The sequence below is a fragment of the Limosilactobacillus reuteri genome (assembly GCF_002254085.1).
In the GTDB taxonomy this organism is placed as follows: domain Bacteria; phylum Bacillota; class Bacilli; order Lactobacillales; family Lactobacillaceae; genus Limosilactobacillus; species Limosilactobacillus reuteri_K.
The window spans coordinates 1-45465 of sequence record NZ_NGPY01000006.1 but is presented as its reverse complement, the minus strand read 5'-3'; the positions used below and the strand labels follow the sequence as shown (position 1 = coordinate 45465).

The 45465-nt window shown below is 35.6% G+C and carries 40 protein-coding genes, 2 tRNA genes, 2 rRNA genes and 2 pseudogenes; 32 read left to right on the top strand and 14 right to left on the bottom strand.

The window, feature by feature from the left end; all coding sequences use genetic code 11:
• The 6 genes and pseudogenes from CBG10_RS01715 to CBG10_RS01690 all read left to right on the top strand — a co-directional run.
• A 23S ribosomal RNA gene (locus CBG10_RS01715) occupies positions 1 to 117 on the top strand; the annotation flags it as partial.
• Between the two features lie 83 nt (positions 118 to 200).
• Positions 201 to 317 (top strand): 5S ribosomal RNA (gene rrf / locus CBG10_RS01710).
• 83 nt (positions 318 to 400) lie between these two features.
• Positions 401 to 473: transfer RNA gene (locus tag CBG10_RS01705), tRNA-Thr, on the top strand.
• Between the two features lie 468 nt (positions 474 to 941).
• A pseudogene (locus tag CBG10_RS01700) lies at positions 942 to 1304 on the top strand (hydroxymethylglutaryl-CoA synthase); the annotation flags it as partial.
• A 293-nt stretch (positions 1305 to 1597) separates the two neighbouring features.
• Entirely contained in the window at positions 1598 to 2260 is a 663-nt protein-coding gene (locus tag CBG10_RS01695; RefSeq protein WP_143452371.1) for a hypothetical protein, read from the top strand.
• Between the two features lie 17 nt (positions 2261 to 2277).
• Positions 2278 to 3111 (top strand): DUF5677 domain-containing protein, encoded by an 834-nt coding sequence (locus CBG10_RS01690; RefSeq protein WP_094511450.1) that lies wholly within the window; start codon positions 2278 to 2280, stop codon positions 3109 to 3111.
• Positions 3112 to 3515: 404 nt separating this feature from the next.
• On the opposite strand, the gene CBG10_RS01685 is transcribed toward CBG10_RS01690, so the two are convergent.
• Together CBG10_RS01685 and CBG10_RS01680 are read right to left on the bottom strand one after the other, a co-directional pair.
• Positions 3516 to 4406, bottom strand: a complete 891-nt coding sequence (locus tag CBG10_RS01685) for an Lreu_0056 family protein (RefSeq protein WP_094511448.1) — start codon at positions 4404 to 4406, stop codon at positions 3516 to 3518.
• Positions 4407 to 4547: 141 nt separating this feature from the next.
• Entirely contained in the window at positions 4548 to 4874 is a 327-nt protein-coding gene (locus CBG10_RS01680; RefSeq protein ID WP_094511447.1) for a helix-turn-helix domain-containing protein, read from the bottom strand.
• Between the two features lie 302 nt (positions 4875 to 5176).
• Between CBG10_RS01680 and CBG10_RS11110 the strand changes: the two genes are divergently transcribed.
• Both CBG10_RS11110 and CBG10_RS01670 read left to right on the top strand, forming a co-directional pair.
• Complete coding sequence (locus CBG10_RS11110) at positions 5177 to 7960, top strand: SEC10/PgrA surface exclusion domain-containing protein (RefSeq protein ID WP_094511446.1); 2784 nt, start codon at positions 5177 to 5179, stop codon at positions 7958 to 7960.
• A 238-nt stretch (positions 7961 to 8198) separates the two neighbouring features.
• Positions 8199 to 8510 (top strand): hypothetical protein, encoded by a 312-nt coding sequence (locus CBG10_RS01670; RefSeq protein ID WP_094511445.1) that lies wholly within the window; start codon positions 8199 to 8201, stop codon positions 8508 to 8510.
• Positions 8511 to 8559: 49 nt separating this feature from the next.
• Here CBG10_RS01670 and CBG10_RS01665 read toward each other — a convergent pair whose 3' ends face one another.
• From CBG10_RS01665 to CBG10_RS01655, 3 genes are all read right to left on the bottom strand, one after another.
• On the bottom strand, positions 8560 to 9054 hold the full coding sequence (locus tag CBG10_RS01665) for a 3'-5' exonuclease family protein (RefSeq protein ID WP_094511443.1): 495 nt from the start codon (positions 9052 to 9054) through the stop codon (positions 8560 to 8562).
• 1 nt (position 9055) lies between these two features.
• Complete coding sequence (locus tag CBG10_RS01660; protein ID WP_094511442.1) at positions 9056 to 9688, bottom strand: recombinase family protein; 633 nt, start codon at positions 9686 to 9688, stop codon at positions 9056 to 9058.
• A gap of 638 nt (positions 9689 to 10326) precedes the next feature.
• Positions 10327 to 10899, bottom strand: coding sequence for a recombinase family protein (locus tag CBG10_RS01655; protein ID WP_094511441.1), 573 nt, complete (start codon positions 10897 to 10899; stop codon positions 10327 to 10329).
• A 639-nt stretch (positions 10900 to 11538) separates the two neighbouring features.
• On the opposite strand from CBG10_RS01655, the gene CBG10_RS01650 reads away from it, so the two are divergent.
• The 10 genes and pseudogenes from CBG10_RS01650 (at position 11539) to CBG10_RS01605 (ending at position 21299) form a co-directional block, all read left to right on the top strand.
• On the top strand, positions 11539 to 12444 hold the full coding sequence (locus CBG10_RS01650) for a hypothetical protein (protein WP_094511440.1): 906 nt from the start codon (positions 11539 to 11541) through the stop codon (positions 12442 to 12444).
• A complete protein-coding gene (locus CBG10_RS01645) occupies positions 12411 to 14477 on the top strand; it encodes a hypothetical protein (RefSeq protein WP_094511438.1) in 2067 nt (688 codons plus the stop codon). The genes CBG10_RS01650 and CBG10_RS01645 overlap by 34 nt, the downstream gene beginning before the upstream one ends.
• 17 nt (positions 14478 to 14494) lie before the next feature.
• Positions 14495 to 14740: a hypothetical protein gene (locus tag CBG10_RS01640; protein ID WP_225361550.1), complete on the top strand. Its 246-nt coding sequence runs from the start codon at positions 14495 to 14497 to the stop codon at positions 14738 to 14740.
• Between the two features lie 76 nt (positions 14741 to 14816).
• Complete coding sequence (locus CBG10_RS01635) at positions 14817 to 15020, top strand: helix-turn-helix transcriptional regulator (RefSeq protein ID WP_065867605.1); 204 nt, start codon at positions 14817 to 14819, stop codon at positions 15018 to 15020.
• 75 nt (positions 15021 to 15095) lie between these two features.
• On the top strand, positions 15096 to 16298 hold the full coding sequence (locus CBG10_RS01630) for a tyrosine-type recombinase/integrase (RefSeq protein ID WP_094511435.1): 1203 nt from the start codon (positions 15096 to 15098) through the stop codon (positions 16296 to 16298).
• Between the two features lie 161 nt (positions 16299 to 16459).
• Positions 16460 to 16711, top strand: coding sequence for an AbrB/MazE/SpoVT family DNA-binding domain-containing protein (locus CBG10_RS01625; protein ID WP_094511434.1), 252 nt, complete (start codon positions 16460 to 16462; stop codon positions 16709 to 16711).
• Between the two features lie 2 nt (positions 16712 to 16713).
• Entirely contained in the window at positions 16714 to 17109 is a 396-nt protein-coding gene (locus tag CBG10_RS01620; protein WP_094511432.1) for a type II toxin-antitoxin system death-on-curing family toxin, read from the top strand.
• 286 nt (positions 17110 to 17395) lie between these two features.
• The gene (locus CBG10_RS01615) at positions 17396 to 18049 is read left to right on the top strand and encodes a hypothetical protein (protein WP_094566555.1); all 654 of its coding nucleotides are present in this window, start codon (positions 17396 to 17398) and stop codon (positions 18047 to 18049) included.
• Positions 18050 to 18078: 29 nt separating this feature from the next.
• Positions 18079 to 19410, top strand: a complete 1332-nt coding sequence (locus CBG10_RS01610; protein ID WP_094511429.1) for an RNA-directed DNA polymerase — start codon at positions 18079 to 18081, stop codon at positions 19408 to 19410.
• Positions 19411 to 20011: 601 nt separating this feature from the next.
• Positions 20012 to 21299, top strand: a pseudogene (locus CBG10_RS01605) (ISL3 family transposase).
• 230 nt (positions 21300 to 21529) lie between these two features.
• On the opposite strand, the gene CBG10_RS01600 reads toward CBG10_RS01605, so the two are convergent.
• Complete coding sequence (locus tag CBG10_RS01600) at positions 21530 to 22609, bottom strand: hypothetical protein (protein ID WP_094501841.1); 1080 nt, start codon at positions 22607 to 22609, stop codon at positions 21530 to 21532.
• Between the two features lie 178 nt (positions 22610 to 22787).
• Between CBG10_RS01600 and CBG10_RS01595 the strand changes: the two genes are divergently transcribed.
• Entirely contained in the window at positions 22788 to 23735 is a 948-nt protein-coding gene (locus CBG10_RS01595; protein ID WP_094501839.1) for a DUF6710 family protein, read from the top strand.
• A gap of 566 nt (positions 23736 to 24301) precedes the next feature.
• On the top strand, positions 24302 to 25624 hold the full coding sequence (locus CBG10_RS01590; protein ID WP_065869103.1) for an MFS transporter: 1323 nt from the start codon (positions 24302 to 24304) through the stop codon (positions 25622 to 25624).
• Positions 25625 to 25782: 158 nt separating this feature from the next.
• On the opposite strand, the gene CBG10_RS01585 is transcribed toward CBG10_RS01590, so the two are convergent.
• A complete protein-coding gene (locus CBG10_RS01585; RefSeq protein WP_094511427.1) occupies positions 25783 to 26523 on the bottom strand; it encodes an SDR family NAD(P)-dependent oxidoreductase in 741 nt (246 codons plus the stop codon).
• A gap of 108 nt (positions 26524 to 26631) precedes the next feature.
• Between CBG10_RS01585 and CBG10_RS01580 the strand changes: the two genes are divergently transcribed.
• Positions 26632 to 26859: a hypothetical protein gene (locus CBG10_RS01580; protein WP_094501835.1), complete on the top strand. Its 228-nt coding sequence runs from the start codon at positions 26632 to 26634 to the stop codon at positions 26857 to 26859.
• Between the two features lie 78 nt (positions 26860 to 26937).
• The gene (locus tag CBG10_RS01575) at positions 26938 to 27588 is read left to right on the top strand and encodes an NAD(P)-dependent oxidoreductase (protein WP_094501833.1); all 651 of its coding nucleotides are present in this window, start codon (positions 26938 to 26940) and stop codon (positions 27586 to 27588) included.
• A 187-nt stretch (positions 27589 to 27775) separates the two neighbouring features.
• On the opposite strand, the gene CBG10_RS01570 is transcribed toward CBG10_RS01575, so the two are convergent.
• From CBG10_RS01570 to psiE, 5 genes are all read right to left on the bottom strand, one after another.
• Positions 27776 to 28009: a cytochrome b5 domain-containing protein gene (locus CBG10_RS01570; RefSeq protein WP_003665459.1), complete on the bottom strand. Its 234-nt coding sequence runs from the start codon at positions 28007 to 28009 to the stop codon at positions 27776 to 27778.
• A gap of 143 nt (positions 28010 to 28152) precedes the next feature.
• Positions 28153 to 29571: a Na+/H+ antiporter NhaC family protein gene (locus tag CBG10_RS01565; RefSeq protein WP_003665460.1), complete on the bottom strand. Its 1419-nt coding sequence runs from the start codon at positions 29569 to 29571 to the stop codon at positions 28153 to 28155.
• A gap of 330 nt (positions 29572 to 29901) precedes the next feature.
• Positions 29902 to 30927, bottom strand: coding sequence for a cation diffusion facilitator family transporter (locus tag CBG10_RS01560; RefSeq protein ID WP_019252273.1), 1026 nt, complete (start codon positions 30925 to 30927; stop codon positions 29902 to 29904).
• A gap of 615 nt (positions 30928 to 31542) precedes the next feature.
• Complete coding sequence (locus tag CBG10_RS01555; RefSeq protein ID WP_094501831.1) at positions 31543 to 32085, bottom strand: RBBP9/YdeN family alpha/beta hydrolase; 543 nt, start codon at positions 32083 to 32085, stop codon at positions 31543 to 31545.
• Between the two features lie 11 nt (positions 32086 to 32096).
• The gene (psiE, locus tag CBG10_RS01550; protein WP_094511426.1) at positions 32097 to 32498 is read right to left on the bottom strand and encodes a phosphate-starvation-inducible protein PsiE; all 402 of its coding nucleotides are present in this window, start codon (positions 32496 to 32498) and stop codon (positions 32097 to 32099) included.
• Between the two features lie 131 nt (positions 32499 to 32629).
• On the opposite strand from psiE, the gene tpiA reads away from it, so the two are divergent.
• The 6 genes from tpiA to CBG10_RS01520 all read left to right on the top strand — a co-directional run bounded on the left by tpiA (position 32630) and on the right by CBG10_RS01520 (position 38349).
• Positions 32630 to 33400, top strand: a complete 771-nt coding sequence (gene tpiA / locus CBG10_RS01545) for a triose-phosphate isomerase (RefSeq protein WP_094501829.1) — start codon at positions 32630 to 32632, stop codon at positions 33398 to 33400.
• A 55-nt stretch (positions 33401 to 33455) separates the two neighbouring features.
• Positions 33456 to 33530 (top strand) — tRNA-His (locus CBG10_RS01540).
• A 146-nt stretch (positions 33531 to 33676) separates the two neighbouring features.
• Entirely contained in the window at positions 33677 to 34630 is a 954-nt protein-coding gene (locus CBG10_RS01535; RefSeq protein WP_094502353.1) for an aldo/keto reductase, read from the top strand.
• On the top strand, positions 34630 to 35130 hold the full coding sequence (locus CBG10_RS01530; RefSeq protein WP_094502354.1) for a phosphatase PAP2 family protein: 501 nt from the start codon (positions 34630 to 34632) through the stop codon (positions 35128 to 35130). Before CBG10_RS01535 ends, CBG10_RS01530 begins: the two co-directional genes overlap by 1 nt.
• Before the next feature lie 20 nt (positions 35131 to 35150).
• Positions 35151 to 38000, top strand: coding sequence for a DUF3427 domain-containing protein (locus CBG10_RS01525; RefSeq protein WP_094502355.1), 2850 nt, complete (start codon positions 35151 to 35153; stop codon positions 37998 to 38000).
• A 70-nt stretch (positions 38001 to 38070) separates the two neighbouring features.
• Positions 38071 to 38349 carry a hypothetical protein gene (locus CBG10_RS01520; RefSeq protein WP_003665472.1) on the top strand — a complete coding sequence of 93 codons (279 nt, stop codon included), beginning with the start codon at positions 38071 to 38073 and terminating at the stop codon, positions 38347 to 38349.
• Positions 38350 to 38476: 127 nt separating this feature from the next.
• On the opposite strand, the gene CBG10_RS01515 is transcribed toward CBG10_RS01520, so the two are convergent.
• Positions 38477 to 39832, bottom strand: coding sequence for an FAD-dependent oxidoreductase (locus CBG10_RS01515; RefSeq protein WP_094502356.1), 1356 nt, complete (start codon positions 39830 to 39832; stop codon positions 38477 to 38479).
• A gap of 286 nt (positions 39833 to 40118) precedes the next feature.
• Between CBG10_RS01515 and CBG10_RS01510 the strand changes: the two genes are divergently transcribed.
• The 3 genes from CBG10_RS01510 (at position 40119) to CBG10_RS01500 (ending at position 42063) form a co-directional block, all read left to right on the top strand.
• Positions 40119 to 40439: a membrane protein gene (locus CBG10_RS01510; RefSeq protein ID WP_003667139.1), complete on the top strand. Its 321-nt coding sequence runs from the start codon at positions 40119 to 40121 to the stop codon at positions 40437 to 40439.
• 109 nt (positions 40440 to 40548) lie between these two features.
• Entirely contained in the window at positions 40549 to 41253 is a 705-nt protein-coding gene (locus tag CBG10_RS01505; protein WP_094502357.1) for a hypothetical protein, read from the top strand.
• A 75-nt stretch (positions 41254 to 41328) separates the two neighbouring features.
• Positions 41329 to 42063: a M57 family metalloprotease gene (locus CBG10_RS01500; protein ID WP_003674517.1), complete on the top strand. Its 735-nt coding sequence runs from the start codon at positions 41329 to 41331 to the stop codon at positions 42061 to 42063.
• A gap of 48 nt (positions 42064 to 42111) precedes the next feature.
• On the opposite strand, the gene CBG10_RS01495 is transcribed toward CBG10_RS01500, so the two are convergent.
• Positions 42112 to 43920, bottom strand: coding sequence for a heavy metal translocating P-type ATPase (locus tag CBG10_RS01495; RefSeq protein ID WP_094511424.1), 1809 nt, complete (start codon positions 43918 to 43920; stop codon positions 42112 to 42114).
• A gap of 104 nt (positions 43921 to 44024) precedes the next feature.
• On the opposite strand from CBG10_RS01495, the gene CBG10_RS01490 reads away from it, so the two are divergent.
• The gene (locus CBG10_RS01490; protein WP_094502359.1) at positions 44025 to 45215 is read left to right on the top strand and encodes an alkaline phosphatase family protein; all 1191 of its coding nucleotides are present in this window, start codon (positions 44025 to 44027) and stop codon (positions 45213 to 45215) included.
• Positions 45216 to 45465 lie beyond the last annotated feature (250 nt).

Sequence of the window (45465 nt, the reverse complement as noted above, 5' to 3'; positions counted from 1 at the left end):
TTCCCATTTCCTTCGGGAAAGTAAGACCCCTCAGAGATGATGAGGTAGATAGGATGGAAGTGGAAGTGCCGTGAGGCATGGAGCGGACCATTACTAATCGGTCGAGGACTTAACCAAGGAGCGGTCAGGTTTATTGGGTTGGAAGGAAAAGATAGGATTTAGTTTTGAGAGCACAAGCTCTCGTCCGAAGGGACAAAGAGTGTGGTGATGATGGCTTGAAGGATACACCTGTTCCCATGCCGAACACAGAAGTTAAGCTTCAACACGCCGAAAGTAGTTGGGGGATCGCTCCCTGCGAGGATAGGACGTTGCCATGCGATTGAAACGTGAACCGGTTAAACGATTCGCGTCTTTTCTTTAATGACAGTTTCTGGTATAATTGATTAGGAATTGTTATTATGCTGACTTAGCTCAGTTGGCAGAGCACGTCACTAGTAATGATGAGGTCGGAGGTTCGAATCCTCTAGTCAGCATTATTAAAACTTACAAAGTTTACTAATCCTTGATATATCAACGTTTTACGAAGATGTATCAAGGATTATTTTTGTTTATTTAAGAATATCATGCACACAGCTATGCACACAGAAAAAGTGTGTGCATGTGAAAATTAGATAAAGTCTCTTAAACATTGATTTAATAGGGATAAGGTGACAAAAACCGTGTGCATTTCTTAAAATTGAGCAATCATATATCATTATAACGTAAGTAGTCAATAACAATACGAATTGATTGAAATAGTACGTCAAGGTAGTTTTTCAACAGGTTATGGTCGTGTAGTTAATTTGGTGGCAGCTAGTAGTATGCTAGATATGCGTGGTCATGTAGATATGACCAAGGTTAATCCTGTTTTCTTTGATTCCTTCAGTAATAGCTATTTTGAAATGGGCCCCCGTGTTGGAGAAGCTTGGAAGGAGGGAAAAACTATTAAAGGATGATGAAAAATGAGAATTGGTATTGATAAAATGGCTTTTGCAACAACAAATGATTATTTAGACCTTGTTGAATTAGCAAAAAAACGCGGCGTAGATCCCAATAAATTTACCATTGGAATTGGCCAAGATCTACAGGCAGTTGTTCCACCTACGCAAGATATTGTAACTTTAGGAGCTACAGCAGCAAAAAAATTGCTTACTCCTGAATTAGAAAAAAATATTTCAACAGTAATTGTGGCAACTGAGTCAGGAATTGACAATTCAAAAGCAAGTGCAATCTACATTAAACACTTATTAGGGCTTAGCGACTTTACCCGAACGGTAGAAATGAAAGAGGCTTGTTATTCTGCGCCAGCTGGTATCCAATGTGCCCTTTGGCTTTCTAATGAACGCCAACTGGATTGACATAGTGGTCATCTTGAGCATTGTATTTCCAATTCATTACTTTGTGATTATGAATACAAAAGTCTGTAATATCAGCGCTTATCGTGATATTATAGGCCTTTTTTCGTTAATTAAATGAACAAGGGCGGAAGGATGGTAGATGATTTTTGAGTAATAGAAATGGCTAAATTGCTGGTGTTGCAGAGATAGGCGCGTGTTAAATTTGATTTATTAACTAGGAGATGATTATCATTATAAATATAGAAGAAGTAGTAAAATTATTGAATAACCAAATAATTATTGCATGGGCTCCAATATCTATATCTGTATTATCTATTATTATAGCGGGCTTTAATCATCATACTGATCGTAAATTATCTAAGCGTAATTTTGAAAATACTAAAGAAATGAAAGATTGGCAACGAGAGTTCGATATATATAAAGAAAAGGTGAAACAGCAAGAAAAGGAATCAAATCTTTTACTTAAGAAAATAGAGAGTCGATCTATTATAGCGCCGTATTTTAATCTTATATTAGATAATAGTAAATTAAGGCTATCTAAACAAAACAAAATCATAGGAATTTCTTTAGTAAATATTGGAAAAGAGTCTGCAACAAACGTGAGCTTATGTAAATGGGATAAAGAAGAAGGAATGGATAACTACTTTGTAACAACACCAATTAAGCATTATAATCATTACGTCCATAAATACTTAGATAAGACGTATGCTATGCCTAGAGACAAAATATACTTAGAAGTAATAGTGGATGATAATAATGAAATTATAAGAAATCAAGTCCAATTTAAGGTTCAATACTCAGATTTGATTGGTCGAACTTACGAGCAAGAGTTTAAATTTGGCTATGGTAATGATCGCTACAATAAGGGATTTGATATAGAGAACTATTCAAGAGTTCCTAAGTTAATAAAGGATATTGAATAATAAGGAGTGATAAATTTATGAGCTTAAATGTTGCTGTTTGCGATTGCAAGAAACTCATTGATAAACTATTCGAAAACAAATCAGTTTTTTCAAAAAGAGAATTAACACCAAGTGATGTAGCAATTATTTCCTTATTTTATTCAGCAATTTCAGAAGCTGAGGCGATAAAAGTATTAGTTGATAATAAACTAACGAATGTTACTGATTCTTTACTAAGAACTTTTATAGAACAGGCCGTATATTTTAAATATATCTTTAAAGCAAATTCTGAAAAAAGGGCAAAATGTTTGTTTTTTTATGAAAAAAGCACTTCTTCTTTCAAAGCATTGAGATTAATTAACGAAATAAATAACAGGCCATTGGCTAGAAGTATAAGCGATACTGTAAATAAACAACTTAGAAATGAAACCTCAAAGTCTGCTTGTTTGAAAGAACTTAACAAAACTTTTAAGAATAAATATGATGAACTTTTCCCTAAAGATATATCAAACAAAGAGAAGATAAAAAAGCATTGGTATAATGCAGAACCTGATTTTAAAAATAAAAATTTCTACCAGTTATGTAAGAATATGGACTTGGAAGATTTATATTTAACAATGTATGCTCCTCTTTCGGATAATACTCATGGTGTAGATGGACTCAGAAATTTTACTGTAAATACTAACAAGGGACAGAAGAAAATACAGTTAGTTATAGAACTACCCAGAAAAGACACTGTGCTAGAATTACTTGAATCAACATTAAATCTAATGTTTATAGAGATAGCCAAGTACTATAAAATTATTACTCCAAATAGTTGGGTTAGATCAGTATGTGTAAAAATAAAATGTAATGAATCATTACGAAGATAGATTAGCTGTTGTTCACTCCACGTCACAGCAGCTTTTGGCTATAGTTTCTGACCATGGAATTAGCACAAAACTAGAGTCGAATACTGTCGTACCAATACCTCAGCTATTACAGAACAATGACTCTAATCAGCATTATTAAAACTTACAAAGTTTATTAGTCCTTGATATATCAACGTTTTACGAAGATGTATCAAGGACTATTTTTGTTTATTTAAGAATATCATGCATACAGCTATGCACACGAAACAAACGTGCGCACGAACTTGCGTCGAGAGATTGCTGAAACTATTGAGTTAATAGGCTTTATAAAAGGTTTTTTGTGTGCAAATTATGATTTGAAACATTTAATATAAAAGAGAAAAAACGGGACTTATGTCACAGCCCCTTTAATGAAATTTATTATTTTAATTTTCTTCCATATTGTCAGCAATAATATCAACAGTTAATTGATGATGATTTTCTGGGGTATAAAATTCTTGCTTTAATTCAGAAAGTGTTGTTGTATGTTCAATCATTTTTTGCTTATAAGCTGGTGTATCATTACTATGATCTAATGTCCAATAGGTAACATTATTACCATTAATTTGATATTGAACATCACCGTCAGAACCATAACCAACAGTTTTTCTCCCATTATCAGCAGTTGATAGTTCCATACTTGCAGTATTATTGTCCGATACATCTAAAGTATCGAAGCCATTAGCTTTAGCATAGATTAGAACTGCTTCAGTTTTTTCATCAAGATCAGTTGGAGCTGCTTGTTGATTGCTATTGTTGGTATCATCATTACTATCTAAGTTATATTTTTTAATGACTTTATCAATTTCATCTTTTTGATTGGCGTATTTACTTACTAATTCTTGTTTGGAATAAGTTTTACTACCATTCTTATCACCCATGCCAGATCCATCGGTATTTTCATCGTATTTAACAGTTACGTTATCATTATTGACAATAACGTTTACTGAATGACCAATAGGTAGCATACCTAATGTATATACATTCCCATTCTTTTTGATTTCCATACCACTTTCATCACTGCTATTTTTGGGAGCATTAGCTAATTCAGTTGCGCTTCTTTGAACTAGCATTAAATATCCCATAATCCCGTACTCGTTATTATTAAATCTATCAGTTTGCGGTTTTGCACTACTTGATGATGATTTACTTGTTGCCTTTTTAGTAACTTTAACGCTACTGCTAGATGTATTTTTGGAACTTGATGATTGATTACCACATGCAGCTAAAGACATAGTAACTAAAACTGTGCTGGCAAGAACAATACTCTTTTTCATAAAAACTCCTCCATTATCTTGTAACACTATAGTTGTACTTAGATAATCATAATAGGTGTAATTAAATATAACAAGATAAAAATAATAGCAGGTACTACGAAATTACGAAAATCGTAGTACCTGCTTTATTTAGTAGGATTACTATTCTTTATTTAGGCTTATTAGTCCTAAAACATTTTTAGAAACTTGCTCAGCTTGTTTTTTATTCATTTCGTTTAAAGCTTGCCAAAGTTTCTTCTGGTAGTAGCCCATTTCAGCCTCATCAGTTGAACCATTTGCCAAATTATCCATACTCGTCTTAAGTACCTCCGCTATTGATAGTAGCGTCTTAGCACTGACATTATTAGCAGTTCCAACTTCCAAACGTGAAATATAGTTAATAGATAATCCAGTTTGGTTGGAAAGCTGTTCTTGTGTGATGCCAAGCTCATGACGCCTGGCTCTGATGTTAGCTCCTAGATTATTCATTTTGAAGCCCTCATTTCATTGTTTATTTCTAGGATATTGAAGAAATACTAATAAAATAAGGCACTGTACTTATTGTTTATATCAATTTATACGCATATATAAGCATAAGTACAAAAATTATGTAATTATAGTGGTGAAAGGTGTTATAATTACTCCTGTATTAAGTTGATATATTCAAGAAAAAGTTACGTTGAATACATTATATCTACACTCAATGCAACGTAGCTTTTAGGAAAATTGTAGAATTATCAACGAATTAAATAAAAAAACACCTTCATTCTGAAGGCGGGGGAGTAATTAGTATGATGAAAGAACACATTAATTTCAACACTGTTGCTAAGGAACACAAGAAGCTATACAAGTCAGGTAAGACATGGATGGCTGCCACATTAATGACAGTAGGACTTGCTGGTGGAGCAATGTTAGCAGGAACAACTACTGCTAACGCTGATGAAGTAACACCAGTTCAAAGTGCAGGTACCATTCAAGCTAGTCAACAAGCAACTGATCCAGAACTTGCTAATGCACAATCAGATGCTCAAAAGCAACAATCAACTATTGATAGTGCTAATGCTCAATTAAAGGATCAACAAAACCAATTGAGTGAAGCGCAAGGTCAACAAAGTTCTGCTCAACAAGAACTTGACCAAGCTAAGCAAGCACAACAAGCTGCTACTCAAAATGATCCAGCAGTTAAGCAAGCTCAGGCTGATGTGAACCAAGCACAGCAACAAGTTGATAATCAACAACAAGTAGTTAATGATGCACAAACTGCACTAAACAACGATAGTCAAAACATTCAAAGTGCTACCAGTGCTGTAAGTCAAGCTAGTCAAGCAGTTGACCAAGCACGCCAAACTGCTACAGATGCCATTAACCAAGCTGCAGCACAACAAGCTAATGAAGCCCAAAATAAAATTGACCAGCTTGAAAGCCAAGGTAAGGCTCAAGCTAGTCAAAACTTAGATAATCAGATTAACAATGTTAGTGGTCAAGTAACAGACACACAAAATAATGTAAATAATACTAATTCAAAGATTAGTGACTTACAAGGTCAAGTAAAGGATTTGCAGGATCAAGAAAAGAATACTCAAACTGATCCTAATATTGCTACTGTACCTAATGGGGTAATTGATTATAGCAAGTCATTACTTGAAAATGTCGCACGAGGTAATTTATGGAATTCAGAAAACATGAATGCTGATTCTAATGGAAACCCTGTGGAACAAAATATTTATGTAACACCCGACAATGATAAAGGAAATAATAGCAACTTTAATATGAAACACGGTGTTAATACTTCTCTATCACAATACGATCCTTACTATACTACAAAGTTTGATGGTGTCAATGGGCAAACAGGAATGACTGATGCACAAAAGCAAGAATTAGCAATTCTTATGATGAATCAAATTAATCATGCACGCATGGATCGAGGATTAAAGCCCTTTACCATGACAGAGCAAAAATACAATCAAGCTCAAGTACGTGCTAGTCAACAAAGTGCTAATGGATTAGAACACAATGAAAATGATATTATTTCAGCTTTTGGGCGTGACCAATATGAATGTTTAGCATATATTCCTGCTAATGGTGGTGGAAACATGATGAGGATGTTATTTAATGCAGATAGCACTCTTTCCAATATGCTTAACGCAGATGCAAGTTCAGATTGGGGCCACCGTGAGAACTTCCTCGAAGATACTGGTGATCTAAACTATGATGCAGCATTTGGTTTCCATTATACTTATGATACTAATACTGACAGTTATTTATATGTACTAACTTTTGATTATGATGGTCCTGCACGTAACAACACTCCAAACATGATGGATCGTATTGCACAGTACCAAGCAATGGGACCAATCACGGGTGATGCAAAGACTGTTGATAACAGTGCTAAGATTAATAATTTGAATAATCAAATTACTGACTTACAAAACACTTTGTCTAGCCAAACTTCTAAGCTCCAAAGCTTACAAAGTCAACTTCAAAACTTACAAGCACAAAAAGCTAATGTTCAATTTGACTTGAACCAATTAAGTTCAGACCAACAGACTGAATACAACAATGCTAAGGAAACACTAGCTACAGTAAATGATTGGAAACAAGGACAATTATCTAATCTTGATAGCAACAGTAATGTCCAAGATGCTTTGAACAAGTTAAGTTCAGCTAAGAACAATCTTGAAAGTGCAAAGCAAACTCAAAGTGAAGATGAAGCTAAGTTACAACAAGCCAAGGATGGTTTAGCAAGTTTGAACCAAGTATTAGCTACTAAGAAATCTGCACTATCTAATACAGAGCAAACAGCTAATGCTAGTGCTAATCAAGCAGTTAAAGATGCACAAGCCAAGTTAGACACTATTAATGGAAAGATTGCTGATTTGCAAAATGCTATTGCAACTACGAAGTCAACTATCAGTAATGCTCAAGCTCAACTTGATAAGGATAATCAAAAGATTACGGACATCAAGAACAATCAAAAACCTGCTAAACCTGATACTGGTAAAGATGAAGGTAACAAGAGTACTACAACCCCAACAGATCCAAGCAAGGATGATAACAAGGGTAGTGAAACTACTAACCCTACTGATCCTGCTAAGCCAGATGATGGTAAGAAAGATGATAATCAAGGTACTACTCCAGTTGAACCATCCAAGCCAAGTGATGGTGATAAGAATAATGTAACACCATCTGATCCAAACAAGGATAATAAGGGCAGTGAAACTACAAATCCTACTACACCATCTAACCCAACAACACCTGCACAACCAGATAATGGTAACGCATCAATTAGTGGTCAAGCTGGTCACAAACCTGCTACATCAGATAATGGTAGTGAAGTATCTGATAACACTACTACTAAGCCAACAATTGTATTACCAACTACTGATAAAGAAAATGGTTCAGCAGTTTCTGGTGCACAAGGACAATATACAACTATGACTCGTGAACAATACAAAGCGCAACAAGCTAAATTGCCACAAACGGGTAATAGTGACAGTAAAGCAGTGATTGCATTAGGAGTATTAGCTGGTATGTTTGGCTTTGGATTAGTTACTAAAGGCAAAAAGGAATTTTAATATAGAATAAGTACGTATTGGTTTGATACAATATATCCTTTCTAAAAACAATGGAGAGCTGATTTTGTGTTCTTTCACAGCTTTCCATTGTTTTTTATATAAAATTAAGATGACTAAATATTATTAATTTCTCTTACATGTTCAATCTAAAAATTTTTTTGAATAAATCTTTTTTAATTAGAATAAGTTTGTTGAGGTGAATAACTTCGATAAATTTGATAAAGAAAGGATATAGAAAATGCTTCACAAAAATCTACACGAAACATATATGGTTTCGTTAATCCAATTCTTAAATAATTGGGAATATCTTTTAGTTACGAATGACAAAGCAAAAAAGACAATCACTCTTAAGCGAGGCAACAAAATTGTTGCTACCATATTTACACCTTGTACTTTTGAAAAAACAGATGCTGAAATTGAAAAATTAGAAGCAAACCATCAAGATGACCAATTCAAAATCAAAAAATTAAGAAAAGAAAATGAAATTCTTAAAGCTCGTCTTGAATTGTTAGAAAAATTAAATAGAACTAACAACGCTCCATTTGAATAAACAAAAACACTTAGCGATTTGAGATTGCTAAGTGTTTTTTTTGTTGCTACTAATTTTCTTGTGCTTTACGGTTATTTTCCATTTCGTGGAAGCAGAAATTGATTCCTTTAGCATAATCAATACCTGTACGTTCAAAAACGTTGTCAGTCAAAGGATAGCCATAATAAATACATAGGTTTTCGATCGTGTCTGTGATATTTCCCAAGACTCTAAATGAATCAGCTAAATCAATAATCGTTTTATTTGCTAAGTTAATGCCTTGCTTTTCTAAAAAGGAAGTTGAGCCATAGAAGGTTATAAGCGTCTCTGAGCTATCAAATATCTTTTGGATCTCTTTCCTCGACTCTTCAAATAGAGGCTCCTTAATGAGGCTCTCCGGTATGATGCCGTTGATGTTACTATCCCAATAATCCACTTGTTTAGTATCGAATTTACGGTTGAACAATATTCGGTTATTAGGATCAATAATTGTTAGGCGGATTATTTCATCTAAAGAGGCAGGACCAGTAAGATCAATCCAATAGATCAGTTCTTCATTCTTCATTTTAATCACCTCGACTGGCATTGTAACTCTGATGATTAGTGGAAAGTTGCTTCATTTTGATTTGTTTTTTAATTCTATAAAGAGTTGATTTTGACAAATGAAATTTTAGTTGCGTTTCAGTGTAAGTATGGGCTTGAAGATACTTATATGCTTGCCGGTATAAGGGTGTGATAACACGTTTGTTACGACCGCCAGTATTTAAGGTAGCTTGATACTTCTTCTGTTTGATGGCTTTAGAAATGTTTTGACTACGAAGATAATCAAGATAGTTAAGGTGAGCTAATTGAGAAGCAAGTATCCAATTGCTGGAATCACTATCATCACTTAAATCCATATCACAAGACTCAATTATTAAACCTTTAGCTTCAATAATATGCATAAGGCAACAAAGTTCTCTAACGTTACTATATAGACATGTTAGAGTAGGGACTACTAGAACATCCCCTTCTTGTCCAACAGTGTTAAGAAATTTACGAAGCTGATATCGGTCTTTATTATTTTTTCTAAATACATCAGCAAAACAATTTTCGTGAGGAACTCCCATACTAAGAAGGATGGTAGCTTGATACTTGAAACTGTCCTCTTTACTGATTTTATCTTTTAAGAATCCTGAAACATATCCATATTTAGTCATGGTGATTGCCACTCCTTTTTTATTAGGTAGTAGTAATCTAATAAAAAAATTGACCAGCTTCATTTGAAGTTGGTCAATGGTGGAAGGAATAAGGCATGAAAAATAATATCAAGGGTTAATGATAAAGAGTATATTATTTTGCTACTACTCTTAGTTAAAAGTGCAGATTTTGGTGCAATTTTGATGAAATAGGGTGACACTTAAGGCGATAAATTAACACCAATTCCTTAAACAAAAATTAGGCATAAATTCTTAATATTAAAATAGTGCAGGAAAATGATGCGGATTCAACACTTTTAATTGCACCATACTTAATCCTTACTGGCAGTATGGATTAGGGTTGATTTCCTTGGGAAAATAATGAAATTTAGTGTTACCAAGTAAAATTACTATAAACATTGTCATATCAAGGTTAAGAAGCTAAAAGTGTAAAAGTGCAATTTTCTAGAGAACTCATCTTATATTGATAAATTTTAAGAGAAAAATAAAGAGTAAATAGATAATTAATAGTGTTAATAGTAGTAATTAAAGTAATATATATTGATTCTGATTTCATATTTGCACTTTTACACTTTTCATAAGAAGTGGTAAGTCAATCTTTAACCTTCACAATAACAAAACCGCCAATGAAAAAAGGGTTAATTAGATTGCTCGTTACTGATCTGTTTTTTGATTCTTTGAAGTGTAGAAACAGAAATATTGAAAGCCTTAGAAGTATCTTTATAGGTATGATCTAAAAGGTAGCTATAAGCTGCTTTGTAGTGAGGAGTGATTAATCTTTTTGGACGCCCTTCATGGTAATTTTTCTTATGCAGTCTAGCATATCGTTTACCTTCCTGCGTTCTATCAACGATCATATCCCTTTCCATTTCTGCAACGGCCAAAAGGATAGTTTTAACCAATCTACCAATGGTGCTGTTTTCAAGTAAACCTATATTTAATACATTGAATTTAACCCCTTTGTTCATTAATGGATCAAGAACATTGAGTGCTTCTCTTGTGTTCCTTGCTAATCGATCTAATTTAGTAACGGTAATAGTGTCACCAGGCTTTACTAATTTAATTAGCTTGTCAAATTGTGGCCTGCTAGTAGTAGTTCCAGTGAATTTCTCTGCCAATATTTTATCTACGCCAGCACTCTTTAATTGATTAATTTGATCGGCTAACGATTGTCCCTTAGTAGAAACCCTTGCATAACCAAACTGTGTCATTTTTTATCACTACTTTCTGATTAAAGTTGATGAACACAGTTTAACTCCGCTGTTAGTAGATCTAAAGTCTTATCCAGAAACTTAAAAGTTGATGAATAATTACCCTTTATTTAAAAATCTGATGAATAAAAAACCGTTCTTCGGGCTAGAAGAACGGAAATGTTATCTTAAGAAAAATTTAATAATTTTGTTTATGTTAACTCATTTGTTTTTCTTATTCAAAAAAAGTATCAACGTAATAACAGCTTGAAATCAGCTTTTATAGCACTTTTTAAAGATATAATAATAATTAAAGTTAATTATTATTATATCTTTAATAGGGTGGATTGTCAATCAGGGGCTATTTACTTTTTTTAAATTAGAGGTATTATAATAAATAATAATTAATTAATAAATAATTAATTATTATTATTTAAATCAAAAAAAGTTTTCATGTTACCACCGGCCAGTGAAACAGAAAACTTCAACATTAATTTAACCTTCTTAACAGTTAAAACTGGAAAGAATATATAAATATACTCACTTACCAATGTATATTTATATACTATTATTATAACCTTTATTATAAATAAAGGCAAGTTTAGTATACCCTTTTTCAGTTTTACTGTTTTGAAAAAACTTGGAAAGGGGTATTTTCTTTTGGTAAAAATTAAAAAGAAAAATGGGATTATGTATTGGCCTAGTACGCCTAAGTTCCTCTTAATGGCAGAACAGTTGCATTTAACGCCAGATTTTAATCATCGGCCAGAAACTATGGATGAAGAGCACGAAAATATTAAATTATTGCCTCCGCAGTTACTATCATCTTTGGTTGCGACGGGACCGTATGAAGGTTATCAAAAGGAACGACTTAATTTTACCAACAATGGTATTTACCAATATGTAAAGTGCATAGCACGTAATGTAGCTCAAATTGATGTCCACTCGTTACTACCAACTATGGCTTATCAATTAGGATTATTGGATGAAGGGCATAAAAAATTATTTTTGGAAAAAAAGGAAATTGAGGCGGATACTCATTATCCTAAAAATAAACGATTGGTTGCAAAAAGAAAAAGAATAAAGCTTCAACTAAATAAGTATTGCTCAACAATTGGGGAAACGAAAGTAGAACACAGCGTTAATCGTTTTAAGGCTATGTATAGTGGAATGAATATGGTCTTCGATATGCTGAATTATTGGGGACTATCCAATGTAATCAATTGTGTTAACGATGGATTTATTGTTACTAACTTTAATGAAGAGAAATTTGAGCAATTTAAAGAAAAATATAGCAAGAAAATTAAGTATCTAACATTTTCAATTAAGCAATATGATTATTGTCTTGTAAAAAATGATTTGGAATACCTTCTTATCAATAACGATGGGGATTATAAATGTCGTAATCGTCAATTTGGGCAAAATAGTGTTTACGAATTGTTGACAGGCAAATCACTTAAGTATGAAACGGTTAGTTTTGATGGAAAAGCATTGTTGGAAGCAGAACGTATTGAAAAAGAGGCTATGGAAGTATGCAAGAATTTATTTTTGAAAACCAATCATTAAACGGAAATGTCAAACCTATGAAAAAGATTTCCAAAAAATTGGATGAAATATTAGAAGATGCAGGTTTTTTAGACGTTAACAGTAAGACATTTAACATGCATTACTATACTTTTTCAATTGATAAAAAAAGCAGTAAGAATGTTAAGTCTTACATTAATGAATTTACAAAAACATCATTACTTAATCAAGTTTTTGTGTCTAAAACTAAGATTGATGATCGAATTAACCTGTTTGGACAAACTATAGTTGCAATTGAAATTGATGATATTGATGAGTTCTTAAAAAAACATCCCAACTATACTTTAGCTAATTTAATACCAGTTACAATCGAATCTATTAATGGAGATAAGATTGATGAATGGTTAGATAATTTTATTGAGAACAATAAAATTAACTTAGTTAAAAATATTTACTTTTATAATGAATTGGCAATGGTATTGCAGATATGGGCTGTTGAACATGATATGGATGCTAATAATTTAGTGAAGCAACTCTATAATGCTGTGAAATATAACACGTTGAGGAAGCAAATTATTGCTGAAAAAGTGTATAACGATCCTCAAACAATTCTTGTGGGTAATCAGCTTATGGTACTGAATGAGAATCATATTTATACTGCAGAGCCAACTGTTGTCAATAACGTTATTGATAAATATTTGCCTAGGGCAAAGTTTGATAATATTATGAATGCTCGGAAAAATGTCCATGCGCAATTATTAAATTCAAGGTTTAAAAATGAAGTATTAGATGATGGTTTTAAATCACAAAATCAATCCATCATGATTAAACCGAATGGTAATATCCAAATTTCATCGCCATTAGTAGGAAAAATGGAAAACCATGTCAATGTTGATTACATTGACATGGAGAAGAATTCAGAATTGAAAAATAGTGAAGAGTATAAACAAGTAATCCAATTTCTAACTCATATTAGCGGTGGTAAATTAGAACAAATATTATATATGCTTGGTTTTATTCCATTGCAAAACACGGGTATTGTAGCTAAAGCACGGAGTTTCTTCATCCTATTAGGAGTTCCTGGCGCTGGTAAAACTGTCTTGGCTAGTTTGCTGGAGAAAGTTTTTAATAATCCAGAAAGCAATTCTTCATGTATCTTGGTCTCGGAACCCAATGTAAATAAGGCATTAACAGATCCTAATCTAATTGATGCTAATGATGTCAAAAAAGGACAGCTTACGTTATGGTTTGACGATTATCAAACCAATTCACAAAGTAATGCTATTTCCTATAAAACTGGGACTACTATTAACGGGATCACGAGTGGTAAGAGGGTGTCTGGAGCAGCCAAGTTCAAACAGTACCATGATGTGAAGTTACCATCATTAATTGTGATTGCCACTAATGTGTTGCCACAAGTTCGCCAGTTAGGAACAGCAGATCGAGTGTTTGTATTTAACTGCAATAACAAGTTATATGATGATGTTGAAATTCCCGATGAAGATATTGCAGCTTGGCTTAATAATCAAAAAGTTCAAGAAGTGATATTCTCCTTAATTATCAAGTATGCGTCTAAACTTGTGACGATGAGCAAACGAGATTTGGACTTGATTTTCAGTGAAGAGAATTCTGCTCAGAATAGTCTATCTAACATTAATTCATCGCTTTTAGAGTTTCTTGAAGCTCAACATATTACATGTCCTTTTGATCTAATTGGAATGGGAACAAGTACCTTATTTGAAGCTTATAAGGATCATACTCATATGGTTGCCGCGTCATACCGTACATTTAAAGATCAGATAAAATCATTGGGGCTTGATTTTCAGAGGAAGCATTTTAAGGGAAAATATTATAGTAACGTTATTGTATCAGGCAATAAGGTTCTTGATAACAGAAAAATGAAAGATATGTTCACGAGATATGACGCCTTACCAGATAGATTATTCAACTATAAAATGTCTTCTGATATGTATACGTTACAACATTGGCATGAAAATTTTGCAATTTACAGAGAAGAACAAAGCAAAAATAAACAAGTTTCTAAACTCTTTGTTCCTTTTAATTTTAATGAATAATGTTAGGAGAAAAAATAATGGAATATCAAACAAATCAAGCAATTAATGTTAAACAAGAATTATTCTTAAAATATTTTGTCAAGGTAAATGAGATGGGTAATGCTAAACAGTTACCAATTAATGTGATTAATGATGATCACTACATTGTTGGTATGTATTACCCCATTAATGCTAGCGATAAATTAAATAAAAATATTGATGAATTGATTAGAGAAATTCGAAAACTAGAAAACTATCAAAACCATAAGAGAACTAGGAAATAAATAGGAAAATAAGAATTAATGATGCTCTGCATTACACAGAGTTATAATCCAAATCATAAGGAGGAGGCTGTTATTTATGTTTGGAAAAGAAATTTTAAATGGAAAACAGCTGTGTGAAAAACTTGGAATTAGTACAACAATTTTATATCAATTAATAGACAATGGTATGCCATATCATCAGTTAACAACAAATAGTAAGAAGTATTATATTATTGATGAAATTGAGCAATGGCTGTTACAAGCAGGCTATCATGCACATACCGTATGGGTAAAAGATTAAGTTTATTTTTACAAAGCTATGGAAAGTTTATAAACTTTTCATTGCTTTTTTATCAAGGAAGCTGAGGATATTAAAATGATTAAGAAAATGACGACTGGAAGACATAAAGGAGAGTACCAAGTACGTATTCAGCCTATTAATAAAATCACCGGTAAAAGGGAAAACTGGCCAGTAGATTATGCTTCTAATCGTTCGACTGCTAAGGCATTAGAAAGACAGATGTGGGCGGACTATGAAGAAGGAATGCAGCTAGCGGATGGTAATGCAGTCTTTGCAGAGGAATTTCGAAAGTATATCAACCGCAAGAAAAATACTATTTCACCTGTTACGTATCGTGACTGGAATAATTCGGCTAATGAATTTGAAAAGTATTTTAAGAATACCAAGATCAAAGATATTAGTGAACGATTAGTTGAACAGTTTGCTCGTGATTTTATTCGTAAGCATAAAGCAACCGTTGGACGTGCAACGGTAATTGATCATCGTTTAACTCATATGAGAAGTTTCTTTAATGAATTAATTGGCAAGGTAGTAAAAGAAAATCCAGTACCTGAACAATATTTGGATAAGTTTTTTCGTAAGAACGAATTCAGTGTTAGAAAACAACGATACCTATTTACAAATTTTGAACTTGAATTAATTAAAAAGCAGATTCAAGGTGCTCTAAATCATACTACGATAGATAAGTGGGGAACACGTTTAGCACTTTGGATCGATCTGGAAACAGGAATGCGCCCAGGCGAGATTCAAGCTTTGAAATTTAATAATCTTATCACAGAGGATGGGTATACTACTTTCAAAATTAATGATAGTTGGTCAGATTATGCTCGTAAATTTAACGGTACCCTTAAAGCGCGTCCAAAAGGATATTCGCGATGTTGTTTACCAATTTCGCAAGAATTAATTGACTTTATTGATACTTATAAAAAGGAACAAAAGAAATTTTTGAAATACCATGGATTGACTAATCCTAAAGGCTTAATCTTTCTAAATCTTCATGATTATAAGACTTGTGCGAATAATATACCTATCACACAAAAAAGCATGAATGAAATGTTAAAGAAGATTTGTGGTGAGTTGAATATCAGTGGTAATGGATCGCAATTATCGATGTATTCTTTCCGACACACACTATGTACTAAATTAGCAAATAAACCAGGGATATCCTACCCTTGGGCAGCTGAAAGAATGGGGAATAGTCTTTCGATTTTCATGCGAGTATATGTTAAGGCTGACCGGGATGTAAATCAGAAAATGATGGATAATTGGATGAGATAAACTTTATAGTAATTAAAAATAGTCATGAAAATGATGGCTTTGTGGGAGCTGTGCACATATCTAACTATACTATTAACTTTTTATTTTATAAATCAAATAGTGGACTTCTGATTGTATATACTTTACAATGAATTTGTATATACAAAAAGGAGCTGATTTATATGGTAGTTAAATCTTTAACGAAGATCTTTCAATCTGGGAATTCTAGTGCTGTTAGATTAAATAAAGATGTGATGGAAGCTGCTGGGTTTAAAGCTAATGATCCAGTAAAAATAACAGTCGATAAGCAAAATGGAAGAGTAATAATTAAACAAGATTCATCCAATAAAAAATATCATGATAATTTTTCAGATTTACTAAACCAAAGTCTAAAAGAAGATCGGGAAATTTTAGACTTCCTAAAAGATAAATAGTTATGAAATATTTAACAGAAGATGAAGTTATTGAAATAAATCGTCGAGTTATTAATTTAGCAGGCGAAGGATCAATCGGAGTACTTGATTCAAATGGCTTAAACAGTGTAATAGAAGCACCTAAACAGGTATTTTTTGGGCAAGAAGCATACCCAACTATTTGGCTTAAAGCAGCCTATTATTTACAAAAGATCACTAAGAAACATATTTTTGCAGATGGTAATAAAAGAACAGCACTAGAATCTGCCAAAACATTTCTATTATTAAACGGTATTAAATTGAAATTTTCGGGAATTGAAGTAGGTAAATTTATTATTCGAGTCACTAATTCACCTGATTCAGAAGAAGTAATGCTAAAAGTTGCCCAGTATTTAAAAGAACATCAGATAATAGATTAGTTTTTGTGATTAAAGATTAAATCGACTACTTACTTGTACAGCGAGAAAATCATACAAGTCATTGAAAACAGAAATCTTGTATATTAAGAGAGAAAATTTTAAACTTTAGTTAGCCACTTATAATGATATTTATTGTCGTTATAAGTGGCTATATATTAAAAAGGAGTATTCAGATAATAATTATTTAAGTAGTAGAATTAAAAAGAATTTGATCTTGCTTAAAAGTTGGTAGGATAAAGTAATATAGATGTTTTTGTCACTTAAAAATTTAATTGAGGAAGAGACTATGAATGATAATACAGTCAAAATTTTGGATCTAGATGCTAAAAAAGCGAGAAAAGCGTTTTTGTTACCTAAAAATTACTTTAATTGTAATTTGCCAGAATATTTTGATTTTACTCTGATATTAAAGGAAATAGATAGGGTACTGAGAAAAAAGAATAAACAGCCGGACACACTGCTTGGAACTCTTAACGGGGAATATGGGGTAAAAAAGGATTGTCTGGATGAACAGTTAAAAAAAAGCGAGGATATACATATAAACCTATATTTAAATAAAAATGGCGAATACGATTGGCGAAAATTACAAATCGTAAATCCATACTTGTACGTTAGTTTGGTTCATTTAATAACCCAGAAGGATAATTGGAGTAAGATTCAAAATAGGTTTAAAGAGTTTGATGATGAATGTGGATCAGAGATTATTTGTACCAGTATCCCGTTTATAAAAAAAGATGGGAGTAATGCAGAAAGTAAAGATGAAGGTATCAATTGGTGGAAATATTTTGAGCAAGAAAGTCTAAAAATGGGACTCTTCTATAAGTATTGCGTACAGACGGATTTAGTAAATTGTTATGGTGCGATTTATACTCACACCATCGCATGGGCGTTAGAAGGGAAGGAGGAAGCTAAAAAAATAGAGGAAAAGATGCACTTTTAGGAAATAAAATTGATTCTAGTATCCAGAAAATGCAAAATGGACAAACTAATGGAATTCCTCAAGGAAGTAAGGTTTTTGATTTAATAGCAGAACTAGTATTGAGATACTCAGATTCAAAATTAGTTAAAAAATTACATGCTGAAAATATAGAAAGACCTTTTAAGATTTTACGTTATCGAGATGATTATAGAATATTTGCAAATAATAAAGAAACATTAGATAAGATAGTAAAAGAATTATCCTTTATATCTGCTGAGTTAAATATGCATTTTAACAATACTAAGACTCGATTAAGTACGGATATTATTAGTAGTTCCATCAAACCAGATAAAATGTATTGGGTAGATTATGAATCATTAATGAAGTCCTCAGAAATATCTGATCAAAAGAAATTATTAATGATATATAAATTAACAACAAAATTTCCTAATACTGGAAGTGTGAAAAAAGCTTTAATAGCTTTCCGGAAAATATTACGTAGAAAATATAACATAATTCTCGAATACTATAGTTATGCTTATATATTTAGTATTTTTAAAGCTGCTAATCCTCTAGAGGCAGCTCAAAATATATTTGGTGAAATAGTAAAAGAAAAAAGTCGAAATTATGAAGTGGGGGATTTGTTTCAACTATGTAATTCTATCAATTCTCGTTTTGGTCAAATTGAAACTTTCGAAGTTGAAAAATTAAGGAAGAAACTTAAATCTTGTATCAATAAGAATAGAAATAGTAATAATCAATTGTCATTAAGAATTGTTAATGAATTGTTAAGAGGAAATATTAGTTTTATTCAAGCGCTTTTTAAGAAATCTTTTTATAGCATTTCGGAATTAAAAGATTCTTTTGAAAAGTATTTTGAAAATGGTAATAGCAATAAATTTATACAAGAAGAATTTGAAACATTAATAAATAAACAGCAAAATGATTATCATCAGATTGCTGCAATTTTGACTATGATTGGAGTACGTTCTCCTAAACATATTGATACAGTTGTTAGTTGTTTGAGTGTATTATGTGATACTTTGAATGATAAGAAAGATAAAAAATTTTTTATTGATAATGACATGGTAGCATTTAATGAACGATTGAAGAATATGCCCAATTCAGAATACATGCAATTATGGATGCAAAGATTCTTCCTTGGTAATTCGGTTTTAGAGAAGTTAATCGATAGCGGTAACAATAAATTACTGAATGCTGTAAGCCAGGGGGGAACAGGGTATGATTTTTGGAATATGGAATGGTTAAATGAAATAGATAGAGATAATAACCTTAGAGTAGATGCCTCTATTATAAATAAGCATAAACTTGAAGAAGTTAAATCAATTATTAAGATAAATGAAGAAGATGATTATGAATAACAGTAGGTGGTTTCTTCTTTAGAAGAATATTAGGAATGAGATATAAATGGGACATGTACGTAATTTATTAAAGCAATTAATTCAAGAAGGTAAAGCTAGACAAGTCGGTAAGTCTGTCAATACTAAATATGAAAGCGTCAAAAATTTATATGGAATAAAGCCATAATAATCAATATTGCTTAAAGATTTACCGATAAGTTCAGCATTAAAATATGCTTTGTGATTAAAAATGAAAACGACTGTTTACAAAAATTTCTACCTATATAAATTACGTAAAGATTGAATGCACACAATATTGCACATAGATTGATGAAAAATCTAATCAGAAACCTAATATATAAGAGATAAAAAGGGAAAACCTCTGAGCTTCTAGTCAGCATAGTGAAACCTTTGATAATAACGTTTAGCGTTGTTATCAAAGGTTTTTTGTGTTGATAATGCTTTTAATAAAGCTGAAAATCCCGGTTCTACAATATCTGGTGTTGATATAGAAATATTACTTTCTATACCAATATCAGATTTTTTGTTTTTAAACTAAAAAAGAGGCTCGCCCTCTGATACAATGAAATCGCCAAATCACATAGTAAAGAAGGTAACCTCCATGGATAATGATACTAGAACTCTCCTCAATTTAACAGACCCTCACTTAAATTTTCCTCATCATTGGCTTAAATATAAAGTAATTAAAAATGTTCACGTGGCGCAAATGTCCTGTACCCTTTCTTATACGCCGAGAGCTTGTCCAAACTGCGGGGTTATTAATCGCGGTCAAATCTTAAAATATGGGTTTTATCAAGCTAAACACAAATATGGTCAATTTAGGGCTCAGCCATTGGTGTTGCTCGTTAAAACCCAACGGTTTCAATGTCATGACTGTCATACAACATTTAATGCGACTAGTTATCTCTTTGAAAAGCAACGGACGATTAGTCGTGATTTAAGGCGTGAAGTTGTTCTTCGATTAACTCGGATTCAAACAATTAAAGATATTGCCCATGATTTATTTATCAGTGAAGCTTCAGTTCAACGGGTCCTTTTGGACCTCGCTGATCAATATAAACCAAATTTAAACTATCTACCGGAAACGCTATGTATTGATGAATTTAAGTCAATGCGGAGTGCTAAAGGTAAGATGAGTTTCATTGCCGTTGATGGTGATCGAAGTTGCTTATTTGAGCTTCTTGAAGACCGTCGATTATGTAGTTTATTTAAGCACTATCAACAGTTTACTCGTCAAGCTCGTTGCCGGGTGAAATATCTGGTGATGGATATGAACGCTGCTTATGATCAACTAGTTAAGACTGTTTTTCCTTGTGCGCAAATCATCTATGATCGTTTCCATATCGCTAAACATCTTAATGACACGATGAATCATGTGCGAATTCATGTCTTCAACCGTTTACGCAAAGGTGATTCAGCGGAGCAGAAACAAGCACGGCGTCTTAAACACTATTGGCGCTTATTCCTCCAAGATCGAGAAAATTTAAGTACAAAATTTTATTATGAAGGACGCTATTTTAACCGCGTTGTTAATTCTGTTATGATCTTGGATTTAATGTTAGCGTGTGACCAAGAGTTAGGTGCTACCTATAATTTTATTCAGTCCTTAAAGCGTGCATATAATCAACGTGATTTTACAACTTTCTTCCAATTGCTTAACCTTCGACCAGACAGTGTTAGTCATTATACAATCCACCGTTGTCAGGTATTAGCTCATTATAAAAAGGGGGATTAAATGCGGCTTTGAGACTAAGTTTTCCAATGGCCGAACAGAAGGGATTAATAATCGAATTAGGACTATCAAACGAGTTGCCTGCGGTTATCGCTACTTCACGGCATTTAAAACTCGGATTTATTTAATTATTGGTCACCAAATTCAAACCAATTAAAAAGAACCGCCATGAATAACAGTTCTAACTAGACCAATTTAATTGGCGAAGATTCATATTTGCGTACAACACTACTTGACGTAGAGCCCGCTTAAATGGCGCTGTTTAACACGTTTATTAACATGGACGGATGTTAATAGGTGGTTTTGGGGAGAGATGTTGAAGCACTTGGATTGCTGATGTAGCAATGATAGACGCGTGTTAAAATGTGTTAACGATCTTCCTTAATCTTAGTATAGATTAATTATATTTTTTATTTGGAGGGTTAAACTGTTTTTAAATGATGGATCCTTAAAATGCGAACAAATTACCTTATTATAGTAATCTCCCTTTAGAAAATTCCTCAAAGATTCACGCATATGATCATATTTTTTTATTGTAATAATATAATGGTTAATTTCTTTATCGTAGTATGAAAAACGTTTATTAATATAGTTTCGGACTTTTTTGTGTCTTCGACTTATACTTTTATCTAGGGCTCGTATATCATAGCTTGTTAATGATACGGAAAAGCTATCACTATCTCTTTTAAGCTGGTCTTTGAAATTTTTATGTAAGTATAAAGCAACAGGTTCATTAGATCCTATCAGGGTTTCTAAATTTTCTGTTTCCTTTTTGATAGGAACACCTTTTTGATGTATATAGTGAACAATTAGTTTGTCATGTAGTGCTAAATTTACGTATGTTTCTATGCTGTTTGTGTGATGGTAATTAGTACCAAAATTAATATCTGTAGGTGAAACCTTGATAATTTGGCATTCATCGGGGAATGCCTTGGCAAATTGTTTGGCTTTTTTAAGAACAGTTTTTGGATTGAAATTTTCTGCTGTAGAAGAACCAAAACCGGTAGAAGAATGTCCGTTAAGTCCATAAACAACCCTATTAATACTATAGTATGATGAGAGGAAAGTATCTTTTTGAGGAATTATTACTCCCCAATTGATTTCTTTATAGTGCGTTAACTTATTCTTATGCTGTACACTCCTTGAATTATTAATAGTTTTAAGCAAATTTTTAATATCTATATTATTAAGTACTGGTATTTTTACTAATGAAGCTGCATGAAGGTCCTCTGGCTCTTTTGTAGATGGTTCTGTTAATAAGCTAGTTTCTTTACGATTAATATAGGACCACTTAATTTTTTGTTTACTCAGGAGTTTATCTAATCGAGAATCAGAAAAACTATTACTATAGAATCCTTCTGTAGAGTTATTAATGATTCTTAATACTGCTTCAATAGCATAATAGATTTTCCCGTTGAATAGATTTAAATATGACTGTGGTTGAATTTCTTTATATTTGTATTGCAAGTTAGTTCTCCTTTTTAATTTAGAGCCTAGGACGCAAAAAAGTGTCCGTTTCTTTTTGCTAAGAATAGTTTAATAATGGGATTGTCAAAAGAAACAGCAGCTGTAAATTTTGATATTTATTTTACTATTTTATCATTATGGGTTAATTAAACTGATCCAAATATAAAGGAGAACATTTATGTTTAACATCAAGAAAAAAAGTAGTAATTCTAAATCTTGTGTTCAAGGATTACAAGACTCTATTCATCACTTGATGGCTAGTGGTAGCAATGGTTCTAATATTGTTGACAAGGCACAGATATTAATGTATCTACAAAAGACCATTTGCAATAGTATTGTGTACAGTGACTATGTGTATAAGGTATTGCATAATCCACATTCTGCACCTCATTTTGGATTATCGGACTTTTTACCAAGAAATGATAATTACCGTTATTTTGATTTAGAAAACGATCCAATTTATTTGAATTCAAATGATGTTGCATTTATTACGCTACCTTGGAACAATCGTAAAATCATTGATGGTATTAGGGCAATTGGTAGTGATGTAGGGAATCCGTTTGATACCACAAATTCTAATATTGATAATGTATATATTTATCCATTGGGAATTGTATTAGTTGCATCATCTGGTAACCATAGTCAATTTATTGGTTTGCTAAAGGGTGAATTGTCTAAAATAAAAGTAAATCGGATTTATGATATTTCTGAAGAACTTGTTAAAGACAATGATAATCAATTTACAAACTTTTATGGGGCATCGGAGGGGAACGCTCTTATAGGTAAGTGGCAGTCTCTTATGGAAATTGGCAAGTACTTATTGAAGCATAATGAGTTTCCCCCTTCAATGTTGGAACATATGAAAAATGAAGGTATGGAAGAAAACAGTAAAGAGGTAGTATCGATGACTTATAAAGATAGAGTTTTAACAGAGTTCTCCAATACTGCATATCGAAGGGTAACAGGAACTAGGAACTTTGACAATGTACCAAAGGCAATCTGGGATTTATGGTATGATGAAAATAATAAATATTCTGTTCAAAACTTAAGTAAAGCAAATGCTGACGATAGTAAGTGGGAAACTTTATACGGAATGTTTCAAAAGGAATTTGCTAAGTTAAACTGATGTTCAATCCCTGTGACATTAGCTTTTGATAATAGTTTTTACATGATTTTTTAACATCTTTGATATTAACTTTAGATATAGCAATGCTTTAGATGCCATTAAGCATCACCTCTAGTCAGCATTATTAAAACTTACAAAGTTTATTAGTTTTTGATAGATCAACGTTTTACGAAGATTTACCAAGAACTATTTTTGTTTATTTAAGCATATTGCGATTAATTAAAAATAGATGTGAATTTTTATTGATTTCTAATTATAGCTATGATAAGATTTTACTATTAAGTAAGACGAAAGCGAGAACAGATTAATGTCATTTACAACTAATGTACACGTAAATATTATTATTATTCGGATCATTAATTAGATGATGCGAATAATTAGTGCTGTTCGCATCACCATACTAGGGATGTGAACAGTGATAGTGGTAGAGACATTTCTGTCGGCCAGCTGACTGTTCAACAGTTAGCTGTTTTTTTTATTGAAGGGATGTGGAAAAAATGGAAAGTGAAATTAAGACTAGAAGTGATAATAGATCGTAAATTAAACTGAAATGAGAGGTAAACACTATGGATAGTACAGTAACTAACACCCCGCAGACAAACAGCAAGCTTAATGTAAAACGTGATCCTGTCAAGACAGTAATTTTGGCTTCGATGATGGGAACGGCAATTGAGTTTTTCGATTTTTACGCTTACGGGACTGCATCTGCTGCTTATTTTCCCAAAATTTTCTTTCCGCAAATGACCCCTTTACTTGCAACACTTTTAAGTTTGTTAACTTTTGGAGTAGCCTTTGTAGCACGTCCGGTGGGATCATTTCTATTTGGACATTATGGTGATCGTTTAGGACGTAAGAAAACACTTGTGGTCTCACTTTTAGTAATGGGAGTGGCGACGGTAGCCATTGGTTTCATTCCTAGCTATCAGGTTATCGGCGTTTGGGGAGCATTGTTACTTTGCCTTTGTCGGTTTGTCCAAGGAATCGGGCTTGGTGGTGAATGGTCCGGGGCTGTATTAGTAGCTACTGAAAATGCTCCGGCTAATAAGCGGGCATTATATGGTGCATTTCCGGAAGTGGGAGCACCAATCGGATTCTTCCTATGCAATGGCTTATTCTTTGCTTTAGAACGGGTACTAACACCAACGCAAATGATGACGTTTGGTTGGCGAATTCCTTTTTGGGCATCAGCTGTTTTAGTCGTTATAGGGTTATATGTCCGACGTCGTTTACAGGAAACACCTTTGTTTAAGTTGGCTCAAGAACGTGATAACACAACTGCTTCGCCTCTTCGTGAAGTATTCAAATCTAATTGGCGTGAAATCTTAAAAGGAACTTTCATCATGGGAGCAACCTATGCACTATTCTTTACATTAACAACCTGGTCATTATCATATGCTACAACAGCTTTAGGTTTTACCTCTTCGGAATTTTTATTATTATTAATGGGTGCAATTGTTGAATTCGCTGTTTTGATCATGTTAACTTCTGTATTAGCGGATCGTGTTGGCCGGAAAAAAGTTTTATTAACTGCGTCAGTAGCACTAGTTGGCTATTCCTTGGTATTCCCATATTTTCTTACAGGACAACATAACTTAGTTGGCGTTTTACTCTTCTTAGGACTAGGATTCTTAGTGATGGGTACTCTTTATGGTCCAGTCGGCGCTGTCTTGCCTGAACTGTTCCCAACCAGAGTTCGCTATTCTGGTGCAGGAATTACTTACAACTTAGCTGCAGTGGTTGGGGCAGCCGTTGCTCCAACTGTAACAACGTGGTTAATTGCTAATTATGGATTACATTCGGCTGGATATTATATGCTAGTTTTATCAGTACTAGCAGTTATTTCTTGGTTATTGACAAAAGAAACAAAGGATGTGGATTATACTAAATAATATCTTGTTTAGAGGAATTAGTGAGAAAACTTACTGACGATAGTTATTAGGTAAAAATTTATGTCCCCGTTAAAAAAGATGATGCAAAAACTTTGGTCAAGTCATAAATAATAAAGCCACTGGTAACACACATTAAGTGCTACTAGTGGCTTTATTAATTACATTGGTTGTCCCGTTGAGATTTCAAAGCCAGCTGTTACAGGAATTACTTCTCCCGTGATTGCACTAGCAGCTGGGCTAGCAACAAAATAAATTGCAGCGGCGACTTCTTCGGGTTCAACAATCCGATTTAACGGACTGTTCTTTGCGAATTTTTGTTTATCTTGGTGGAAAAGCGGGGTATTAGTCGGACCAGGTGCAACAACATTTACGCGAATATTATTTTTACCGTAATCAATTGCCATTGCCCGAGTCATGTTAATAATTGCTCCCTTGGCGGCATTATAAGCAACCATTGCTCGATCACCAGCCATTCCTGAGACAGAGGAAATATTAACAATACTACCATGATCTTGTTCAATCATTGTTGGCAAGAAGGCTTTGCTAACGAGGAAAGTTCCCTTAACATCGACATCAAAGATTTTATCCCAATCTTCTTCACTTGTTTCATGAACCTCGCCGTGAATAACGATTCCTGCATTATTGATAATCGCATCAACGGTTTTAAATTTATTGAGAGTTATTTGCTTAACATGTTCAACCTCACTTGATTTACTAATATCGGCTTGAATAAAAGCAACTTGTGCCGGAGAATACGTTTCGCCTAATTGTCGTTCAACTTGCATCCCCTTTTCTGCATCACGACCGATAAGCACCGCATTCCACCCATTTTTAAGAAAAATATCAGCAGTGGCAAGACCAATCCCAGAGGTTCCACCAGTAATAACAACTGTCTGCATATATAAAACTCCTCTCTAATCTTTTCTCTAATTATGGCATTTTTGGCCGGATTTAGCTATTTGTTAGAAAAGTCTTTATAATAAAAATAAGGATGAGGAGGAAACGCAATGAATACAGCAACCTTAAAAGCGCTCCAGAATTGGCTTCATGGACGTGGCTATACATTAGAACAAGTAGACGCACAACTAATTCTTAAATATCATGGACAAGAACGAGCAGTCATTACGCCACCTGATCGCTATCAAGTGAAAGACCTTGACCTGAATTTTAATGACTGGGTTGAGTTTAATAAATGCATTCGGAATATTCGCCATTATTTAGCTAGTAACGAATAGGAAGCCTTTTCTTTGGCAAGAATACTTCCTCGTGATAGAGTTATTCATGAAGGGAATATAGTCCAAGGAGGGATAGTCATGATAAGAGTTGGAATAATTGGTGCTTCTGGAATGGCAGGCAGCGCAATCTATAAATTAGCATCGACGAAAAAAGATTTGAATGTAACTGGAATTGTTCGAAACGAGAGTAAGGCAAGAAAGATCCTTGGTGACGATGCCAATTTGATTAGTGGTGATATTTTCGCTTTAAATGATAGTTTGCTATCACGGTTTGATGTGATTGTTGATGCATATGGTACTAGCCCAGAGAATGCTGATCGGCAAGTAAGACTGGCTGAGAAATTAGTAGTTTTAGCTCGAAAACAAAAAATCCGGTTAATTTTCATCCTCGGTGCCGGAAGCCTTAAAACTGGTAAGGATAAGCACCTATTTGTTGATGATATTGAAAAGATGCCTGGTGCTGAGACATGGATTAATACACCACGCCAGCAGTTAAAAGAGTTACAGTATCTTGAAACTATTTCTGACATTGACTGGCTAGGAATTTCACCATCAGCAGTATTTGAAGCTGGGGTTGCTACTAATTATATTCTTGGTCAGGATGAATTATTATTTAATGAACAAAATGAATCAAAGGTAACTGCAGGGACAATGGCGAAGTTAGTGGTCAATGAAATTTTAGCGCCACGCCACCATCGTGAGCGAATTACTGTTATTGATGCAGAATAGTTATTGGAACTACAGTAAATACTAAAAGGAGCTGTGACATAAGTTAGGTCACTTCCATAAAATACGAACAGCGCAATATAACAATGGCCTTCAGCGTCCGGCAAAGTCGAACACTGAAGGCCTATTGTTGCTTGCGGGGGCTCGAAAAAGAAGTCACGAGTGACTTCTGTCTCGCTCCCTTTTAATATTAATCAACTAATTTTCCAATAATTGGGAGCTTTGAAACCGGTGAATACTTTTTGGCTGCTTGTTGATAGGTGACGTCTGATAAATCATGGCCGAAAACATTACCATGGATTTCTGCGCCTTTCCATTCAGGAACTTCAGAAACATCATAAACATTTCCACGTACTCCAATATATGCCGGACGACCTTCTTGACCATTATATTGCGCTAATTCATTGTGAGTAAATGACCGCATAATAATCCCTCCTATTAAGAAGCTGGGAATTGACTCGGCCCCTTCCTGTATAGATGTAACAACATATGAAAATAGATGACGAGTTTATTCGTTATCCTATCATCACTATAACACGAAAATAGTAATGACATCTGAAATTCAATTTATTCAGTTGCTAAGTTTGCAGCAGGGCTTTGGGCTGGGACTTTTACAAGCATTCCGGCAATAACCGTTAGGATAGTAACGAGGAATGGGAAAAATGCCCACGGAATAAAACTTAATGGATTAATTTGTAAGGTACTAGCGATGAATACCCCAGAAACACTCCATGGGACAATTGCGTTGACTGCGGCCCCTGCGTCATTGAGAATCCGAGTTAAATCAACCCGTTTTAAGCCTAATTTATCAAATGAAGGGAGAAATGATTGCCCAGGAAGAATAATTGCGAGGTAGTGTTCCCCAACAAGGAGGTTAACCCCAATACAGGTAAGAGCTGTGGAGAATGCTAATCGACCAGGCGTCTTTACAATCCCAGTTAAGTGATTAATGATGGCGCTAATAATATTGAACTTGATCAATAAGCCACCTAAAGCAAGGGCAAAGATAATTAGGGCTAGAGAAGTAAGCATACTAGAGATACCACCTTTAGAAAGCAATGTATCGATTGTTTTATCACCGGTATGGGAAACGTAACCAGTCATAATAGTATTGGTAATCGTAGTAAGGCTGGTTTTAGGTGCGTGAATCCAGCCAAGTACGACCGCAAAGAGTGAGCCAAGGCCAAGGGAAGGAATAGCTGGAACTTGGAAAATGGCTAACACGATTAGGAGAAGAACAGGGAGAAGAGCCCATCCTGAGATCCAGAACCCATTTTGTAAACCGGCCATCATTTGGTGAACGGCGCCTAAGCTAACATTTTTGGAGTTCAATCCTAGGAAGGTGTAAAGAATAAGACAGATTGCCCAGGCAGGAATATCGGTGGTGAGTAGGGATTTAATGTGCTTGTAGATACTGATTTCACCAACACTGGCAGCTAGATTCGTTGTTCCTGAAAGTGGGGAAATATTCGAACCACAAAAGGCCCCTGAAACAATTACTCCCGCAGTTAAACCGGGGTTAATTTTAAGGGTTGCACCAATGCCAATAAAGGCGATCCCCATTGTCGATACAGTTGTAAATGAGCTTCCACAAGCGATCCCGACAAGGGTACAAACGATAAAAACTGTTGGTAAGAAGAACTTTACAGAAATAATTTCAAAACCAAAGTACATAATTGTTGGAATTGTTCCCGAAAAAATCCAGGTAGCGATTAAGACGCCGATGGAAAGAAAGATAACGAGGGGGTCAACACCGGCTCGCAAACCATGACGCATTCCATTCATTATTGTATCCCATTTAAATCCACGAATTCGCCCGTAAACGGCGAGCAAAACAAAGGAAATAAATAATGGGGCTTGCGGTTCTTGGTGCTTAAAAATAATAGGGTAGCCTAAGATGCATAAAATAACGCCAAGAATAAGTAAACTTTCACTAAAACCAATCACTGGCTCAGGACTATTTTTTGATTTGTTAATAGTTTTCATTGTGTAATTCTCCTTGTTTTTTAATAAAAAATACCAACTAGATCAGCGGCATTTGCTTAATCTAGTTGGTATTACGGTAGTATAAAAAATCGCGGAAAACTACACGCCCTTACTAGATCAATGTACCTAGCAAAGGACTCATTAAAACAACCCTGCTTAGGTACGAACACCGCTGTCCGTACCTAAATGAGTACAGACAATTATGCACGGTAAGCATAGTTGTTATAATACTTGGTTGAAGTTAATGAGTGTTGAATCATGTTAGTCGTTCCTTTCAAGTTAAGTTGTAATCATTAAAACATTCTAATCTACATTTGTCAAACTCTAATTTTAAAATTCACCAGAAATATCCTTATCAGAAAATGAATGAGGATCAGGGACAAAAGAAATATCAGTATCAATTATTCCAAATTTTTCTCGCATTACATTTTCGATGTGTTCTGATAATTGGAAACTTTTGAGAATCGTCATTTTAGCGTTAACCATCACGGAAGCATCAAGCGTGACCACGTTTCCGTTATAGTGAGCTTTTAGTTCGACAACTTTTACAACGTGCGGAATATTGGTGATTGTTTGACGGTATTCCTGTTCAGCGCGGGGATCAAAGTAGTCGGTTAAGTTAAGACTACTTTCAAAGAAAATTTTTAGTCCAGAATATAGAATAAAGAAACCGACGACAATACTGGTAGCACCATCAAGCCAACGAAGGTTAAAGAGGAGGGCACCACCAATTGAAATCAAGGTTCCAATACTTGTGAAGGCATCGCTCAGACTATCTTGGGCAGAAGCAAGCAACGCGGCGTTTTTTAACTTAAGTCCTGTTTGTCGATTCATATACCAAACAACTAACATAATAACTGACGCGATCCCCGCCCCGATCAATGCGACTGGTTGTGGAACCACTCGACTTGCAGGATTGAGGAGACTTTTAATGCCATCGATGATAACGCTTAAAGCAATCGCAACCATAACGACCGCTGTGACAAGGGAAAAAATTGTCTCATAACGCCAACGAACAAATTGTACTCGTTGGTCAGACCCCATATGTGCTTGATAATTTCCAGAAGGCAGCCGTGCGCCAATGATATCATCATCATCGACATCCTGGGCGATATGTAAGCCCATCATCAGTAAAAAGGTCGAGATAATTCCCGAAAGGTTGTTGAAAGCATCGGCCCGTAATGTCTGCGATTTACTTATTTCAGCCAACCAGTACTCAATTATTGAAATAACAACATAAGCAACCAAGTTATAGATTAAATGGTGTTGGGAAGCTCGAATCTTTGCTAGTTCGGTTGCTTGCGTTTTTTCCCAGTTATTCATTTCTTCGGTTGTATGTCTTTTAAATTTAGTCATTAATTTAAGAACTTCCTTGATTAATAAAATCAGTTTAATTGTAACGCAAAAAATAAGGGAGCGAGACAGAAGGCACTTGTGACTTCGTTTTTCGACGCGAAGCTAGCCTCTGGGAGCCCTCGCAAGCAACAATGGCCTCCAACGTTCGGCTTTGCCGGACGTTGGAGGCCATTGTTGTACTGCGTATTTGCTTTTTATGAAAGCAACTTAACTTATATCACAGTCCCAAAAATAATGAAAATAATTGCTAGGCCCGGTTATTAATTACGTGGGCGCATGTTGCAATAATCAGTCCCATAAAACTTACTACAGCGATCATATTACTCATAATTGACATCATATTGAACAACTCCTTTACATAATTAAAATATTTTTTACAGCACAACTAATTACAGTTGCCTTTTTGGAAAATAAATTATAATGATTGTTTTCCCCTCTCCACCAAGTATTGTAACAGGTCTTAGCAGTAGTGACGATAATAATTAGCTAAGCTTTTAATGAGCTTTTTTACGAAAGGAGGGAATGATTATAAGCAAAATATTATAAGTAGCTATTATATGAATGAATAAATTTTAATTATTAAGTAAAATCGAATTATTTCTTTATAAAGTTAAGCTACTCAGCTAATCTGTTTAATTCTTTTAAGGCTAGAGGAAATTTTGTGAAGCCGTCACTAGTCAAAAAGTGGCCGCCTTTTTCTTTAACTATGAGTTTTGCTCTAATTTTATTAGCGACCGCAATGCTATTTTGATAAGGAGCGATTGGATCATCTTTAGCTGTTATAACGGTAGCTTTAGCGAGTTTAGGAAAAATTTGCTCATAATGAGGATGATCTTTCATAAATTCATCTAATTCGGGATAAGCTGGTAATCCCTTATCAAATGGTCCCACAAGTAAAAGCCGTGCATCTTTAACATGATGACGTTCAATATAACGAAGGGCCGTAATGCAGCCGAGACTATGAGCGACAAGGATGAGGTTATCTTGGGGATGAATTTGGTCGTCAACCGCTTGATCCCATTCAGCTTGTTGGGGATTAAAGGGATTTGGTAGCCATATCCGATCAAGGGCGATTGTTGGTTTCGCTTCTTCTTCGAGCCAGGGGAACCAGTCGTCATCCCTGGTAGAAGTGCCATGAATTAAGTATGCGTTCTTCATTATTACGACTCCTATTTCATAAAGTGTTTCAATACTACCATGCCGATGATTAATAATAAAATGGCAATCGAATTAGTAAGAATTTCATAAGGCTGACCGTGGGCGGCAATTAGTCCCCGGATTAAAGCCATAATTCCTAAGCTTAATAGAAAGTCGACTGCAATCCGGCCATGATGTTTTAGCGCGGTAATTATCATTGTCATAAATGAAAAGAAAAGGAAAAAGACAATAACGCGATCCAAAATCTTAAAAATGACATGGTCCGTATTTCCCGCTTGCATAAGAGGAATCAGCGAAAAAGTTTCCGTAAATAAAATAATAGTTAATAAAATTCCTAGAATTGCTAGTGCACCGATTGTACATAGACGCAAAATATGACTAAAATTAGCTGCTAATTTATATATTTTTTTCATTCTCTAATACTCCTCAAGAAAACGCTTTATCTCTAGGATAGCAATGATCAAGAAATTTAGCTAATATTTAACAAAATAGCTATTAAAAATATGCGATACTTAAAGATAGAGGATAAAAGGAGGAGTGAGAAATGCGAAAACCCTTTATTGCAGCTAATTGGAAGATGCATAAAAATGTCCAAGAATCGGTTGAATTTGTAGACGCAATTAAAGGAAAACTACCGGATCCGCAAGAAATTGAAGTCGGAATTGCGGCCCAAGCTTTTGCATTACCCAGTATGGTTCACGCGGCTGATGATTCAGGATTAAAGATAATCGCGCAAAACGCGGCGGCTGAATATTCGGGAGCTTTCACTGGTGAAATTAGCTTACGAGGTTTAGCTGACGCTGGTATTTCATATGTAATGTTAGGACATATTGAACGTCGCCATTTATTCCACGAGGATAATGAGTTGGTTAATCAGAAAGTATTGGCAGCCCTCCAAATGGGTGTTACCCCGATAATTTGTACGGATGAAACGATGGTTCAGAAAGAAGTTAATGGTGAAATCCACTACGTTTTTCAACAATTGATGAGCGTATTGAGGGGCGTTTCTCTTGATCAAATTAAAAATGTAGTCGTTTCCTATGAACCAAGTTGGGCAGTAGGATATGGTCAGCACGCTAATCCAGTTCTTGCTGAAGAAGGATGCCGTCAAATTCGGCGAACGATTGCTGACAATTATACATATGAGATTGCTGATAAGATCCGGATCCTATATGGTGGCAGTGTCAATCCAGATAATATCGGAATGATTATGAACAAGCCAGATGTGGATGGGGTATTAATCGGTCGGGCAAGTTTAGATGTTGATAATTTCTTGCGAATGGTTAATTATTTAAAAAAGGACCAAGAAAAATAAAAAAAGTCTTTCTCTTTACCGTCATTTTGTGTTATAGTTATTAACAGTTGTTATGGCGGTATTGGTGAAGTTTGGTTAACACACCGGTTTGTGGGTCCGGCACGCGTGGGTTCGAATCCCACATACCGCCCTGACCTAGCGCGATGGCAAAGGATTTTTTCCTTTGCCATCGCGCTTTTTGCATTTTCTGTTGTATGAATTTTAATTGATAACATCAAAGAAAGTAACTTAAAATAGAAACGGTATAAGGTGGAGAAAGAAAAAGGGGCGTTAATTATGAAAAACGTACAAATTGGTGGAACAAGCTGGGAAGTATCGAATGTTGCATTGGGCATTATGCGAATGGGGACATTAACAGTGCCCAAAGCAATCGATGCCTTAGAAGCCGCCCACGATGCTGGAATAAATTTTATTGATTCAGCTGATATTTATGGCAATGATCCACAGTTAGGGCGCGGATCGTCAGAACTCCATTTTGGTGAAGCGTTAAAGAAAAGCAGTCTTACCCGTGATGACTTTTACATTCAATCAAAAGGAGGCCTTTTTGCGAACGCGGATAACAAAATAACGCGGTATGATTCGTCAAAGAAGCATTTAATCGCTGCTGTTGATGGGATTTTACAACGGATGGGAATTGATTATCTTGATTCATTTTTGATTCATCGTCCAGACCCTTTAATGGAGCCCGCAGAAATAGCAGCAGCCTTTGACCACCTTCAAGCATCTGGGAAAGTCCGTCATTTTGGAGTATCGAATTTTAACCCGCAACAAATCGCGCTCCTTCAAGCGGCAACAAACCAACGGCTTTTGATTGACCAGGTACAATTTGGTTTAAAGCATACGGGGATGATTGATTTTGGCCTGCATACGAATATGACTGATGATGCTGCAATCAATCATGATGGAGGATTATTAGAGTACACGCGTCGAAAACGGATGACGATTCAAACATGGTCACCTTTCCAATACGGCACATTTGCTGGGACATTTATTGATAATGATCAATTCTCTGAACTAAACGCAATGTTAGAAACTCTTGCGCAAAAATATAAGGTAAGCAAAAATGCAATTGCCGTTGCATGGATTTTACGGCACCCCGCGCATATGCAAGTGTTGCTTGGTACTATGATACCAGCTCATATTATTGACAGTGCTAAGGGGAGCGATATTACATTGACGAGTCAAGAATGGTATGACCTATATCTTGCGGCCGGGAATGATTTGCCATAATGAAAAAAGATTATCTACAGTTTTATCAGCATATTACAGCTCCTTTTTATCGACACCAGTGGACAATTCCATTATTACGGGCGGTTAATAAATTTGTTGTGTGGGTTATGTACGTTGCCTATATCGTTATATTAGTATGGGTGGAAAAAAATGATGTCTTGAAAGCAGGGCCTTTTCTGCTTATTCCCGGCATTGGCTTTATTCTGCTTTCTTTTATTCGCCAACGGATTGACGCGCCACGACCATACGAAAAATTTCCGATTAATCCCTTAATTCGACGGCAAAAAACTGGTGATTCATTGCCTAGTCGTCATGTTTTTTCTGCGACTGTTATTGCGATGTGTGGGTTCAGGCTAAACTTGATTTTAGGAATAATCTTACTCGCTTTAGCTGTTGTTTCTGCTATTACGAGAGTGATTGGCGGGGTTCATTTTCCCCGTGATGTGATTATCGGGTTTATTTGTGGTGTTATTTGTGGTTCACTTTTATTTCTTAGCTAACTTTTAGAAAGGTGTATTTCATGGACAATTCAGTGCTGCAAGACGCAATTTTGAATGGACTTATTAGTACTCAATATCAAGGCAATACGTTACTAGGTCCGCAATTATTAACCAATAATCAATCATCGACAATTTGGCAAACGTTACGGCACGAATTGCTGTTATGTAAAAACTTTACGTGGTCAGTCGCCTTTATTACGTTAGACATGTTGATTCCATTTAAGGCAGTGATGGCTGACTTAGCACAGCAGGGAGTACGTGGGACCATCATTACCAGTGATTACTTGAATTTTAATCACCCTGCGATGTTTGAAGAATTGCAAAAAATTCCTAATTTAACGGTCAGGATTGCTGATATTAATGGATTTCACACTAAGGGGTATTTATTTGATCATGGGGAATATCAGACCGTAATTATTGGGAGTGCTAATTTTACACGGTCTGCTTTATTAGTTAATAAGGAGTGGAATTTGAAATTAAGTTCCCGCCAAGAAGGAAGCCTTTTTCAACAACTAACGGCGGAATTAAATGCTGTTAAACATGAGAGTACTGTTCTAACATCAGAGTGGATTGCGGAGTATCGCAAGAATTGGCAACCACCAAAGACTAGGGTGACGCAACCGAAAAAATTAAAACCAATTGAGCCTAATCAAATGCAACAGGCCGCTTTAGGACAATTAAGTACTCTGATAAAAACTGGCGCTAAAAAAGGACTGGTTGTTTCAGCAACTGGAACTGGAAAAACGTATCTAGGGGCGTTTGCGGTTAAAAAATATCAACCGCGTCGTTTCTTATATATCGTTCATCGAGAACAGATTGCCCAAAAATCGTTAGCTAGTTTTCAACGAGTTATTGGTGGAAAGAAAACTGATTATGGGTTACTGACAGGTAATCGCCATGATTGGAATGCTAAATATTTATTTGCAACTGTCCAAACACTGAGCCAGCAATCAGTTCTGGATAAGCTCAAAGCAACCGAATTTGACTACATTTTGATTGATGAGGCCCATCGTGCAGCAGCGCCTAGTTATCAACGAATTTTAAACCACTTTATGCCGCAATTTTGGTTGGGGATGACTGCAACCCCTGAACGAATGGATAATCAAGATGTATTTAAGTTGTTTGATTATCATTTGGCCTACGAAATTCGTCTGAAAGATGCATTGGCTGCTAAAATGTTAACTCCCTTTCATTATGTAGGGGTCACCGATTATGAAGTTGATGGTGAAGTTATTACCGAGACTTCTAAGTTAAATCAATTGATTGCTGTAAAACGGGTTAATTATGTTCTTAATCAATTAGACTACTACGGATACTGTGGGGATCAGCCTCGTGGATTAATATTTTGTAGTCGGCAGGCAGAAGCAAAAGAATTGGCAGTCCAATTTAATGCGGCTGACCATCCTGCGATTGCATTAACGAATCAAAGCAGCAGTCAAGAGCGCGCAAGGGCAGTTGAACAATTGGAAGCAGGAAAGATTGAGTATATCATTACCGTCGATCTTTTTAATGAAGGAGTTGATATTCCATCAGTAAATCAGATTGTAATGATGCGCAATACCCAATCACCAATTGTTTTTACCCAACAACTAGGGCGTGGATTGCGTAAATACCCTGGTAAAGATTTTGTGACAGTAATTGATTTTATTGGCAATTATCAGCATAACTATATGATTCCTCTTGCGCTTAATCAGGATAATAGTCGAAGTAAGGATCAAGCGCGTCGTGAAGTTAAGGTACCAACGAATTTTGATGTTTCAACTATTAACTTTACGAAGGTTGCCGAAGAACAAATTTTAGCCTCCCTTGATAAAGTTAAATTGGACTCAATGCGTGAATTGCGACAGGCATACCATGATTTAACTAACCAACTAGGGAGGACACCAGTGCTGGATGACTTTTATCGTTATGGTTCTGTTGATCCCCGAGTATTTGCGCAAAATTCCCAGCTCAACCATTATGGTGACTTTTTAGAGAAGATGGGAATCGAACTTAAATTAACTAATTATGAGCGTCAAGTACTAGCCTTTTTAACTAAAGAGCTGCTTAACGGTAAACGGCCACATGAATTGATTCTCCTTCAATGCTTACTTCGCGGTACGTGTTCAATTGATGCTTTTAAAGCAGAACTAGAGCAACAAAATATTCGTGTTACACCAGCTGTTTTACAATCAGTTGATGATATTTTAAGCTTGCAATTCTTTAATGTAAAAGCTGGTAAACAGTTAAAAAAGGATCAGTATGGCGGACAGCCGATTGTTGATCATCCAGATTTATTAACGTATCAGTTTAATTCAAAAATTCGAGAAGGACTAGAAAGTCACAATGATTTCAAACGCTTGTTTACAGATGTATTAACAACGGGCCTTGAAATCGCCAAGCAATATGATCTCAAGCAAGCATTTACCCTTTATCAGCAATATGATCGCAAAGATGTTTGCCGCTTATTAAATTGGCCCCTCGACGTAAGTGCCCCGTTATATGGATATCGGGTGGCAGAAGATGTGTGTCCGATTTTCATTACCTACCATAAGGATGCAGAAGAAAAAAGAAACGCTATCTATAATAATCAACTCCAAGATGGACGTTCGTTGCGCTGGTACACACGGACGCCTCGCCATCTTTCATCTGATGAGGTGCAACGGTTGCTTGCGGGAGTAAAAGAGGGTAAGCCGCAAGTAAAGTTACACTTATTTGTCAAACAGAGCGATGCGGTTGGCAAGGAATTTTATTATTTGGGTCCTGCTTATATTCAACCGGACTCCGTAAGAGAAGAATTAGTTGGGCCAAAGAAAAAAGCGGCAGTGGGGATGGATTTAGTCTTAGAACAGCCGTTAACCCCGGCGATGATGAACCTATTAGCAATATAAACGTAACCATATTGCTTTTGTTTTTTACTAAATCTTCTATAATTAAAGACGAAGAAAGAAGATGAATATTATGGCAAAAGGAAAGGTAAAAACTAGCGATAAGCGTTCAGTTCGGGATGTTAAATTAGATGAATTAGCTGGCTTATTAAATGAATATGATGTCAACACGATGGGGGCCCTAGTAAAGTCCTTAAAGAAGAGTCAAAAGAAGAATAAGCAAAGCAAGAAAGATGAATTACGCGATACCATTGAACGGCAACAAGAACATATTGATGAACAAAAAGGCACGATTGATCAACTTAACAATCACATTTCTAAACTAATTGATCGTCTTGATAATAAGCTATAGAAAAATGAGGCTGAGAAAAAACTTTTGTTTTTTCAACAGCCTCGTTTTTTTATACGAATATTGTTACGATATCGCGGCACTAGCCTCGAGCCTTGTCGCGGAGATTATTTCCCGCTTCCATTTCTTATCATTCTTTTTTATCTACTGGTTGTTTAAATAAATCATTGAACGCTTCGCTGATTGTTGGGTGGGTATAGATTTGGTCACGAAGCATTTGATAGGGAAGTTTTGCCCGCATTGCCAGAACAATCATGTTGACAATTTCTTGTGCTTCTTGGACATAAAGGGTAGCCCCAATAATTAAGTTCGTTTGTGGATCGACCAGTACCTTAAGCAGTCCACGGGTATCCTTCAATACTTTTGCTTTTGGAATTGCAGCAGCTGGCATCTTAAAGAGCAAGTACTTTTTCCCTTGTTTTTGTGCTTCTTTTTCTGTTAAACCAACTTGTGCAAGGGAAGGTTCGATAAAGACATTGGTTGGGACAACTAAACGATCACTAACTCGCCGTTCCTTGTTACCGAATAATTCCTCTTTAATAATCCGGAAATCATCAAGTGAAATGTAAGTAAATTGGGGACCACCTTTAACATCCCCGATTGCCCACACATTAGGAACACTAGTGTGGAGGAGGTCATCGACAACAATCGCCCCGTTTTTAGCGACCTTAATATCTGTATTTTGCAAATCAAGGGCCGCTGTTGCAGGTTTTCGGCCTGTTGCCACTAAAATCTTATCAGCAAAAATGGTTGTTTCATGATTATCAGTTCTGGCAAAAGTAATCGCAGCTTGATTATCTTGTTCGCCAATCACTTTAATATCAACCCCAACTTCAAAGCGAACCCCGTTATCCTTAAAGTTTTGGATTACCATTTCAGCCACATCATCATCTTCACGTGGTAGTAAAGTCTGATGGTGATCAAGAACCGTGACGTGTGAACCAAAGGAAGTGAACATATTTGCGAATTCAAGACCAATATAACCGCCACCGATAATCACCAGTTCACGTGGTAACTTAGGCTGATCCATCGCTTGAGTAGAATTCATAAGAAAACGATTATCCTTTAATCCAGGAATGTCGGGGATGGTTGGTGTTGCACCAGTATTGATGAAAATACGTTCGCCCTTGTAGGAAAGTGTTTGACCATCTGGAGTTTGTACATCAATTGTGTGGTTACCAGTAAAATGAGCGGTTCCATCTAAGACAGTGATATTATCTTCACTTGCTAACATTTGATAATTCTTTTGGCGGAGTTGGGATGTCATCACATTTTTCCCATCGACTGCGTCTTCAAATGAGGTTCCATGAGCAGCTTCAATAATTAGCCGTTTGGAGGGAAGGCAAGCAATATTAATGCAGGTTCCCCCGTACATTTGCTTCGATTTTTCAATAACAAGCACTTGTTCCCCATGCTGAGCGAGAAACTTCGCAAGCGTTTTTCCGCCCTTGCCAAACCCGATAATAATATTCTTGACTGTTTCCATTAAAAAGCCTCCAAAGTTGAAATTATTTTACATACTTTGAAATTATACTAAGAATAAACGTCTTGTCACTTAAAACGCTTAAATAAGCCAAATGTGCAATTTGCATTTTACTGAACAAAGTGTTAGGATGATATCGTAAATATATTAGTCCCAACTGCAGTCAGAACTTGTATATTAAAGAAAAACGTATTAGATGAATATTGTACATTATTGATCATAAAGAGTGTGCTATCGAAATAAAACGTTTTACTGATTTACAAAAAGTTTTGATTGAGGAGAGATTATAATGAAAGCTGCACATTTAGTAGAACACCCAAAAAAAGTAAATGAAAAGAAACCAGTTATTCAAGAGACCAAGTTTATCGACATCTTGAGTAAAGTTGCAACAGTTGTAGCTATTTTGATGTATGTATCTTACATTTCACAGATTAAGAATAATTTGGCAGGAAATTATGGTGCTCCTTTACAACCATTAGTGGCAGCGCTTAACTGTACGTTATGGTGCATTTATGCTTACTTCAAACAACAACGTGATTGGCCAGTCTTCTGGGCAAATTTCCCTGGCATTATTTTTGGCTTAATCACCTTTATCACATGTTTACATTAGGAAAAATAGGATTGAGAGAAAATGAGATTTTCTCCAATCCTATTTTTTATACGCTAATTCTCAACTCTATGATATAATTAATCGAACATATGTTTAGGGGTGAGTAGAGATGCTAAAAGATGGGATGTCAGTAGTTCACTTTAGTTCTTTTGCGCCGGTGACAGAGATGATTTTACAGTCGTTGCCGGTTGAGAAGGACAAAGAGGCTCAGAAAGCGCCAGCCATTAAAAACTTCGATCAATTGCGTCAACGATTAAATAGTCAAGCACGATTTCTTATTTTGGACCTTGAGTTTTTTCAAGATCAGCAGAAGCATCGAAATGGAGTTGCCCAGATTGCAGGGAGAATGTTTGAAACACAAAGCAGCTTTAATTACTACCTCTATGCTCAGAATATGTCTGCTGAGCGGCAATTGGCTTTTTTACGACAATATGACCTTCGTCTTTCGGAAGTAAATGAATATGAGGTTAGACAGATTTTTAACCGGATTTTTCATTTCATTGCGGTGGAACGCCCCGACTATATTGTGAGTTGGGATAATGGAACTGACTTTGAATCGTTGAATTATGAAGCAAATCGATTAAAGATTAGGAAAGAGGATCGTCCCTGGCGCACAATTCAGTCGTTAGATCTGGAAAAATTAGTTGCTAAAGAAGTCTGGAAAAGTAAAAGTGGGATCAGTCTGGAAAAGATGTGTCGGTTGTTGCATCTTCCCCGGGTTAAATACCATCAAGCCCAAAATGATGTGATAGCGATTGAACAAATCTTGAAATTTTATGCTCGCGATTTAGAGCGTGAATTAAATTATCGCTGATCGTTACCAAAATTTAAAATTTAGTTCATGATTTATCTTGATTGACTTTTTATAATTAGTAACAATTGAAAGAAGGTGAACGAGATAAATTTCATTTTTCGACTGCTTAAGCGGATATTTATAATAGGACTTTTAGTAGGTGGAGGATGGCTTTATTTCAATGATGCACGGGTTCAAGCAACTGCAAACCAAACTGCATGGAACGTTCGTGATCGTATTGCTAAGTTAATTGGCAAAGACGATACAAATTCAAACGATAATTCTAATCTGCACTTAAACGATGCAAATAACAGTTCTTCTAAAAATGAACAAGAACCAACGACAGAACAACAAACGAGTACACAAACTTCGATTCCGTCTACTGGACGATGGGCGACTAATCAAGCAACGGTTTATGTAAATACAAATAATGCTCAACTTGATGCAGCTACTAATACTGCAATTCAAAACTGGAATCAAACTGGGGCATTTACATTCAAACCAGTAAACAATCAAAGCAAAGCGGATATTGTTGTTACGACGATGAACCGCTCTGATTCAAATGCTGCTGGGTTAACGAAGACGTCCTCGAATTCGTTAACAAGAAGATTTATGCATGCAACGGTGTATTTAAATACATATTATTTAACTGACCCAAGTTATGGCTATAGTCAGGAACGAATTGTTAATACAGCCGAACACGAACTGGGACATGCGATTGGACTTGATCATACCAATGCTGTTTCGGTAATGCAGCCTGCTGGATCATTCTATACGATTCAACCAGATGATGTGCAAGCGGTGCAAAAACTATATGCTAATAATAAATAAAAATAGCGAGACTGAAAGGATGAATTTCTCTCAGCCTCGTTATTATATTTAGTCTGTCATTTTTCGCGCTTTTAGTGCCCACAGGATAGAAACAGTATCAATTATTTCCTGTAACATGGCGCCAAAAAAGGCTGGAATAATTCCGGTACTAGCAATAAGCATTAGGATAGTACAGATTGTAATTCCGATTAGGACCGCTTGTTTTGCGATTCGCAGAGTTTCCTGAGAAATGCTAACGGCTTTTGCGACTCGCGAAAGGTCGTCTTTTAGGATGACAACTGCAGCGGATTCACTAGCAGCAGTTGATCCGTGAGCCCCCATTGCAATTCCAACATCAGCTGTCACAAGAGAAGGTGCGTCATTTACGCCATCGCCAACCATGAAAACAGGATGTTCATCTGTTGGAATGGCTTTAAGTGCATTGATTTTATCTTGTGGAAGAAGGTCGGCTTTAACTTGGGTGATCCCTACTTGTTGAGCAACTTTATCTGCAATAACAGCTTGGTCGCCAGTTAACATTAATAGATTGGTAATACCAAGCCGTTTTAACTGGTCCATTGTTTTCTTTGCTTCAGGACGAATATGGTCGGTAAAAGTGATTGCGCCATAGTATTGCCCATCAACGCTCACATAGATAGCTGTTGCTGCTAACATCTGGTCAAGATTTTCAGGTGATACGAATTTTAATTTTCCTACTTTAACTTCCTGCCCATCAACAGTTGCTAAAATTCCTTTACCGGTTATTTCTTTAAGTTGATCAACGGTCGATAAGGGAATGTTATACGCAGTGGCGTAAGAAAGCAGTGAGCGTGCTAGGATATGTGATGATTGTTGTTCGGCGCTTGCTGCGTAATGGAGGAGCTGGGCTGAATCGATTTTTCCTGTTGGTAAGATTTTATCAACGGTCAATTGACCACTTGTAATAGTTCCTGTTTTATCAAATGCACCAGTTTTAGCAACTGCTAGTTTTTCCAGTACGCTCCCTGTTTTGACAACAATTCCGTTTCGTGAAGCTCGGCTCATTCCAGAAACCATTGCCACAGGAGCTGCGAGGATTAACGGACATGGTGAAGCGACAACGAGAACTTCCGCAAATCGTTCGGGATGCCCGGAAAGTGCCCATGCAAGTGAAGAGATAATAATAGCAATAATTGTAAATGGTACAGCGTATCGGTCAGCTAATCGAACAAAGTGGGCAGGAGTTGATTCAGCTTCCTTAACCAATTTAACGAGTTGCTGATATTGACTATCTTTTGCTAGTTTGGTGACCTGTAAAGTAATCGCATTATCACCATTAACAGATCCAGACATCACTTCATCCCCGGCTGTTTTGGAAACTGGCCGTGATTCACCAGTTAATGACGATTCGTCGAACAATCCCTCACCATTTTTAATGATTCCATCGACTGGTACTAATTCTCCAGGCTTAACGATAAGCTGGTCGCCAACTTTGACATCGTTAACTGGGATGTCGCTGGTTTTGCCATTGGTGACTAAATGCGCCGTTTGTGGTGAATTATTAAGTAATGCTTTTAATTCGGTGCTTGCTTTTTTGGCAGCATAATCTTCTAAGGCATCTCCTCCGGTTAACATTACAAGAATAACCATCGCTGCCCAATATTCGCTAACAGCTAGCGTTGCGACGACAGCCATAATGGCAAGCAGATCAACGCCATATTTACCACTGCGGATAGTTTTTATCATGCCAATAAACATTGAAAAGGCAACAATTGCGCCGACGACAGTAACTAGAATTTGAGCAAAAAGTTGTAAATGAAATCCAAATTGGAGCACGACTGCGATTGCTGCAATTACTAGGATAATGATTAGTTTTTGCTTATTAGATAGTTTTTTCATAATACCCCCGCTTAGTTCTAATACTTTCTACACTTTAATTATAGAGTTTTTGTGCAGTGATATAATAAAAAGTTAGAAATATTAAGGAGAACTGGTGAAAAATAATGCAAAATGGACAATCTTATCAACGAATTTTTGTAGTGATAATTGATTCATTAGGAATTGGAGCAACGGCTGACGCCAATCGTTTTGAGAGTCTAGGGGCTGATACGCTAGGGCATCTTGGGGAACACTTTCGGATGCGGTTGCAATTGCCGACTTTTCAGAAACTAGGTCTAGGAAACCTGCACCCAATTATGGGGATGCCTTCGCTTGCAAATCCTCACGCCACTTATGGGCAAATAAGTTCAATCTCAACGGGCCTGAGTGATCGAGAGAGCCAGTGGGAGATGATGGGCTTAGCAACGTCCGCTGAACCTGACATTTTTATTGATGGTGTGCCGTTGGAAATAGCGACTAATTTTGCGAACAAAGCCATGCGCCCGGTTTTAAGTAATTCGCTACTGAATATCCAGACGGCATTGAAGGATTACGGACTTGAACAATTGGCAACAGGTGGTCTGCTATTGGCGACGGCTAGTTCTTCGAGTGTTTGGTTAATTGCGCATGAACATACTATTTCGGTTGCCGAATTAAAAGAAGATTGTCAGATTTTGCGAACAATGCTCGATAACTCTCCGTATACTATTGAAAATATAAATGGCCTTCTTTTTAGTGGCAACCGGCCGACTAATTTTTATCCCCAAGAACTTTATAAGTTTCCCTTAGCTCCACCAAGTCCAACAGTTATTGATTGTCTTCTGAAAGAAGGCTATGCGGTAAAATTAATCGGAAAAAGTACCCAGTTCTTTGATTTAGCTCGTAAAGAAATAATTGGAAATAATAAAGAGAGTTTTGTTCAGCTACAAGAGCTAATCGACAAAAAATTTACAGGTGTTTGTATAGCAGAAGTAGGAGAGATGGAGCAATTTGGTAAAGCGCGTAATCCTGAAGGCTTTGGAACAGAACTAATGCGGATTGATCACGAACTTACAAAAGTCATCGATAAACTACAAGATGATGATTTGCTGATTGTGACGGGGAACTTCGGGAATGATCCTACTTATCCTGGTGAAAAACATACGCGTGAATACGTACCGTTACTTGTAACATCTCCGCATCTTAAGCAAAATATTTCTCTTGGTGGCAAAAGTTTTAGCGATATTGGGGCAACAATTCTTGATAATTATGATTTAGGAGATAAGTTGCCAGTTGGTAATAGTTTTTTAAGAGAATTATTTTCTGCATATCAATAAAAAAGGATGGAAAAATTCTGATTTTCCATCCTCTTTTATTAATGTCTTTAGACCTGGTTGAGTGCGCGAGCAGAGCGAGTGCACGAAACAAAAAACCACCTGCTATGCGGGTGGGCGATAAAAATTATATAAAAAAGGCCTCTTTTGCCTTAAGATGTAGGTGTTCAAGCCAAAGTCAATAAGGGAAAAGAGGTTATATAAATATGGCTAATAAATTAAATAGCTTAGCCCATACGAAGTGGTTATGTAA

Bases quoted from the DNA above. Each gene is read 5' to 3' on its own strand.
- CBG10_RS01690 (WP_094511450.1), top strand. From the start codon at position 2,278: ATGAGCTTAAATGTTGCTGTTTGCGATTGCAAGAAACTCATTGATAAA.
- CBG10_RS01685 (WP_094511448.1), bottom strand. From the start codon at position 4,406: ATGAAAAAGAGTATTGTTCTTGCCAGCACAGTTTTAGTTACTATGTCT.
- CBG10_RS01680 (WP_094511447.1), bottom strand. From the start codon at position 4,874: ATGAATAATCTAGGAGCTAACATCAGAGCCAGGCGTCATGAGCTTGGC.
- CBG10_RS11110 (WP_094511446.1), top strand. From the start codon at position 5,177: ATGATGAAAGAACACATTAATTTCAACACTGTTGCTAAGGAACACAAG.
- CBG10_RS01670 (WP_094511445.1), top strand. From the start codon at position 8,199: ATGCTTCACAAAAATCTACACGAAACATATATGGTTTCGTTAATCCAA.
- CBG10_RS01665 (WP_094511443.1), bottom strand. From the start codon at position 9,054: ATGAAGAATGAAGAACTGATCTATTGGATTGATCTTACTGGTCCTGCC.
- CBG10_RS01660 (WP_094511442.1), bottom strand. From the start codon at position 9,688: ATGACTAAATATGGATATGTTTCAGGATTCTTAAAAGATAAAATCAGT.
- CBG10_RS01655 (WP_094511441.1), bottom strand. From the start codon at position 10,899: ATGACACAGTTTGGTTATGCAAGGGTTTCTACTAAGGGACAATCGTTA.
- CBG10_RS01645 (WP_094511438.1), top strand. From the start codon at position 12,411: ATGCAAGAATTTATTTTTGAAAACCAATCATTAAACGGAAATGTCAAA.
- CBG10_RS01640 (WP_225361550.1), top strand. From the start codon at position 14,495: ATGGAATATCAAACAAATCAAGCAATTAATGTTAAACAAGAATTATTC.
- CBG10_RS01635 (WP_065867605.1), top strand. From the start codon at position 14,817: ATGTTTGGAAAAGAAATTTTAAATGGAAAACAGCTGTGTGAAAAACTT.
- CBG10_RS01630 (WP_094511435.1), top strand. From the start codon at position 15,096: ATGATTAAGAAAATGACGACTGGAAGACATAAAGGAGAGTACCAAGTA.
- CBG10_RS01625 (WP_094511434.1), top strand. From the start codon at position 16,460: ATGGTAGTTAAATCTTTAACGAAGATCTTTCAATCTGGGAATTCTAGT.
- CBG10_RS01620 (WP_094511432.1), top strand. From the start codon at position 16,714: ATGAAATATTTAACAGAAGATGAAGTTATTGAAATAAATCGTCGAGTT.
- CBG10_RS01615 (WP_094566555.1), top strand. From the start codon at position 17,396: ATGAATGATAATACAGTCAAAATTTTGGATCTAGATGCTAAAAAAGCG.
- CBG10_RS01610 (WP_094511429.1), top strand. From the start codon at position 18,079: ATGCAAAATGGACAAACTAATGGAATTCCTCAAGGAAGTAAGGTTTTT.
- CBG10_RS01595 (WP_094501839.1), top strand. From the start codon at position 22,788: ATGTTTAACATCAAGAAAAAAAGTAGTAATTCTAAATCTTGTGTTCAA.
- CBG10_RS01590 (WP_065869103.1), top strand. From the start codon at position 24,302: ATGGATAGTACAGTAACTAACACCCCGCAGACAAACAGCAAGCTTAAT.
- CBG10_RS01585 (WP_094511427.1), bottom strand. From the start codon at position 26,523: ATGCAGACAGTTGTTATTACTGGTGGAACCTCTGGGATTGGTCTTGCC.
- CBG10_RS01580 (WP_094501835.1), top strand. From the start codon at position 26,632: ATGAATACAGCAACCTTAAAAGCGCTCCAGAATTGGCTTCATGGACGT.
- CBG10_RS01575 (WP_094501833.1), top strand. From the start codon at position 26,938: ATGATAAGAGTTGGAATAATTGGTGCTTCTGGAATGGCAGGCAGCGCA.
- CBG10_RS01570 (WP_003665459.1), bottom strand. From the start codon at position 28,009: ATGCGGTCATTTACTCACAATGAATTAGCGCAATATAATGGTCAAGAA.
- CBG10_RS01565 (WP_003665460.1), bottom strand. From the start codon at position 29,571: ATGAAAACTATTAACAAATCAAAAAATAGTCCTGAGCCAGTGATTGGT.
- CBG10_RS01560 (WP_019252273.1), bottom strand. From the start codon at position 30,927: ATGACTAAATTTAAAAGACATACAACCGAAGAAATGAATAACTGGGAA.
- CBG10_RS01555 (WP_094501831.1), bottom strand. From the start codon at position 32,085: ATGAAGAACGCATACTTAATTCATGGCACTTCTACCAGGGATGACGAC.
- psiE (WP_094511426.1), bottom strand. From the start codon at position 32,498: ATGAAAAAAATATATAAATTAGCAGCTAATTTTAGTCATATTTTGCGT.
- tpiA (WP_094501829.1), top strand. From the start codon at position 32,630: ATGCGAAAACCCTTTATTGCAGCTAATTGGAAGATGCATAAAAATGTC.
- CBG10_RS01535 (WP_094502353.1), top strand. From the start codon at position 33,677: ATGAAAAACGTACAAATTGGTGGAACAAGCTGGGAAGTATCGAATGTT.
- CBG10_RS01530 (WP_094502354.1), top strand. From the start codon at position 34,630: ATGAAAAAAGATTATCTACAGTTTTATCAGCATATTACAGCTCCTTTT.
- CBG10_RS01525 (WP_094502355.1), top strand. From the start codon at position 35,151: ATGGACAATTCAGTGCTGCAAGACGCAATTTTGAATGGACTTATTAGT.
- CBG10_RS01520 (WP_003665472.1), top strand. From the start codon at position 38,071: ATGGCAAAAGGAAAGGTAAAAACTAGCGATAAGCGTTCAGTTCGGGAT.
- CBG10_RS01515 (WP_094502356.1), bottom strand. From the start codon at position 39,832: ATGGAAACAGTCAAGAATATTATTATCGGGTTTGGCAAGGGCGGAAAA.
- CBG10_RS01510 (WP_003667139.1), top strand. From the start codon at position 40,119: ATGAAAGCTGCACATTTAGTAGAACACCCAAAAAAAGTAAATGAAAAG.
- CBG10_RS01505 (WP_094502357.1), top strand. From the start codon at position 40,549: ATGCTAAAAGATGGGATGTCAGTAGTTCACTTTAGTTCTTTTGCGCCG.
- CBG10_RS01495 (WP_094511424.1), bottom strand. From the start codon at position 43,920: ATGAAAAAACTATCTAATAAGCAAAAACTAATCATTATCCTAGTAATT.
- CBG10_RS01490 (WP_094502359.1), top strand. From the start codon at position 44,025: ATGCAAAATGGACAATCTTATCAACGAATTTTTGTAGTGATAATTGAT.